This is a genomic window from Achromobacter sp. Marseille-Q0513, assembly GCF_018195695.1.
Taxonomy (GTDB): domain Bacteria; phylum Pseudomonadota; class Gammaproteobacteria; order Burkholderiales; family Burkholderiaceae_B; genus Achromobacter.
This window is the reverse complement of record NZ_JAGTJY010000001.1, coordinates 115,344-167,532: the sequence shown is the minus strand read 5'-3', so window position 1 is coordinate 167,532 and position 52,189 is coordinate 115,344. Positions and strand designations below refer to the sequence as shown.

Sequence of the window (52,189 nt, the reverse complement as noted above, 5' to 3'; positions counted from 1 at the left end):
GTGCGGGATTTTAGCGGGGAAGCCCCCGCAGCGTGGCCCCGCCGTCGCGGGGCGCCGACGGGTGGGCAGTCGGGGACGGGCCGCTTGCTAGAATCCCTTGCCGCCAACCCAGGGCCGGCCAGGGCGCGCAACCGTGCCCGCCGGACCGCCACGCCATGCAAAAAAGAGCCAAACGGGTCGTCATCACGATCGTGCTGATCGTCGTGATCCTGCCCATGTTCCTGCTGTTCTGGCTGATGTCGGGCGATGACGAGAACTTCGCCACCATCGACCACGGGCAGTCCTATGGCAACAGCATCTACAAGCGCTACCAGGATGCCGTCTATGCCGCCGTGCCCAGCAACGGCTACTACCGCATCGACGCGGCGGACCCGGCGAGCTTTCAGGCCTTCGACACCGGCGCCTTCGACGGCAGGCAGGCGGGCCGGGACCAGCGCCACGTGTACTGCGGCAACCTGATCCTGCCGGACCTGCGGCCGGCATCGGCGCGCTACCTGGGCAACAGCTACTTCAGCGACGGCGCGGCCACGTACTTCTGTTCGATGCACAGCACGCTCAACCGCGAGCTGGAGCCGCTGGACGAGTTCTGGCAGAAGATCCAGCACCGGGCCGGCGCGGGGCCCAAGCCGCAGACCTACCTGTATCCCTACGTGGCCCTGCCGGCCAGCGCCCAGCCCTATCGGCCGCTGCTGGACCGCGACCTGGCCACCGACGGCGCGCGCGCTTTCTACCGGGGCCTGGAGATGCCCCAGGCGAATCCCGCCACGCTCCGGCGCGTGCCGGCGGGCCGGGATGGCGACGTGCGGCCCAGCGATGATTTCTTCGCCGATGGAAGCCGCGTCTATTTCCACCAGCAGCCGCTGCCGCTGTCGGACGATCCCGCGCTGCACGCCTTCATGGTGGGCGACCTGTACCAGCAGCCCTATCTGCGCGACCCGCGCGACGGCATGGTGTACGTGGGCGCGCAGCCCTTCGACGCGGCGCATGCGCCGTACCGGCTGATCAACGAGAAAGGCCGGCACGTCTACCAGGCGCTGTTCGCCAGCAAGGACGGCCTGTATTTCTACAACACGCAGACGCGGCAATTGGAGCGGGCGGGCGACGATCCCTTCGCCTCGGGGGCGTATGCCGAGCTGTCGCCCTATGTCTATTCGGACGGCAAGCAGACGCTGTTCCTGCGGGCGGAGGAAGCCTGGGCCCGTTCCACCCGCGGCAGCGGCGGCGGGCTGGTGTCGCGCTCGACGCTGGTCAACCGGCTGCGTGACGCGCCGGATGGCGCGTGGATCAAGCGCGGCGTCGTGTATCACAACTTCGGCACGGTCTGGCAGAAGGGCGGCACGCTCTACTACTTCGACGAGATGGGTCCCTCGCAGCTCATCTCCAACCCGATCTACCAGATCATGGACCCTGTCGCGGCGGACTTCCTCTTGCGCTCGCAAGAGACGCGGCAGATCACGGCCGACGATATCCGCAAGCTGATCCGCGGCGGCAAGCTGGCGGTGCCGCAGTACGAGACCGTGCTGGAAGCCAAGACGCGCTACCGCAAGATCTTCTCGATTTTCTAGGCCGATTCAACGCCATGAACACGACCATCGCCCTGTTCCTGATCGTCCTGCTGGTGTTGTGTATCGGCGGCCCGCTGGCGGGCCTGGCCGCGGTCAAGCGCGCCCATGCCTTCCGGATCGAGGATGGCCACCTGGTGGCGGGCCGCGTCGTCAGCCGGCGCTATCCGCTGGGCGACATCGAGCGCGTGGTGTTCTCGGCGCAAGGGGCGGAACGAGCCGGCTACGTCGGCGCCTTCGTCGTCCAGACCCGGCACGCCGGCAGCAGCGGGGAATACATCTTCAGCGTCGACAACATCCGCTTTCGCCGCGCGCCCAGGGCGGAGCTGGAGGCCTGCATCGAGACGCTGCGGCGGCAACTGACGGATAGCGGCATCGCCAGCGAGTATCGCGGCTGACCCGGGCAGCGAGCGGGCGGGGCGACGGTCGCTGGCCCGCCGCGCAAACCGGCTGGAGCGGATCAGCCGCCCGCCCTTGAAAGTCCGCGATTGGCCCCCACATCAGTAGGGTTTCCCGGCCGCCGCGCAGCCTTGCGCGGTCTGATCCGAATATTCCGTCCCTAAATTTCCAACATACACGCCGATACCCATGAGCCAAACCGCCACGCCGTCCGCGTCCGAAACCCTGGGCTTCCAGGCCGAGGTGAAGCAGCTGCTGCACCTGATGATCCATTCGCTGTACAGCAACAAGGAAATCTTCCTGCGCGAGCTGGTGTCGAACGCCTCGGACGCCTGCGACAAGCTGCGCTTCGAAGCCATCGACCAGCCGGCGCTGCTGGAAGGCGACAGCGAGCTGGGCATCACGGTCCGCTACGACAAGGATGCCCGCATCATCACCATCTCGGACAACGGCATCGGCCTGTCGCGCGAGGAAGCCGTGGCCAACCTGGGCACCATCGCCCGCTCGGGCACACGCGAGTTCTTCTCGCAGCTGACCGGCGACAAGCAGAAGGACGCTCAGCTCATCGGGCAGTTCGGCGTGGGCTTCTATTCCTCGTTCATCGTGGCCGACAAGGTCAGCGTGGTCAGCCGCCGCGCCGGTTCGGCCGACGCGATCCAGTGGGAATCCGACGGCCAGGGCGAATTCACCATCGCCGCCGCTGAAAAATCCAGCCGTGGCACCGACGTCACGCTGCACCTGCGCGCCGACGAGGACGAGCTGCTCAACGGCTGGAAGCTGCGCGAGATCCTGCGCCGCTATTCCGACCACATCTCGCTGCCGATCCACATGCAGAAGGAAGAGTGGGACCAGGAGAAGGGCGAGCAGGTCAAGACCGACGAGCTGGAAACGGTGAACCAGGCCAACGCGCTGTGGGCCCGCAGCAAGTCCGACGTGACCGAGGAACAGTATCGCGAGTTCTACAAGACCGTCTCGCACGATTACGACGACCCGCTGGCCTGGACCCACAACCGCGTCGAAGGCCGCAGCGAATACACCCAGCTGCTGTACGTGCCCAAGCACGCGCCCATGGATCTGTGGGACCGCGACGGCCGCCGTGGCGTGAAGCTCTACGTCAAGCGCGTCTTCATCATGGACGACGCCGACCAGCTGCTGCCCTCGTACCTGCGCTTCGTGCGCGGGGTGATCGATTCGGCCGACCTGCCGCTGAACGTGTCGCGCGAGATCCTGCAGGAAAGCCGCGACGTGCGCGCCATCCGCGAAGGCTCGGCCAAGCGCATCCTGTCGCTGCTGGAAGACCTGGCCGAGAACCGCCAGGACGACTACGCCGCGTTCTGGTCCGAGTTCGGCCAGGTGCTGAAGGAAGGCGCCGGCGAGGACCAGGCCAACCAGGAACGCATCGCCAAGCTGATGCGCTTCGCCTCGACCCACAGCGGCGACCAGGCGCAGACCGTGTCCTTCGCCGACTACGTGGCGCGCATGAAGGAAGGCCAGGACAAGATCTACTACGTCACCGCCGACACCTTTGCCGCCGCCAGCAACAGCCCGCACCTGGAGATCTTCCGCAAGAAGGGCATCGAGGTGCTGCTGCTGTCCGACCGCGTCGACGAGTGGATGCTGTCGTACCTGCGCGAGTTCGACGGCAAGTCGCTGGTCTCGGTGGCCAAGGGCGGCCTGGACCTGGCCGAGCTGGCCGACGAGGAAGAAAAGAAGCACCAGGCCGAAGTGGCCGAGGACTTCAAGCCGCTGGTCGAGCGCCTGCAGAAGACGCTGGAAGACCAGGTCAAGGAAGTGCGCGTGACGCTGCGCCTGGTGGATTCGCCGGCCTGCGTGGTGGTGGGCCAGAACGAACTCAGCCCGCACCTGCTGCGCATGCTCAAGGCCGCCGGCCAGGAAGCGCCCAACGTCAAGCCGGTGCTGGAGATCAACCCCGAGCACCCGCTGCTGGCCCGCATCCGCGCGGCCCAGGACGGCGAGTTCGACCAGTGGGCCCGCCTGCTGCTGGACCAGGCGCTGCTGGCCGAAGGCGCCCAGATCGCCGATCCGGCGGCCTTCGTCAAGCGCTTGAACGCGTTGCTGCTGAAGTAAGCGGGGCGTGGGGTAGGGAAGGGGGCGTCCTGCGGGACGCCCTTTTTCTTTTCCGGGGACGGGACAGGCCCGGGCCGGATTCATGACCGGGAGTCAAAGGTGTTTGGCAGAAGCCGGGCTTTTTCCGCAATGATCCTCCCGTCATACTGCGCCCATCTCTCCTAAGGGTTTCCACGCATGCGCCGGCTTCCTGCCGCCCGGGCGCGCGTATCTCCCCCGGGACCCAACGACTCCAAGGAATTGCGCATGAGCACCCCTGAAACCCCCGCCAACAAGGGCGGCCTGCCCCTGCTGGCCCTGGCCGTCGGCGCCTTCGGCATCGGCGTGACCGAGTTCTCGCCCATGGGCCTGCTGCCCGTGATCGCCGAAGGCGTGAACGTTTCCATTCCCAGCGCCGGCATGCTGGTCAGCGCCTACGCCATCGGCGTGATGCTGGGCGCGCCGCTGATGACGCTGGCGTTGTCGCGCTGGTCGCGGCGCAAGGCGCTGATCGCGCTGATGGCGATCTTCACGCTGGGCAATCTGCTGTCGGCGATGGCGCCCAACTACACCACGCTGCTGCTGGCGCGGCTGGTCACCAGCCTGAACCATGGCGCCTTCTTCGGCCTGGGTTCGCTGGTGGCGGCCAGCGTGGTGCCGCGCCACAAGCAGGCCAGCGCGGTCGCGACCATGTTCCTGGGGCTGACCATCGCCAACGTGGGCGGCGTGCCGGCGGCGACGTGGCTGGGGCAGGTGATCGGCTGGCGCATGTCCTTCGCCGCCACCGCCGTGCTCGGCCTGGTGGCGATGCTGGCGCTGTGGACCGCGCTGCCGGCCGGCGAGGCGGGCCGCCGTCCGGACCTCAGGCGCGAGCTGGCCGTGCTCAAGAGCCCGGTGGTGCTGGTGGCGCTGTTGACCACGGTGCTGGGCGCCGGCGCGATGTTCACGCTGTACACCTATGTGGCGCCGACGCTGGCCGAACTGACCGGCGCGTCGCCCGGCTTCGTGACCGCCATGCTGGTGCTGATCGGCATCGGCTTCACCATCGGCAACACGGCGGGCGGGCGTTATGCCGACCGTTCGCTGGACGGCAGCCTGATCGCCTTCCTGGTGCTGGTGATCGTGGACATGCTGGCCTTTCCGTGGCTGGCGTCCACCCAGGTCGGCGCGGCCGTGGGCCTGCTGATCTTCGGCTTCGGCACCTTCGCCGTGGTGCCGCCGCTGCAGATGCGCGTGATGCGCGCCGCCACCGAGGCGCCGGGACTGGCCTCGTCGGTGAACGTGGGCGCCTTCAACCTGGGCAATGCGCTGGGCGCGGCGGCCGGCGGCGCGGTGATCTCGGCGGGCATGGGCTATGCCGCCGTGCCGGTGGCCGGCGCGCTGATCGCCGTGGCCGGGCTGGCGCTGGTGCTGCTGCAACGCGCCAGCAACCAGCGCCGCAAGCTGGCCGCGCAGGCCTGCTGAGGGACCGGATGGGCGGACGCCGCAGGGGCGTCCGCCACGCTGCATCCGTGCCGGCAAATTCTCATTGATCTGCTGGCTGGATGTGGCGCCTGCCTCAGAACTCGAAGCTGCTGGTCAGCTCATACGTGCGCCCCGGCGCCAGCAGCACCTGGCTTTCCGAGCGACCGGCGTAGTAGGCATACAGCCTGTCGGTCAGGTTGCGCACGCGGAAGGTCAGCAGCACGTTGCGCATCCGGTAGCTGACGGCCGCGTCCATCGTGGTGTGGCCGTTGATGCGGATCCGGTTGGCGCGGTCGGTGTAGATGGGGCCCGTGTGGTTCATGCCCAGGTAGAAATTGACCGGCATGTCGCGCAAGCGGTAGTCGGCGTACAGGTTGAAGACGCGCTCGGGTACGTTGGGCGGCGTGTTGCCCACGCGCGATGAGCCGTCTGCCTCGGTCAGCGTATCGAAGCGCGCGTTCAGCATGGCGGCGTTGCCCGACAGCGTCAGCTGCGGCGTCACGCGCCAGGCCGCCGACAGCTCCACGCCGCGCGACGACTGCTTGCCGTTGTTGACTGTCAGGCCGGGCGTGTTCGGATCGCGCGACAGCACGTTGTCCAGCGCGATGTGATAGACCGCCGCGGTCCATTCCACATTGTCCAGGCTCTGCTTGAAACCCGCTTCCCATTGCTCGCCCTTGGACAACGGGAACGCGGCGTTGCCGGACGACATCAGGAACAGCGAACCCACCGGCATGGTGGCGTTGGTGTACAGCGCATAGACGGACGAGGACGGCGTCAGGTCCAGCACCGTGCCCAGCCGCGCGGAGTTCGAGGAATAGCGCGTGCCGAAGTCGCTGCGCGTGCCCAGGTTCAGGTCCTTGATGCCCCGGTCCACGCGGATGCGGTCGTGGCGGTAGCCGGCCACCACGGTCCAGGTCGGCGTCAGCTTGATGGCGTCCTCCATGAAGACCGAGGCGGTGCGCACGTCGGTGGCGTAGTCCGTGCGGTTGCCGCCGCCGGCCATCAGCGCCGGGTCATTGTCGTAGTAGCCGGTGTCCGGGCCGAACAGCGGCACACGCAGGCGGTCGGCGGTCGCGGCCGAGCGGTTGGAGAAGCGCCGCTCGCTGTCGAAGCTCGTCTTGCTCAGCTCGCCGCCGATCACGAACTTGTTCGACAGGCCGGCGAGTTGACCCTCGTGGGTGGCGTCGAAACGGTTCACGATGTAGCGCTGGTGGTGGGTGATGAGGGTCTGGTCGCGGTCGATCCAGGCCGGGGCGCGGTACACGGCCGACTCCGAGTTGCGCCATAGCCGGTCCACCTTGTTGGCCGCGAAATCGTTGCGCAGCGTCCATTCCGGCGTCAGCCGGTGCGTGAGGCGCGCGCGCAGCCAGTGGGCTTCGGACGTGTTCCTGTCGTCGCGCACGTTGTAGTTGTTGCGGGCGATGCTGCGGTCCAGCACCATGTCGTTCGGCGCGCTGACCACGCCGGTCGGATCGCGCGCCACACTGCGCGGCACCAGCGGCGTGCCCCAATAGGCGTGGCCGCTGTCGCGCGAGTAGTCGTAGGACAGGTCCAGCCGCGTGGCGGGCGCCACGTCGAAGGACAGCCCCGCCGTCAGGTGGTCCAGCGTCTGGCTGTTGCGGTCGATGGCCTCGCGGCTGTCGTTGCGGCTGTAGTCCAGGCGATAGGCGCCGGTCTCGCCGAACTTGTCGCCCAGGCCAAAGGCCGCGCGCGTGGAACCGTAGCTGCCATAGGACAGCATGGCCTGGCGGCCGGGGTTGTCGCGGTCGGGCCGCCTGGTCTGGAAGTCGACGATGCCGCCGATGGCGCTGTCGCCCTGCAGCACCGACGCGGGGCCTTTCAGGACCTCGATGCGCTCGTAGTTCCAGGTGTCCTGGACGCGGTTGGTGACGCCGGCGCCCGACATGCGCATGCCGTCGTACAGGTACAGGATGTCGGTGAAGCCGCGCGTGGACAGCGTGGTGGGCGAGGACGGCGGACCGCCGCCGGCCATGCCGGCCGCGCCGCGCAGGGCCTCGCTCAAGGTGCGGGCGCCGCGCTCCTGCATGGTCTGCTGCGACAGGATCTCCACCGATGCCGGCGTCTCGCGCAGCGTCAGTCCCAGGCGTGAGGCCGTGCCGCTGCGCGATTCCAGCCGCAGGCCGGGCTGTTCGTCGCGGGCCTCGACGGTGATGGGGGCCAGCTGCTCGGGCGTTTCCTCGGCGTTCGCGGGCGCGCAGGCCGCGAAGGCCGCGGCGATGGACAGGACTTTCCTCATGGCTTCTCTTCTGGTGCGTGGTTCAAGCGTGTGGGGTGTGCCGGTCAGGGCTGGCGGACGGAGGCTAGGCCAGGCGATAGCGGCGCAGCCGCCAGGCCGCCAGGAGCAGCAGGGCGCAGGCCGGCAGCAGCAACTGCATCAGCGCCCGCAAGGCCTGTGCGTGGCCGATGCCGGCCTGTTCCTCATGCCAGTGGAAGCGCGGCATCGAGGCGAAATCGGCGGGCGCGATCGCCAGGCCGGCGTCGATGCGCGGCAGGAAGAAGTCCTTCCAGGCGCGGTGATGGCGGTCGACCTGGCGCATGAATGCGGCGTGGCGGCGCTCGCCGGTGCCGGCCAGCGCGGTGATGCCCTCGTAAGCCACCGCGGCCGGCGACACCAGGCTGTAGCGCGTGATCAGCGCCTGCCGGCGCGCCATCTGCGCGTCGTAGCGGTCCAGCTCGGGCTGCATTGCCTTGTCCACCTCGCGCTGCACGCGCGCGTGTCCCATGGCGCGGCCATGCATGTCGATGCGGCCGTCCTTGGGCAGCAGCACTTCGGGGCGGTCCATGTGGGCGTAGTCGGTGGACAGCTGGTCGGCGTTGCGCGTCATGGCCTGGGCCGTGGCGACGCGGGTGCGCGTGGCCAGTTCGGCGCGCGAGGGCGCGGGCTCGAGCCAGGTGGCGACCAGGTTCAGCAGCACGGGCGCCACCAGCACCAGCAGCACCCAGGCCGCCATCAACGTCACGGCGTTGGCGGCCGACGAGCGGCCATAGGCATTGACGGCCACCGCCGCCGCGAACCAGAACAGCGCGTAGGCGCCCACCAGCAGCGTCCACCAGATGGCGGCGGCGGGGGCGTGCAGCAGTTGCGGCCGGGCGAGCAGCAACGCGGCCAGGGGCAGGGCCACCGCCGCGCCCAGCAGCACGGCGGCGCGCAGCGCGATCTTGCCGGTCACCAGGGTGCCCAGCGTCAGCGGCTGCGACAGCAGCAGGCGCAGCGTGCCGTCCTCCCTTTCGCCGGACAGCAGGTTGTAGCTGAGCGCGAAGATCAGCAGCGGCAGCAGGTACACCACCACGAAGGCCAGATCGAAATGCCCGCTTTGCAGGTGCCAGGGATTCTCGATGTCGTTGTTGTGGATGAAGTTGACCTTGCTTTGATAGGTCACCTTGAACTGCGAGGGGAACAGGTCGGTCTGGCCCAGCGCCACCGGCGCCATCGGCAGGCTGGGCAGGATGGCGTACTGGCCGCCCAGGCCCCCGCCCACGTTGGCGGGACTGGCCGGATTGCCGAACGGCGTGGGCGTCTCCTGGCCGGCCAGGATGCGCTCAAGCTGGGCCTGCAACCGGTCGCGCGCCTGTGCGTCGGCCTGCGCCAGCGCGGCTTGCGCCGCGTCGCGCTGGGCGGTCTGCAGCAGGCCGTTGAACATGGCGTAGGCCACCAGCAGCAGGAACAGGCCGCCCGCCAGCCACAGCACGTGTTCGCGCAGCAGCAGGCGCAGCTCGTGGCGCAGGACCAGGAAGAAACGCGGGGTCTGGGAGGCGGACATCGTCGCGTTCCTACAGCACGGGTTGGCGGGCGACGGCGCGCAGCGCGCAGGCCAGGCTCAGGACCAGGCCGACACACAGCATCAGCAGGGCCAGCGCGCCATGGCGCAGCGCCCAGCCAGCGGCGGGCGGGTGGTAGTCGAAGGCCGGCACGCGGGCCCACAGCGAGGCGCCGGCCTTGTAGGAGAAATGCTGGTGCCCGAGCGGATCCGCATGCGCCACCAGATCGGCGCTGACCAGATCCTGGATCACGCGGCGCTGGCCTTCGGCGGCCACGGTGAAGTCGCGGTGATGCGCGAAATCGGTGCCGGCCATGGCGGCCGAATAGGCGCGCAGCGCCAGCAGCGGCATCAGCCAGCCGCCCGCTTCCTGCACCGTCTGCTGGCGTTCCCAGGTGTCCCAGAGCCGGCCGTAGTGGCGGTCATAGACCTTGTAGCTGGACTGGTCGTCCAGCTTGAGCGCCAGGCCCCACTGGTTCAGCGGCACGTCGCGGCTCCAGCGTTCGGTGGTGCCGAAGGCTTGCATCCAGACGCGATCCGAGGTGGCCTTGAGATCGTCGTTCAACGCCTGGTTGAATTCCAGCCGCGTGGGGCTGGGATAAAGCGCGCGCGAGGCCTGCGCCATGACGCGCGGGGCCACCACGGTATTGGCGATCCAGATCGCCAGCAGCACGGTGATGGCCACGCGCGATGAGCGCGCGGTCGCCGAGACGCCCAGCGTGATGAAGACGAAGATGGCCAGATACAGCGCATAGCCGCCGAGCAGGGCCGCATAGCGCAGCGCGGCGTCCGCGCCGCCGCCGGCCAGTGCCACGGCGACGGCGGCGACCATGCCCGCCGGCGCCAGCAGCAACAGCAGGCTCAGGCCCAGCGAGGCCGCCTTGCCCCACAGCAGCTGGCGCGGCGCCACGCCCAGGCTCAGCGCCTGGCGCAGCGTGCCTTGTTCGCGTTCGCCGGAAAAGGCATTGAAGCCCAGCACGATCACCAGCAGCGGGCCCAGCGCCTGCAGGATCCAGGCCGCCGACAGATCACCGAAGCGCTGCAGGCCGGTGGCGTCCTGCGCCGGACGGAATTTCACTTCGCTCTGCCGGTGCGCCTGCAGCCAGATGGCGTTGCCGATATAGGGATTGATGCCGGGGTCCAGCAGCGCCAGCGCGGGATCGGGCTTGAACACGTGCATGCCCTGGTGGGCCGCGTCGTGCGGATGGCGCGCGCCCTGCCGCAGCCAGTCCTGGTAGTCGGCGTCCTGGGCCGCGGCCTGTTCGGCGCGCGCATCGCGCTGGTGCGCGTAGCCCACCGCCAGCGCGGTGAGCAGCAGCAGCGCGACGATGCCGCCGGCCCAGTACAGCCGGCCGTCGCGCAGCCGCTCGCGCAGATCCTTCAGTGCGATCAGCGCGATCATGCGGCGGTCCTCATGTGTTCCAGGTACAGGGCCTGCAGGTCGACGTCGCTGATCTGGCTGCTGTCCAGGTTCTCCACCAGGCGGCCGCGCTTCATGATGCCGATGCGCGTGGCGGTCTGGCGGGCATGGAACAGGTCATGCGTGGTGGCCAGGATGGCCACGCCCTGGTCGCTGGCGCGTTGCAGCAGTTCGGTGAACTCGGCGGCGGCCGACGGATCCAGGCCGGATGTCGGTTCGTCCAGCAGCAGCGCGCGGGCGTTCTTGGCCAGCGCCACCGCGATCCAGACCTTCTGGCGCATGCCCTTGGAATAGGCGGCCACGCGCTTGTCGGCCGCCGCGGCGTCCAGGCCGGCTTGCGCCATCCACGTCAGCAGGCGCTCGCGCGGCGGCGTCTCGCCCAGGGCCAGGGCCGCGAAATAGCGCAGGTTCTCCAGGCCGCTCAGGGTGCCGTAGAGGTTGACCTGTTCCGGGATGTAGGCCACGTGGCGCTTGCTTTCCAGCGGTTCGCGCGCAACGTCCAGGCCGTTGATCAGCGCCTTGCCGCCGTCCGCCTGGATGAAGTTCAGGAACAGGTTGATGGTGGTGGTCTTGCCGGCGCCGTTCGCGCCCAGCAGGCAATAGATCTCGCCGGGCGCGATGCGCAGGTCCAGCGGATGGAGTGCGGTCTGGTCGCCGTAGCGCTTGGTCAGGCCGATGGCTTCGAGCACGGAGGGAGTTTCCTGAATGAGGGGGGCTGCGGGCGACCGTGGCGCCACGGCGCGCGGCGAACGGTGCTGGGGGGCACACCGATCACAGTGAGCAATTTTTGGATAATTTGAATTGTTATAACATAACAAAAATAGAGCGAACAAGCCATGTCGCCATGGCGCGCAGGCGGAAGGGCACAGGATTTAGCGCATGTGTGGATGCGGCCGGCGGTCTGCGCGGCCACGGCGCGAGGCCGTCGCGCAGAACAGGGCTATCCAGGAAAAAAGCCCTTGGCCTGAATAGGCCAAGGGCTTTGCGGCAAGCGCGCGGACGGGACTCAGGCTTCGATCCGCTCCACCTTGCCCACCAGCAGGATGTACGACAGCGCGCCCAGCAGGGCCAGCGAGGACACGTACACGATGGCGGGCGCGAAGCTGTCCTTGGACACCAGGAAGCCGATCACGATCGGGGTGCAGATGGACGACAGGTTGCCGACGAAGTTGAACACCCCGCCCGTCAGGCCCAGCAGCCGCACCGGCGCCAGCGCCGACACCAGCGACCAGGTGATCGAGGCCAGCCCGTTGCCGAAGAAGGCCACCGCCAGGAAGAAGATGACCCAGGGCGTGGAATCGGTGAAGTTGGCGCCGATCATGGACGTGGAGATCAGCAGGCCCAGGATGATGGGCAGCTTGCGCGCCAGGCCCACCGTGGCGCCGCGGCGGATCAGGAAGTCCGACAGCACGCCCGAGCACAGCACGCCGACGAAGGCGGCCAGGAAGGGCACCGAGGCCAGGAAGCCCGACTTGATGAAGTCCATGCCGCGATACTTCACCAGGTAGGTCGGGAACCAGGTCAGGAAGAACCACAGCGTCGAGGTCAGGCAGAACTGGCCCAGGTACACGCCCCACAGCTTGCGTTGGGACATGACCAGACCGAGATCGGTCCACGAGAACGGAGCTTTCTTCTCGGTCACGCGCTTCTCCAGGTCGACTACGCCGCCGCCCTGTTGGATCAGCTCGATCTCGGCCGCGTTGGCGCCCTTGAACTGGCGCGGCTCGCGATACACCATGAACCACACCACGCCCCAGACGATGCCCAACAGGCCCGTACTGACGAACACCATGTGCCAGCCGTAGTGGTGCTGCAGCCAGGCCAGCACCGGCGTCAGGAATGCCAGGCCGACGAACTGGCCGGACGTGTAGAAGCCGATGGCGGTGGCGCGTTCCTTTTCCGGGAACCAGGTGGTGACGACGCGATTGTTGATCGGATACGCGGGCGCTTCCAGCGCGCCCACCGCCAGGCGCAGCACGAACAGCACGATGAAGCTGCTGGCGAAGCCCATGAAGAACGTGGCGGCGGACCACAGGATCAGCGCGGCGGCGTACAGCACGCGCGGCGCCACGCGGTCCACCAGCCAGCCGCCGGGGATCTGCATGGCGGCATAGGTCCAGCCGAAGGCCGACAGGATCAGCCCTTCGTGCACGGTATCCAGCCCGAACTCATCCTTGAGCGCGGGCGCGGCGATGGACAGGTTGCTGCGGTCCAGGTAGTTGATCACGACAGTGATGAATAACATCACCATGATGAGATAGCGGCTGCGGGTCGGCCGCTGGGCGCCTTGCGCGCCCAGGTGGGTGGCGGTGGTCAAGGGGGTCTCCTCTCTCGCGTTCTTCTATCGGCCTACCATTCGGCGAAGCTGCCGTCGGCGTGGCGCCAGACGGGGTTGCGCCAGCGGTGGCCGACGGCGGCGCGTTCCTTGACGTATTCCTCGTTGACCTCGATGCCCAGGCCCGGCCCCTGCGGGATCATGACCATGCCGTCCTGGTAGGCGAACGCCTCGCGGTTGCTGACGTAATCCAGCAGGTCGTTGGCGGCGTTGTAGTGGATGCCCAGGCTCTGTTCCTGGATGAAGGCGTTGTAGCAGCCGGCGTCGATCTGCAGGCAGGTGGCCAGCGCGATCGGGCCCAGCGGGCAATGCAGCGCCAGCGCCACGTCATAGGCCTCGGCCATGGCGGCGATCTTGCGCGTTTCGGTGATGCCGCCAGCGTGCGAGGGATCCGGCTGGATGATGTCCACATAGCCTTCGGACAGCACCCGCTTGAAGTCCCAGCGCGAATACAGCCGCTCGCCCAGCGCGATAGGCGTGGACGTCAGCGGCGCCAGTTCCTTGAGCGCCTCGTAGTGCTCGCTGAGCACGGGCTCTTCGATGAACATCAGCTTGTACGGGTCCAGCTCCTTCATCAGCACCTTGGCCATGGGCTTGTGCACGCGGCCATGGAAGTCCACGCCGATGCCCACGTTCGGGCCGACCGCGTCGCGCACGGCGGCCACGTTCTCCAGGCACTTCTCGACCTTGTCGAACGAATCGATGTATTGCAGCTCTTCGGTGCCGTTCATCTTCACGGCGGTGAAGCCGCGCTCGACGGCGCTCTTGGCGGCCGCGGCGGTGTCGGCCGGGCGGTCGCCGCCGATCCACGAGTACACGCGGATGCGGTCGCGCACGTTGCCGCCCAGCAGCTGCGACACGGGCACGCCCAGGTGCTTGCCCTTGATGTCCCACAGCGCTTGGTCAATGCCGGCCAGCGCGCTCATGTGGATGGCGCCGCCGCGATAGAAGCCGCCGCGGTACAGCACGGTCCAGTGGTCCTCGATGTTGCGCGGGTCCTTGCCGACCAGGTAGTCCGACAGTTCCTCGACCGCGGCCGCGACCGAGTGCGCGCGGCCTTCCACCACGGGCTCGCCCCAGCCGACGATGCCGGCGTCGGTCTCGATCTTCAGGAAGCACCACCGGGGCGGCACGATGTAGGTGGTGAGCTTGGTGATCTTCATGCTTGGGTCTCCTGGGCGGGATAGGCGCGTTGCCAGGCGGCGACGAAGTCGCGCGCGCGCTGGCCGGTTTCGGCGGCCGTCTGGCCGGGCTTGTACAAGGCGGAGCCCAGGCCGAAGCCGCTGGCGCCCGCCTGGGCGTAGGTGGACAGGTTGTCGGGCGTGATGCCGCCCACCGGCACCAGCGCGACGGGCGGGCGCAGCACGGCGCGCCAGGCCTTGAGCACGACGGGGCCGAGCTGTTCGGCGGGGAACATCTTCAGCACGTCGGCGCCCGCGGCCAGCGCGGCATAGGCCTCGGTGGGCGTGGCCACGCCGGGGCTGGAGGCCAGACCGGCGGCCTTGGCGGCGCGGATCACTGCGGGGTCGCTGTGCGGCATGACGATGATCTCGCCGCCGGCGTCCTTCACGCGCGCCACGTCGGCGGGATCCAGCACGGTGCCGGCGCCGACCAGGCAGTCGGCCGGCAGCGCGTCGCGCATGGCGCGAATGCTGGCGTACGGCTCGGGCGAATTCAGCGGCACTTCGATCAGCCGGAAACCGGCGGCGTAGAGTTCGCGCGCGGTGGCAGCGGCATCGGCGGGGGGGATGCCGCGCAGGATGGCGATGAGGCCGCAATGGGCCATGGCGGTTTGCAGACCGGGATGCGTCATGGAGGGGCTCCTAGGCGGAAATCGAAGATGAGGGGACCAGCCCGGCGGCCAGCGCCAGGTGCCACAGGCCGCGCTCTGTGGCGTTCTGCGCCTGCTCGGGCGCGCCCAGGCCGTAGTGCGTCATGGCCAGCGTGTAGCGCTCGCACAGCGCGGGCTCGCCGCAAAGCACGATGCGGGGCGCCTGGCCCTGCGCGCGCAGCATGGCCGCCAGGGCGGCGATCTCGTGGCCGATCAACAGGCCCGACAGGTAGTCGGCCTGCGAGGCCGGCGCCAGTTCGCCGGTCAGGCCCAGCGCGCGCGTGCTGAAGATGGTGGACAGCACGCCGGCGCGGCCTTCCGGCGCGCCGGCGACCTTCACGCCGCGTTCGAAGGCGGCCATGTCGGGCGCGGCGGCATCGCTCATGGTGCGGCCCAGGATGGTGTGGCCGCGCAGCGCGGCGTAGACCTCGCCGGTCATGAAGGTATCGAAGTGCGTGACCTGGCCGTTGCGCGCGCCGACCCACTTGGAATGCGTGCCGGGCAGGCCGATCAGCAGGCCGGCGTCCGGAATGGCGTTGGCGTCGCGCAGCACGCCGAAGACCTGGGTTTCCTCGCCGCGCATCACGTTGGGCAGGCCGTGGCGCTGGATCAGGCCGGGCACGATGCGCACGGGCGTGGCGCCGGGTCGCTCGACCACGGTCAGCAGCGTGCCGATGCGGTCCAGGTCCACCGGCACGTCCAGGTAGGCGGCCTCCTGCCAGCCCTGGGCGCTGCCGACCATGCCGCAGGCGATCACGGGCAGCGCGGGCTCGGCCCGCAGCCAGTCGCCGCAAGCCTGCTCGAAGGCCAGTTCGAAGCCGGACAAGGCCGGCGTGGCGGCGCCGTCCTGCAGCGGTTGCGGCAGGCGCATGATGCCCCAGGGCAGGTGGCGCGCGTCCAGCGTGCGGCCGGCGCCGTCCAGGCGGTAGGCGCGCAGCGAGGACGTGCCCCAGTCCAGCGCGATCAGGGCGGCGCGGGCGGGCGTGGCGGATGTCATCTGAGTCTGTCTCGTGTCTGGCCGCGCCGGCTCGGGAAACCGCAAGGAGGGCGCGGACCTTGTTGTGTCCAGGCCCGGGACTCGCGCAAAAGGCGGCGGCCGGGCGTTGGGAAAAATTCTAGATCAGCGCTTGAAAAATCTCAAAATATAGAATTTAATCCCACATATAGGGAATAAAACGTGTGCCTGAAACGGGATCCATCACACGCAGTCCCTCGCATTTCCCCCGCCTTCCCGCTTCCTTTCCCGTGCTCGCCGCCGTGACGATTCCCATGACCGATGCTTCCTCCCTCACGCCCCTGGACCCCGACGCCGCAGCGCCCGCCGGCACGCAGACGCTGATGCGCGGGCTGGCCGTGGTGCAGGCCGTGGCCGACGGCGCGCGCGACCTGAAGGAGCTGTGCGCCCGCATCGGCGTGGCGCGCAGCACCACGCACCGGCTGGCCAGTTGCCTGGTGCAGGAACGCTATCTGCGGGTGCTGCCCGGCGTGGGCTATGTGCTGGGCCCCAAGCTGATCGAACTGGGTTTCCAGGCGCGCGAGGCCTTTCCGCTGGCCACGCTGGCGCGCCCGTACCTGGACGGCCTGGCCGAGCTGACCGGCGACACCATCCACTTGGCGGTGCGTGACAACGACGAAGTGCTGTATCTGGAAAAAATCCCCGGCAAGAAGGGCCTGGAGATGCGCTCGCGCGTCGGCCACCGCATGCCGCTGGCGGCCACGGGCGTGGGCAAGGCCTTGCTGCTGGACGCGGACGAGCCGCAATGGAAGGCGCTGCACCGCGTGGGCGGCCCGGTGTCGTCGCGCGCGCCGGGCGGGCAGCAGGGCTGGGAGGCGTTCCGCGAGCGCATGCGCGGCTACGCGGCGCAAGGCTATGCCTTCGACCTGGAAGACAACGAGCCTTCGATCCGCTGCGTGGCGGCGCCGGTGCGCGACGCGTCCAGCGGCATCGTGGCCGCCATCAGCGTGTCCAGCACCGTGCCCTATATGTCGCTGGAGCGGATGGACGAGATGGTGCCGGCGGTGCGCGACGCGGCCATGCGGATCTCGGCGGAACTGGGCTGGATCATTCCAGCGGCAGCGTCAGCACGCCCTGGGCGGCCGGCCGCATCATGATGCGGCGGTACCAGGCCGATAGCGCCGGCGTCTGCGGCCGCTCGGCCGGCAGGCCCAGCCAGCGGTGCGCCGAGGCCACCAGCGCGATGTCGCCCATGGTCAGCTGACGGCCGGCGATGAATTCGCGGCCCTGCAGCGCGCGTTCCAGGATCAGCGCGCGCGCATTGGCGCGCTGCATCGAGGCGTCGACGGCGGCGCGGTCGCGCTTGTCCTCGGGCGTGCGGATCAGGCCCAGGAAGGCCGGCACCATGGCGGGTTGCCACTCGGTCGCCTGCCAGTCCATCCAGCGGTCGGCATCGGCGCGCAGGCCCAGATCCTCGGTCCACAGCGAACCCGCGCCATAGCGGGCGGACAGGTAGCGCACAATGGCGTTCGATTCCCACAGCACGAAGCCGCCATCGTCGATCACCGGCACCTGGCGGTTGGGGTTGCGCTCGGCGTATTCAGGCGTGTCGACCACGCCATGCGCGCCGCCGGCCAGGATGAACTCGTGCGGCAGCGCCAGTTCGCGCACGGCCAGCATGACTTTCTGCACGTTGACGGACGTCAGTCGTCCCCAGATCTTCAGCATATCCGTTCCTTGAGTGATGAGATGGCGCATCAGGCGGGCGGCAGTTGCCGCCGCGCGAAGCCGTTTTCGCGCCCGAAGCGCGTCCAGTTGAAAGCCGGCCCGGGGTCGGTCTTGCGGCCCGGGGCGATGTGTTCGTGGCCCCAGGCGGCGGCCAGCGGGTAGCGCGAGCGCAGCGCGGGCGCCAGCTGGCGCAGGGCCTGGTACTGGGCGTCGGCGTAGGGCAGGGTGTCGGTGCCCTCCAGCTCGATGCCGATGGAAAAGTCGTTGCAGCGTTCCCGGCCCGCGTAGCGCGACACGCCGGCGTGCCAGGCGCGGTCCTCGGTGGACACGAACTGGATCACGGCGCCGTCGCGGCGGATGAAGAAGTGGGCCGACACGCGCAGGCCGCGCAGCCGTTCCAGCCAGGGATGCGAGCCGTAGTCGAGCCGGTTCAGGAACAGGCCGGCCACTTCCGGCCCGCCGAAGCGGCCCGGGGGCAGGCTGATGTTGTGCAGCACCAGCAGCGACACCTGCGCGCCGGCGGGGCGCGCGTCGCGGTTGGGCGAGGGCATGAGGGTGACGCCGGGGGCCGGTCTCAACCAGCCATGTCGATCCAGTTGCAGGGCCATGGCAATTCGATGCTCGGTGGGTGTGTGTCTCCAGCGGTCATTATGCCAAGCTTGGAGACCTGCCCAGGGACGGCGGGCTGGCTGCGGCGGACCGAAGGCGCGCAACCGGCAGGCGGCCGGTTGATCGTCGCTCATTTGCCGCCTGGCGGCGGCGTTCGGTGGCTATCTGCCGGCTATTTGCTGGTGGGGCCGCGCTGCGCGTGGTCGGCGCTGCACCAGGTGCGGCCGTTCTGCAGCAGCGCCTCGGAGCGGGGCAGGTGGATGCCGCAGTGCGCGCAGCGCACCATGGCCTCGGCGCCGCCGCCGGGCTGGGCGGGCGGCTTGGGCGGCGGGGAAGCCGGGCGCGCGTCGCGCGCCGCCGCCATGCGGGCGGCGATGCGGGCCACGAACAGCACCGCGATGATGATGACGATCCAGAACAGCAGCTTGCCCACGTTCAACCCCGATGCAGAATCATTTCCAGCACGAACCGGCTGCCGGTGTAGGCCAGGATCAGGAAGCCGAAGCCGGTCAGCGTCCAGCGCAGCGCCACCCGGCCGCGCCAGCCCCAGACGTGGCGGCCCAGCAGCAGCACGCCGAAGGTCGCCCAGGACAGCAGCGTGAAGACGGTCTTGTGGTCGAAGGGCAGGATCTTGCCGGTGAGCTTGAGCGAGGCGATCGAGCCGGACACGACCGCCAGCGACAACACGGCGAAGCCGATCCAGATGATGACGAACAGCAGGTGTTCCTGGACCAGCAGCGGCGGCTGGGAATCCAGCACGCGCCCGATCATGCTGCGCTCGGCCGGCGCGTCCAGCGGGCGGTGCAAGTGGCGGTCCAGCAGCGCCATCAGCATGGCGTGCAGGGCGGCGATGGTGATCAGGCCATAGGCGGCCAGCGCGATCAGCAGGTGGGCGCGCAGCCAGGCGTCGTTGGCATGGGGCACGAACTGCCCCTGGGGAAACAGCGCCGCCAGGGCGCTGGCGATGGTGGCGGCGGGCAGCAGCAGCAATTGCAGGCCGTCGATGCGCACCAGCAGGCTTTCCAGCCAGAACACCACCATGCCCAGCCAGATCGCCGCCGACAGGGCCAGCGCCCAGCCGATGAACAGGTGCTGCGCGCCCAGCATGGACTGCTGCAGGCCGATGCCCTGCAGCACCAGGGCGCCCAGCAGGCAGGCGCGGGCGATCTTGCCGGTCTGTTCGATGCCGCTGGCGCCGGCGCCAGCGCCGGCCAGCCGGAGCCACAAAGCCCCCCCGAGCAGCGCGTAGGCCAGGGCGGCCGCCGCGTGAAATACAATGCCTAGTGACATAGAAACCGTCGTCAGGATGGGGCCGGGGTCCAAATGACCCGGAAAGCGCGGAATTCGCGCGGGCGGCCACCGTTCGAGTCGACTAGTTTAAGCGGAAACGCCTCTCATGCTCGATAACCTAACTCAACGCCTGTCGCGCGTCGTCAAGACGCTGCGCGGCGAAGCCCGCCTGACCGAGGCCAACACCCAGGAGATGCTGCGCGAAGTGCGCATGGCCCTGCTGGAAGCCGACGTGGCGCTGCCCGTGGTGCGCGAGTTCGTCGCCCGGGTCAAGGACAAGGCGCTGGGCGAAGAAGTCGCCGGCAGCCTCAGCCCCGGCCAGGCCCTGGTCGGCGTGGTCCACAAGGAACTGACCGCGCTGATGGGCGGCGACCTGGGCGCCGACTCCGGCGAACTGTCGCTGGCCGTGCAGCCGCCCGCCGTGATCCTGATGGCCGGCCTGCAGGGCGCGGGCAAGACCACCACCACCGGCAAGCTGGCGCGCTGGCTGTCCGAGGGCCAGCACACCCAGCACGGCCGCAAGACCGGCAAGAAGAAGGTGCTGGTGGTGTCGGCCGACGTCTACCGTCCCGCCGCCATCGAGCAGTTGAAGACCGTGGCCGCGCAGGTCGGCGTGGACTTCCTGCCCTCCGACCCCAGCCAGAAGCCCGAGGACATCGCCCGCAACGCGGTCGACCACGCGCGCCGCCATCACTACGACGTGCTGATCCTGGACACGGCCGGCCGCCTGGGCATCGACGAGGCCATGATGCGCGAGATCCGCGCGCTGCATGACCTGGTCAAGCCGGTGGAAACGCTGTTCGTGGTGGACGCCATGCAGGGCCAGGACGCGGTCAACACCGCGCGCGCCTTCGCCGACGCGCTGCCGCTGACCGGCGTGGTGCTGACCAAGCTGGACGGCGACGCCCGCGGCGGCGCGGCCCTGTCGGTGCGCCACGTCACCGGCAAGCCGTTGAAGTTCGTCGGCGTCTCGGAAAAGCTCGACGGCCTGGAGCCGTTCTACCCCGAGCGCATGGCGCAGCGCGTGCTGGGCATGGGCGACATCGTGTCGCTGGTCGAGCAGGCGCAGAAGAACATCGACATCGCCGAGGCGCAGAAGCTCGCGTCCAAGATCAAGTCGGGCAACAAGTTCGACCTGAACGACTTCCGCGACCAGCTCGGCCAGGTCAAGAAGCTGGGCGACATGGGCTCGCTGCTGGAAAAGCTGCCGGCCCAGTTCCAGCAAGCCGCCGGCCAGCTGCAGGGCGGCCAGGCCGAGAAGCAGCTGCGCCGCACGGAAGGCATCCTCAATTCCATGACCCCGGCCGAGCGCGCCAAGCCTGAACTCATCAAGGCCTCGCGCAAGCGCCGCATCGCCGCCGGCTCCGGCGTGCCGGTGCAGGAAGTGAACCGCCTGCTGGCCCAGTTCGACCAGATGCAGGGCATGATGAAGCAGATGAAGAAGGGCGGCATGGCCAAGATGATGCGCGCCATGGGCGGCCTGAAGGGGCTGGGCCGCTTCGGGATGAAGTAAGGCTCGCGCGGCGGCGCAAAAAATGGCCAGACATTGCGTCTGGCCAAGTCATCGCGGCAATCTGGGGGATCAGTGCCGCGATCAGCCGGGCGGCGCGGGCGCGCCTTCCGGCTATTCGGATTCTTGCGTGGGCGTTCAGGCCGCCGGCGGGATGCGCAGCACCTGGCCGGGATAGATCTTGTCCGGGCTGGTCAGCATGGGCTTGTTGGCCTCGAAGATCAGCGTGTTCTTGCCGCCCTGGCCCTTGCCGTATTGCGCCTCGGCGATCTTCCAGAGGTTGTCGCCCTTCTGCACCGTGTACATCTTGGCCTCGGGGGCGGCCTGGGTGGCCTTGAGCTGGTTGTCCACCTGGGCCACGCCCACGGTGTTGCCCAGCGCCAGCGCGATCTTCTCGGCGGTTTCGGTATTGGCGGCGGTGCCGCTGACCGTGACCTTGTCGCCGTCGACCGCGATCTGCAGTCCGTCGGCGTTCAGGCCGTGCTTGTCCAGTTCCTTCTTCAGCTCGTCGACGGTGGCGGCCTTGGCTTCGCTGGCACCGAAGAGTTTTTCTCCAACGTCCTTGATGAAATTGAGCAGACCCATAGTGATTCCTTTATCTATGTTGCTGTTACGGTGGGAAAAGAGCGATGGATGGCAGGGCGCACGGCCCGTGGGCCGGTTGCGCGCGGCATCGGGAATTATTACCCGCGCGCTTGCCCGCAGACGAGGGGTAAACGTGTAACAGGTTGCTAGCCATGCGCCAGACTACGCAAGAATGCGCGCGAGTTGGCTGCAAATGGCGGAGGATGCCCGTAGCTGTCGCCACGTCGGGGCGGCCGCTACGGGGCAGGGCAGGCGCTAGAAGCGCAGGTTGAACGTCGCCTTGACGGCGTGGTCGCCCAGGCCGGCGCCCAGTTGGCCGTTGTAGGCCAGGCCGATGGTGGCCCGGGAGGCCGCCGCGTAGTCCAGTCCGGCCTCGACCACCGCGATATTGCGCGCCAGCGGCACGCCGCCGACCGTGTAGTCCGCGCCGCCGCTGGCATAGCGCATCGTGGCCTGCGGCGCCACGTCGCCGAAGGCGTGGCGCCAGCCGGCCATGCCGCGAACCGTCAGCGGCGCGCCCTTCAGCTCGAAGCCATGCGCGGCCCGCAGGCCCAGCGTGCCGAAAGTGATGTCGGTGCTGCCCGGCGCGGCCTTGAGCGCCGCCGCGCCGCCTTGCTCGGTGTGGCCATGGGTGCGCAGCTTCACATGGGCGAGGTTGGCGTAGGGCTCGAAGACGGCGTTGCCGGCGCGCAGCTGATAGCCCAGCTCGCCGAAGACCTGCGAGGCGCCGGCGCGGTAGCCGCTCTTGAGCCTGTCCGAGTATCCCGGGAAATCGACATCGCGCCGCGCCGACAGATCGTGCCAGGTGTGGCTGGCGCCCGCGCGCAGCGCGAGCCTGTCCCAGCGCGCGCCGGCGTACAGGCCCAGGTGGTAGTTGTCGCTCGATCCCGAGGAGCGGCGGTCCTTCACATCGAAGCTGGTACGGCTGTAGCCGGCCAGGGCGCCCAGGCGCCAGTGTTGCGATACCGGCGCGTCGGCGCCCGCGAAAAAACCGCCGGTCGAACGGCCCAGGCGCGCGGCGTTGCCGTTGCCTCGGGTCTGCGCCCAGGCGCCGAAAGCCTGGGCCCACAGCGCCGCGCGGTCGCCGCCGGCCGGGGCCGGGCGCGCCTGGCCATCTTCGTAGACCACGCCCGTGGCGCCGGCCTGTCCGCCGCCGTCCGAGGCGTCGCGCAGGCGGGCATTGATGGCATCGCGCAGGTAGCGTCCGTCCTCGATCAGCGTCGTCTTGACCGACGCATAGGCCTCGCCCGAGAGCTGGTCGAAGGCGGCCCGCGCCTGCGGCGCTGACAGGTTCAGCACCGCGCCGTAGAGGGTGTTGCCTAGCCCCAGGCTTTCCGAGGCGGCGCCGGCGGCGGTCTGGTTGCGCGTTTCGCCGACGTTCTGGAAGGCGACCTGGTTGCGGCGCATCGTCAGGTAGGCGTTGCTGGCGTCGTAGTCGAGCGTGGGGGAGAGAAAGGCCAGGTTCGTCGTGGCGCCGCCGAAGGCGCCTGCGAGGCCGCCCTTGGCGGTGAGGATGGTGTAGCGGGTGTTGCCGGCATAGTCGCCGGCTCCGGCCAGCACCTGCACCGCGCCGCCATTGAGGGTGGCCGCGCCGGTCGCGGCGATGCGGTCCGAGCGTCCCGTAGCGTCGATCTCGACTTCATAGGTCGAGCCGGGATTGAAGACGATATCGCCGGCGACATTGAGGGCGCCGATCGAGTTGCCGGGCGCGACGGTGCCGTCGATGACGGCATGACCAATGCCGCCGTTGCCCTGCAGGCGTCCCGCCGGGCCCACGGTCAGCGCGCCGCCCAGCCTGCCGTTCACTGCCAGCGTGCCGGCCTGCAGCGTCGTCGCGCCGGTGTAGGCGGAGGAGTCGCCGGTCAGCTCCAGCTTGCCGGCGCCGAGCTTGAGCAGCTTGCCGGCGCCCGACAGTTGGCCGCCATAGACCGCGTCGCTGGCCTGGTTCAAGGTCAGCGAGGTGCCGGCGGCGAGCGCGGCATTGCCGCCCAGGGCTTGCGCGCTCGTCACCAATGCGCCGCCGGCCAGCTTCAGGTTCATGGCCGATCTGCCAGCCAGGGTCAGGGTGCCGGCGCCCAGCTTGACGAGCTCGCCCGAGCCGGTGAGCGCGCCGGCATAGGCCGTGTCGATGGCCTGGTCGATGGTCAGGGTCGCCGTGCCTAGCGCCACGGCGCCGCCGCTGCCCGACAGCGCGGAGACGGTCAGGTCATGGTTGTTCAAATCCAGCGTGCCGCCGTTGATGGTGTAGGCGGTGCGGGCGGCGAAGGCATTCGCGCCGCCGGCGCGCAAGGCGCCGCTTTCGACCGGGGTGCCACCCGGGGAGGTGTTGTTGCCGGTCAGGGTCGTTGCGCCGCTGCCGAGCTGGCGCAGGGCGCCGTCGCCGGAGATGTCGCCGCCATGGGTGATGGCGTCGCCGCGCTTGAAGACCAGTGTGCCGTGGTTGGCGACGTTGCCGATGATCGAGCCGCTGTTGCCGCCATCGCCGAGCTGCAGGGTGCCGCTGGCGATGGTGGTGCCGCCGGTATAGGTATTGGCGCCGGTCAGGACCAGCGTGCCCGGGCCGGCCTTGGTCAGGGACTTGCCGTCCCAGCCCGTGATGGCGTTGGCGGCCTGGTCGGAGAGGGCGGCGCCGACGGTGAACCGATTGCCGGCATCGGCGAGGGTGAAGGCGCCTTGCGCCCGGTCGTTGCCGGCCGTCCAGCTCAGCACGTAGGTGGCGAGATATTGCCTGCCGTCGGCCGATTTGTAGGTCGAGGCGGAGAGATAGTCCACCGCGTTGGCGGATCCGCCGATGTTGACGGTCGTGAAATCGCCCTGGATGCCGCTGCGCGTGTCGATCAGGAGCCTGTCCTGGACTCGCGCGCCGTCGATGCCGCCGAGATTGAATGTCGTGTTGGCGCCGACCAGGACGCGGTCGGCGGTGAGCGACGGACCGTTCGCATTGGCGGTGATCGACAGGGTGGCGCCGGCGCCAATGCCGCCGATCAGATTGACGTCGTTGGCGACGTCGACCATGGTCGTGCCGCCGATGGCCAGGCTGCCGCCTTCGTGCACGAAGACATCGCCGCCCAGGCGGTTGGCGCTGCGGGCGGCGCCATCGCCGAATTGCAGCGTGCCGCCGTAAATCGAGGTATGGCCGCGTTCGCCGCGCGCATGACCGGCATAGGTGTTGGAGCCGGTCACGACCAGCGTGCCGGCGCCGCGCTTGGTCAGTGCCAGGAAGGCCTGCGGGGAATCGGCCAGCGCGCCGCTGAAGCTCGCGTCCCGCGCATCGTCGACCGTCAGCGTGCGGTTGACGCTGCCCAGGTTGGTCACGGTGCCGGCGCCCGACAGCCCCTGCACGGTGACGTCATGGCCGCCGATGTCGAAGGTGCCGCCGCTTTCGACCTTGAGGCCGCTGCTCGAACGGAAGGCATCGGCGGATCCGGCCGACAGAATGCCGCCGCGCACGGTGGTCGCGCCGGAATAGGTGTTCGCGCCTTGCAGCGTCAGCGTGCCGCTGCCGGCCTTGACCAGCGAGCCGCCGGTACGGCCAGAGTCGCCGCCGTCGGCGATGATGCCCGAGACCACGGTGGAGGCGTCGCCGGTGATCGTCAGCTCATTGCCGCCCAGGAAGAACGTGCCGTCGCCGGCCAGCGATCCGACCGTCAGCCTGCCGTCGCCCGCCGGGCCCGCGCTGTAGCCGAAATCGACGCGCGCGCCAGGGGTGTTGGTGAAGGCGGCGCTGCCGCCGGTGGCATTGCCCAGGAACTGGATCCACGATGAATTGTTGATCGTCGCCGCGCCGGCGCTGCTGTTCATGATGAAGTGCAGCTGGCCGAGATTGCGCAGGTCGGCGTTGCCGGCCGAGCTGCGCTCGTAGAAGCCCATCAGGTTGTTGTTGACCACCTGCGCGGCGCCGGCGTTGGCGTCGGCATAGAAATACGCCGTGCCGACGCCGGCCGTGGTCGTGACGCGGGTGAGGCCGCTGTTGTCGGTGTTGTAGATCTCCAGCCGTGTGTTGACGTCGATCGCGCCCGTCACCGAGCCGGCCTGGCCGCGGGCGCCCAGGGCCAGCGTGCCGTCCAGCACGGACGTGCCGCCGGTGTGGGTGTTGGCGCCGGTCAGGATCAGATCGCCGCGGCCGGTCTTGGCCAGGGTGCCGTCGCCGGAAATCGTGCCGTTGTAGATGCCGCTGACGCTTTCATCCATGACCAGCGTGGCGCCCGAGGCCGTGGCGAAACGGACGTTGCCGGCGATGCTCTGGCTGTTGCCCGTGATGATGCCCTGCTTCACGCGCCAGTCCTGATTGCCCACGCCCGTCAGCGTCCAGGTGCCGTTGCCCAGCTTTTCGTAGACATCAAAGCCCTGGTAGATCCGGTCGGCCCCGATCCGCGACACGTCGAAGGTGCCGAGTCCGCTCTCGCCGCCCAGCGCCAGGACGTTGTTGGCGCCGCCCGCGGCGACCACGACGTTGCCGATGATGTTCGATGACGCGCCCAGTTCCAGGCGATTGTCGCTGCCATACAGTTCGATGGCGTTGCCCCGCAAGGACTGGCCGGTCAGCCCGCCCCGGATGATGCCGCTGTTGACGATCGAGATGCGGCCCGACGCGGCGCCGACCACCCCGACCCCGCCTCGGCCGCGCAGCCCGGTGCCGGCCAGGTCCTGGCCGCTGACGCCTCCTTCGATCGTGCCGCTGTTGCTCAGGCTTGCCGGCAGCCCGGCCTGGAAGACGATGCCGGCGCCGCCGTCCCCCGTGGTGACGCCAGGGCGGCTCAGGCCGGTCGTGCCGCCCGGTCCGCCCAGGATCAGGGCGGACGCGTTGTTGCGGATGGCGCCTCCCCAGGTTCGCACGCCGGCGCTGCCGGCGCTGGCGGCGTTCAGGCTGGCATGGGCGGCAAAGCCGCCGTTGATGATGCCGTCGTTGATCACCTGCCCCTGGTTGCTCAGGACGCCGTCGCCGGCCATGCCGGCCGTCGGACCCGCGCCGCCGTCGCCGCCTTCCACCCTGCCGCGGTTCAAGTACATCGTGCCGCCGTCGTAGAGAAACACGCCGGCGCCGCCACTGCCGCCGCTGCCGCCCGCCAGCACGGAATTGGATTGCCCGCCATTGCCGCCCCGGATCGTGCTGTTGCCCGTGATGACCAGATAGCCGCCCTGGGCCATCACCAACGCCGCTCCGCCGCCGCCGCCGTTGCCGAGGTAAGTGTCGTTGAACAGCTCGGTGCCGCCGCCGTTGCCGCCCCGGATATGGTGGGCGTTGGTTTCGGCCTCGACGTTCGGGCCCAGCAGCACTATTCCGGCGCCGCCGCCACCGCCGCCCGCGCTGTTGCCGGGCGCCAGATAGGGCTCCTCGCCAGGCGTGCCGGCAAGGTCGGCCGTCATGTAGTAGAAGCGCTGCGAGTTGACGTTGCCCGAGCCGCCCCGGCCGCCGGTGCTGCCCAGGCCGGAAGGGCCGTCGCCGCCGCCGCCGCCGCCGCTCGTGATGTCGGAGAGTCCGCCCCGGCTACCGGCGGCGCCGCCGGCCGGACCGCTGCCGGCCTGAGGCGCCCCGTCCAGCGTCTGTGCCGCGTCGCCGCCCTTGTTGTTCCCGCCGCCGCTGCCTCCACCGCCGCCGCCGATGCCGCCCAGGCCGCTGATCGTGCCGTTCAGGCCGGCGCCGTTGCCGCCGCCCCGCAGGATCTTTTGTGCCTGCGCGCCGTCTGGAGCGGCGGCGAAGCAGACGGCGACCGCCAGGGACAGGGCCGACAGGCGCAGGGGAGGGCGGCAGGGGAGATGCATGGGAAGGCCCGCAAATGAAAGCGGACAATCTTCAAGGATCTCGCGCGCTTTTACTTCACCCCACGTCCCGCAAAACCATACCCGGCGTCCCAGCTTGCCGTGTCAGCGGGCCGCGACCGCAGCCGGCTGCCGGATGTCGCTGAGCCAGGCCTGGATCATGGCGGCATCCTCGCGCGACCGGATGTCGGCCGGTTCGCTGTCGCCATGTCCCCTGGCATGGGCCCGCACCTCGCTGGGAGACGTGCCAAACCGCAGGCGGAACGCCCGGCTGAACGCGCTTTCGCTCGAGAAGCCGTAGCGGTAGGCAAGCTCCGCGATGCCGATGTGGCCGCCGGCGGCCAGCAGCAGTTCATCGAAGCACCTGTCCAGGCGCCTGCCCTGGATATAGGCGTTCACGCCGCCGTCGCGCAGGAACAGCCGGTACAGGCTGGAGCGCGAGATGCCCATCGCCGCGGCGATCGTCTCCGGCGACAGCTGCTCGGCATCGAGATGGCGCTCGATATGGCGCCGTACCAGCCGGCGCATGCCATTGCGCACCACCTGCCGCGCCGGGCCGTCATCCTCGCCGTCGCGCAACGTCGACAGGCTGCCGCTGAGCAGGATCAGTCCGGCGTTCACCGAGGCGGACATCTCTTCGCGCGTCAGGCTGGTGGCGTGCTGCATCAGCTGCGACAGGTGCGAGGCCAGCAGGCGCGTGGCGCCCTGCCCGGGATCCAGCAGCGCGCCGTGCAGCTTGCGGCTGCGCAGCGCCGTCGGCAGGCGGTCGCGCGGCACGGTCAGTGTGATGGTGGAAAAGGACGTGGTGCGGCTGTCCAGCGTCTGTCCAAGATCCAGCAGGCCGATCGAGCCGGCGCGGATATCGACCGGGTGCTTGCCATAGTCGCCCTGGGTGCCGCCCGCGACGAACAGCTGGATCAGCAGGTGGTCGACCTGGCTGCGGCGCACGTCCAGCGCGGTGCGGCGGTGCCGCATGTTGGCCGAGCAGGCGCTGCGGCTGATCAGGCTGTCGCCCAGGTGGGTACCGCTCATCTGGCCCGTAAAGGGCTGCATGCCGGCTTCGATCTGGACGTCGACAAAGGGGCGCACCAGGGTGCGCCAGATGTCCGGCGCGTCGGGCGTGACGCGGCTGTCGAATTGCGCGCTGAACTGCGGCGGGGCGTCAGGAGGGGGGAATGGATTGCGGCTCACGCTTCGAGGTTCCCGGATCGGTCTTGTTGTGGCGTTGCCCGACCAGCCGCGACACCAGGCGGGAAACTTCCATGGAGGGCTGCCCGGCTCGCGGCCGACCTGCCTTGACACATGTTCGCTGCGGATTATGACGCCCGGCCGCGTTGCGGGAAAGCCCGGTCTGGCTCATGGATTGACGGCGCTTGCGGCAGATCATCAAGCCCAGGCCGCGCCGTCGAGGCCTTGTAAAGCAAAAGGGCTGCGTTGCCGCAGCCCTTCAGGGGATGTGCCGGGGCCGCCCGGCGGCTGGGCATTCAGCCCCCGCCCACCGCCACCACGATCTCGATCTGGTCGCCATCGGCCAGCGTGGTTTGCGCGTGCTGGCTCTTGGGTACGATCTCGCCGTTGCGTTCCACCGCCACGCGCTTGCCGGCATAGCCCAGCGTGTCCAGCAGCTCGACGACCGTGGTGTCGAGCGGGAATTCGCGGGCGTCGCCGTTCAGGGTGATGTGCATGCGCGTCTCCTTAGCGTTTGGCGTAGGCGTCGGTGGCGGCGATCAGGCGCGCCAGCGTGCCGGGTTCATCGAAAGCGTGGCCGGAGTCGGGCACCAGGTGGAACTCGGCCTCGGGCCAGGCGCGATGCAGGTCCCAGGCGGTGCGCGCCGGCGTGCAGACGTCGTAGCGGCCCTGGATGATGGTGCCGGGAATGCCGCGCAGCTTGTAGGCGTCGCGGATCAGCTGGCCTTCTTCCATGAAGCCGGCGTTCACGAAATAGTGGTTCTCGATGCGGGCGAAGGCCAGCGCCGCGCGATCGGCGGCGTGGCTCTGCTGGTGGCGCGGGCTGGGCAGCAGCGTGATGGTGCTGTCTTCCCATTTGCTCCAGGCCTTGGCCGCGCGCAGCTGCTCGACGGGGTCGTCGCCGGTCAGGCGCTTGTGATAGGCCTGCACCAGGTCGCCGTGCTCTGCTTGCGGGATCGGCGCCAGGTATTCCTCCCAGCGGTCCGGGAACAGGAAGGACGCGCCTTCCTGGTAGAACCAGCGGATCTCGGCGCTGCGCACCGTGAAGATGCCGCGCAGCACCAGCTCGCTGACGTGGGCGGGATGCGTCTCGGCATAGGCCAGCGACAGCGTCGAACCCCAGGATCCGCCGAACACCAGCCACTTGTCCGCGCCCATGATCTCGGTGCGCAGGCGCTCGATGTCCGCGACCAGGTGCCAGGTGGTGTTGTTCTCCAGGCTGGCGTGCGGCGTCGAGCGGCCGCAGCCGCGCTGGTCGAACAGCAGCACGTTGTACAGGCTGGGATCGAACAGCTGGCGCTGCACCGGCGAGCAGCCGCTGCCGGGGCCGCCGTGCAGGAAGACCGCCGGCTTGCCCTGGGGGTTGCCGCAGAGTTCCCAGTAGATCTGGTGGCCGTCGCCCGTGTCCAGGAAACCGTGGCGGTAGGGTTCGATCTGCGGATACAGCATCAGGCGACTCGCTTGAAGATCAGGTCCCAGACGCCGTGGCCCAGCCGCAGGCCGCGCGTCTCGAACTTGGTTTGGGGGCGGTAGTCGGGGCGCGGCGCGTAGCCGTCCACGGTGTTCTTCAGCAGCGGCTCGTTGCCCAGGACCTCGAGCATCTGCACGGCATAGTCCTGCCAGTCGGTGGCGCAATGGATGTAGCCGCCCGGCGCGATGCGGCTGGCCAGCAGCGAGATGAACGGCGGCTGGATCAGGCGGCGCTTGTGGTGGCGCTTCTTGGGCCACGGGTCGGGAAAATAGATGTGCACGCCGGCCAGCGAATCGGGGGCGATCATGTCGCGCACCACTTCCACCGCGTCGTGCTGGATGATGCGCAGGTTCTGGATGCTGGAATCCTCGATCCGGCGCAGCAGCGAACCCACGCCCGCGTTGAACACCTCCACGCCCAGGAAGTTGTCGCCCGGACGCGCCAGCGCGATCTTCTCGGTGGTCTCGCCCATGCCGAAACCGATCTCCAGCACCGTCGGCGCCTCGCGGCCGAACGCGGCGGCCGGGTCCAGCCGGCGCGCGGCGTAGGGGAGCGACCACTTGCCCAGCAGCTGCTCCAGCGCGGCCAGCTGGCCTTGCGTGATGTGGCCGCGGCGATGCACGAAGCTGCGGATGTGGGCGGCGCCGGGGCTGTTGGGCGCGTGCGCGGCGCTGGCCAGCGCGGCTTCGGTCTGCGGGGAAACCGGAGCGGGCGAGTCGGGGTTGCCGGGTGTTGCGGGGGTGTTCACGGGAAGATTCGCAAAGCTGTTTGTTGTCATAGGCGGGATTGTAGTGGCAGGGGGGGGGGGCGCGGGCCGCTGCGGGGCGTTTAAAGGGGGCACGATCAATTCCCGCCCTGCGCCCCCCGCGCTATAGGGCAGCCGCGGCGGTGGGGCGCCGCCGGGCCCCCCCTGAACATCGCCCGCATCGATCTCGTCACGCTCTCGCTATTCGTCTCGGTGGCCCGCCAGGGCAGCATCTCGGCCGGCGCGCGCCAGTCTCACCTGGCCGTGGGCGCGGCCAGCAAGCGCATCTCCGACCTGGAGGCCGCGCTGGACACCCAGCTGCTCTACCGCAACGCCGCCGGCGTCGAGCTGACCGAGGCCGGCCAGGCCTGTCTGGTGCACGCGCTGCGCGTGCTGCAGGAAGTGGAGCAGATGGCCGGCACCCTGTCCGACTTTGCCCAGGGCGTGCGCGGCCAGGTGCGCATCGCCGCCAACACCTCGTCGCTGACCCAGTTCCTGCCCGAGGACCTGGCCGCCTTCATGGAAGCGCATCCGGCCGTGCGCATCGACCTGGAAGAGCAGAACAGCAACGACATCGTCACCGCCGTGCAGGAGAACCGCGCCGACATCGGCATCTTCGCCGACCGCACGCCCGCGCCCGGCCTCGTCACCACGCCGTACCGGGGCGACGAGCTGGTGCTGATCGTGCCGCAACGCCATCCGCTGGCCGGCGAGGCCCGCGTCGCCTTCGCCGACACGCTTGCCTACGACTACGTGGGCCTGCCGCCCGCGACCTCGCTGGCGACGCGGCTGGCCGACGAAAGCGGCAGGCTGGGCCGCTCGATGCAACTGCGCATCCAGGTCCGCAGCTTCGACGCGATCTGCCGCATGGTGGCCGCCACCGGCGGCGTCGGCATCCTGCCGAGGCTGGCCGCCGAGCCGCACGCGCGCTCCATGCCCATTCGCCTGATCGCGCTGGCCGACGACTGGGCCAGCCGCCGCCTGCTGCTGGGCGTGCGCGACGCCGACGCGTTGCCCGTGCCCGCGCGGCTGCTGCTGGCGCACTTGCGCGGGCAGGAGTAGGGGCGGGCACGGATCCTCGGCGCGGCAAGACGCGGACGCGCCGGCTGTCGAGCGGGACGCGAGCGTGTCGGCTGTCGAGCAAGACGCGAACGTGTCGGCAGCCGCGCGCGAGGCAAGCGTGCGGACACGCCGGTTGCCGGGCCTTCTCGTTCCGGGAATGCCCCCTTCCCGAATCGTCCATTCCATCGGCGCGCCAGCATGGCGCACACTGCCTTCCATCATCAAGTCGATGCGCCGGGAGGGCGACATGGCAGGGCAGATACTCGCCGGCATACGCGTGCTGGAACTCGGACAACTCATCGCGGGCCCCTTCGCCGCCAAGACGCTGGCGGACTTCGGCGCGCAGGTCGTCAAGATCGAGCCGCCCGGCCAGGGCGATCCCTTGCGCAAGTGGCGCCTGCTGCACGAGGGCACGTCCGTGTGGTGGGAAGCCCAGTCGCGCAACAAGCAATCGGTATGCGTGGACCTGCGCCAGCCCGAGGGCCAGGACATCGTGCGCCTGCTGGCGCGCGAGGCCGACGTGCTGATCGAGAACTTCCGCCCCGGCACGCTGGAGAAATGGGGCCTGTCGTGGGACGCGCTGCACGCGCTGAATCCACGCCTCATCATGCTGCGCGTGTCCGGCTACGGCCAGACCGGCCCCAAGGCGCGCGAGCCGGGCTTCGCCGCCATCGGCGAGGCGATGGCCGGCCTGCGCTACCTGAACGGCGAGCCGGGCCGCGCGCCGGTGCGCGCCGGCCTGTCGCTGGGCGACACCATCGCCGGCCTGCACGGCGCGCTGGGCGTGCTGCTGGCGCTGTACCAGCGCGACGCGCGCGGCGGCCAGGGGCAGGTCATCGATGCCGCGCTGTACGAGAGCCTGTTCAACCTCAGCGAAAGCCTGCTGCCGGAATACTCGGTCTTCGGCGCGGTGCGCGAACCGGCCGGCGCCGCGCTGCCCGGCATTGCCCCGTCCAACGCCTATCCCTGCCGGGACGGCTACGTGCTCATCGCCGGTAACGGCGACGCCATCTACGTCCGCCTGATGGCGCGCATCGGCCGCGACGACCTGGGCCGGGATCCCGATCTGGCGCACAACGACGGCCGCGCCCGCCGCGTCGCCGAGATCGACGGCGCCATCGGCGACTGGACCCGCGCGCGTTCCATCGACGAAGTGCTGGCCGCCATGCGCGAGGCCGACGTGCCATCGGGCCGCATCTATTCCGTGGCCGACATCGCCAGCGACCCGCACTACCGCGCCCGCGAGGCCATCACCACCGTGCAGGCCGCCAGCGGCATCGCCGTGGACATGCCGGCCGTCTTTCCCCATCTGTCCGACAACCCGGGCGCCGTGCGGGAACGCGCGCCCACGTTGGGCGAGCACACCGACGCCGTGCTGGCCTCGGCCGGTCTGAGCCAGGAACAGCGCGATGCGCTGCGCGCGCGGGGGGTGATCGCATGAGCGCCGGCAAGCCCGTCGGCATGAACGCCAGCCAGCCCATCAAGGACGAAGCCATGCACGCAGGATCCCCCGTTATTGAAATCAACGAAGTCGGCCCGCGCGATGGCCTGCAGATCGAAGCGCGGATGGTGCCCACCGACGACAAGATCGCCTTCGTCGACGCGCTGTCCGACTGCGGCTTCGCCCGCATCGAGGTCACCAGCTTCACCTCGCCCAAGGCCATTCCCGCGCTGGCCGACGCCGTCGCCGTCATGCAAGGCATCCGCCGCCGGCCCGGCGTCGTCTACACCGCGCTGGTGCCCAACGTCCGCGGCCTGGAGCGCGCGCTGGAGGCCGGCGTCGACGAGATGAACCTGGTCATGTCCTGCAGCGAGACCCACAACCGCGCCAATCTGCGCATGACCCGCGAGCGCTCCTTCGACGAGCTGAGCCAGGTGCTGGCCGCCGCCGCGCGCGCCGGCGCGCCCTGCAACGTGTCGCTGTCCACCGCCTTCGGCTGTCCCTTCGACGGCGACGTGCCGGCCGAGCAGGTGCTGGAACTGGCCGCGCGTCTGGTCGATGCCGGCGCTTGCGGCATCACGCTGTGCGACACCACCGGCATGGCCTATCCCAGCCAGGTCGCCGAGCTGTGCGCGCAGGCCGCGCGACGCCTGCCTGGCATCGCGCTTACCGCCCACCTGCACAACACCCGTGGCATGGCGCTGGCCAATGCCGTCGCCGCCTGGCAGGCCGGCATCGTCCGCTTCGACGCCGCCGCCGGCGGCCTGGGCGGCTGTCCCTACGCGCCAGGCGCCAGTGGCAACGTCAACACCGAAGAGCTGGTCCATATGTTCGACTGCATGGGCGTGCGGACCGGCGTCGTGCTGGAACCGCTGCTCGCCATCGTGCGCGGCCTGCCCGCGCTGGTCGCGCGCGAGCTGCCCAACGCGCTGTTGCGCGCCGGCCCGCGCCTGGCTACGCACCAGCCGCCGGAGTGGCTGGACGAACGGTTCCCGCGATAGGCCATGCCGTCACGCGGCGCCATCGCGCGCCGCCCTCATCCCGCAGCACCCAGCAGTAGTTCCCCGCAGCACCACCCCGCGATATCCGAAGGCAGCCAGTCACTTCCACAAAGGCCGCCCCGCAAAACAGCAAGGAGACAATCCCCATGGCATCGTTCCGCCTATCCCTCGCCCTGCGCGCCAGCGCCGCGGTCCTTGGCGTCGCCGCAGCCGGCGCCGCCGTCGCGCAGGCCGATTTCCCCAACCGCCCCGTCACGCTGATCGTGTCCGCCGCGCCCGGCGGCACCACCGACATCGCGGCCCGCCTGATCGCCCAACCGCTGGGCGCTGCCCTGGGCCAGAGCGTGGTAGTCGAGAACAAGCCCGGCGCATCCGGTGGCATCGCCGCGCAGGCCGTCGCCCGCGCCAAGCCGGACGGCTACACGCTGCTGCTGCAGTACTCGGGCTTCCAGGTCATCACGCCCCATGTCACGCCCGCCGCCGGCTGGGACCCGGTCCAGGACTTCGCGCCCGTCGCCAATGTGCTGTCCGCGCCGCAGGTCGTGGTGGTGCGTCCGGACTTGCCCATCAAGACCCTGAAGGACCTGGTCGACTACGCCAAGGCCAACCCCGGCAAGCTGAACTACGCTTCGTCCGGCAACGGCTCGCTGCAGCAGGTCGCCACCGAGCTGCTCAATCAGATGGCCGGCACCCGCATCACGCACATCCCGTACAAGGGCACCGGCCCCGCGCTGAACGATCTGCTCGGCGGCGCCGTCGACATGACCATCACCACGCCGCCGCCGCTGCTCGGCCAGATCGCCGCCGGAAAACTGCGGGCGCTGGCCGTGACCGGCAACGCGCGCCTGGCCTCGTTGCCCGATGTGCCCACGGCCGCCGAGGCCGGCTATCCCGGCCTGATCGTCTCGTCCTGGTTCGCCATGTATGCGCCCAGGAACACGCCCGCGCCGGTGGTGGACAAGATCGCGGGAGAGATCCAGAAGATCATGCAGACCGAGGCCTTTCGCCAGAAGGCCGCGGAGCAGGGCGCCGAGGCGGAATTCATGGGGCCGCGGGCGCTGGGCGCGTATACCCAGGCGGAACTGGAGCGCTGGGGCAAGGTGGTCAAGGCGGCGGGCATCACCGCCAACTGAGCGCGGCTGGCGGGCGCGCCGGGGCATCGTCCTGGCCGCCCGAATCCCGCGCTATAATCGCCGCCTCTGCCCTGGTTTCACGCCGGGGCACGACACCCAGGGCGGGTGTAGTTCAATGGTAGAACGGCGGCTTCCCAAGCCTCAAGCGTGGGTTCGATTCCCATCACCCGCTCCACTTCGACTTTCCAGGGACTTCCACCGAACGCCAGGGAATGCCGTAAGTCATTGTCAGAATTGAGGATTTTCACCCAGCCTCGATCCACTGACATCCAGCGAAATCCACTCTCAGCCGGTTCTAACTGGTACGTTGAGTGGTACATTGGCAATGCGGAGGTTCCCAAAACCGTATTGTTGCTGGAGGAGCCGGGGTTCCGTCGGGAACATGGCATCCAACTCGTTTCGCAGGAGTTGGGCTCATGCTTTCAGACCTCCAGGTTCGACAGGCCAAGGTGACCGGCAAGGCGTATTCGCTTGTCGATTTCGACGGTCTCTACTTCCACATCTCAGCCACCGGCTTCAAGGCCTGGCACTTCCGCTTCACTTGGGGCGGCAAGCGCGAGCGCATGTCCTTCGGCGGCTATCCCGCGCTTTCCCTGAAAGACGCCCGTCATCTGCGCGACGAGGCCCGGGCCATGCTGGCCAAGGGCATCAACCCGCATTCGGAGCGCAAGCGCAAACGCCACGCGATCGTCCTGGCGGGCGAGCACACCTTCCAGGCCATCTACGACAAATGGCTGGCCCACCGCAGCCTCTCTCTGGAAAATGAGGGTCGCCAGAGCACGCCCAAACAGATCGGACGCGTCTTCGCCAAGGATGTGTTTCCCGTATTGCGCCACCTGACCGTCTACGACGTCACCCGCGCCCACCTGCTGGACATCATCGGCAGAGTGGAAAAGCGTGGCTCGCTGTCGGTCGCCGAGAAGCTGCGCACCTGGTTCAGCCAGCTATTCACCTACGCCTCGGTGGTGGTGCCCAACATGGGCGACAACCCGGCCAAGGATTTGGATGTGGTGGCGATGCCGCTGCCGCCGGTGGAGAACAACCCCTTTTTGCGCATGCCCGAACTGCCGACAATGCTGCAGACGTTGCGCAAGTACAGCGGCCGCCTGAATACGCAACTGGGTCTACGTCTACTGCTGCTCACGGGCGTGCGCACCGGTGAATTGCGCTACGCCACGCCCGATCAGTTCGATCTGGAGCGCGGTCTGTGGATCATCCCGGTTGTCAGGCTCAAGCAACGCAAGCAGCTCACCAAGAAGAAGCGCCAGCGTTTCGCCGACATCCCGCCGTACATCGTGCCACTGTCATTGCAGGCACAAGAAGTCGTTCGTCATCTGCTGGGAAATCTGAAGCCAGCGCAGGTCTATCTCATTCCCGGTGATTGGTGCCTGAAAAAACCTCTCAGCGAGAACACGCTCAATGGCGCGCTCAAGCGCATGGGCTATGAAGACCAGCTCACTGGGCACGGCGTTCGCGCCACCATCTCGACCGCGCTCAATGAATTGGGCTATCCGCCCAAGTGGGTAGACGCCCAACTTTCGCATGCCGATCCGGATCGGATCAGCGCGACCTACAACCACGCCGAGTACGTCGAGCAGCGCCGCGTCATGATGCAAGACTGGGCCGACCGCCTGGACTTGTTCGAGCAGAATCAGGTCGAAGTTGCCAGCACGCACCTGACCATCACGCTGCAGGGTCTGCCCACGATTGCCGGACAGGCGGCAGCGCAGCCGCCCGCCATGAATCCAAACGCCCCTCAGTTGATCGTTGCGCCTGCACCGGATGCGCCAGCGGTTCCAGCTTCCGTCTATCGACTTTCGGCGGTGCATCTGCCCGAGTACGCGCGACCCACGCTGTCAGAGGTGCAGCGCGAGCGCTTGCAATTGCTGGAGATGTTCGAGGCATCCCACAACCTGTCGGTGGCCGACTACGCCAAGCTGGTTGGCAAGTCCCGCCGCTGGATCACTTACGAGATTCAGGCTGGCAATCTCCTGTCGATCCATCTGGGTCACCGTGGACAGCGCGTCCCGGACTGGCAACTCGACCCCATCAAACGCAAGCTGATTCAGGCTGTCCTGAAGCTGGTGCCGCGCGGCATCGACACCTGGCACATCTATCACGCACTGCTGCGGCCATACGATGCCCTGGGCAAGTGTCCAGTCATCGAGGCAGTCGATCCGACCAACCTGCATCTTGCAGCTCGACTGGTCGCCGCACATGCCATAGAAGCCGATGAGCTTGCAGAGCAATCGGAGGTGTCTCCGGTGCTGGCCAGGCAGACTGTAGAGCGCCTGGTAAAAACGGCAATGTTGGTTGATACGCCCGAAGACCTAGTCGCCCGTTGAGCTGAGGCCGGACGGCAGCCCGTCCGGTCAAGGTCCAAGCAGGGAACCAATAGGTCGATCGTTGCATGACCACCCGCCAACTCGCGATTTCCAAGTGTTGGCAGGCAATGTTTAGCGTCGAATCTGCGCTTGGCAGTCACCATAGGCGACTTCTCTGTGATGCTATTTCGCTATATCAGCATCCCGATCGGATATGACGCCAGCGGATTTCTGCGGCCAATCCCAAGCCCGGATCAATAGATTCCGACCGCTCGCAGCTTTTTCAAACCGCTGCCGTATCAGACCATACCGATACGGTTTTGCGTGAGCCGCCACTTCTCACGATCCTGATAGCGCAAGCGTCACTGTCGAGCCGCGACGGACGCTCGATTTTCTTGTGCTCAATGGATTTTTGCACATCGAGCACACAACGCCTACTCGTTGCGCGAACTGATCAGAAGTAATCAAAAGCGGGCGTCATCACTCGCGTCTTGCGCGGACAACAGGCCGACCATGAGGACGGCTGCAAAAGCAGTCGGCCCTGTAGTTCTTCTCCTGGAAGGAGACGGAGCATGCACGAGAACAAAAATGATGCACCAACATCAAAGGTGTTCTACCGCCCGCTCGAAGCGTCCATCCGCTGGGCCGGACTGCTGCGATACGAGCAGGTGATTCTGGCTTCGGTCTCGTCGCCGATGAATCTGCCGCAGTCGCTGGACTGCCCACGTTTGGGCGAACTGCGGCTGTACACCGACCGCATCTATGACGGCATCCTCAACGGGGAACTGCCCTTCGGGCAGCACGGCATCACGACGCGCGACACCGCGTTGATCGAATCGCCTGATCTGACGGTACGCCATGTCGATCTGAAGTGCTGGATGCGCCAGCACTACCCCGAGCAGCGGCCCGGCTTTCTCTTCTCCCGCAGCGAGCGCATCACCCATCCCTTCATTTCTCTGGAAACAGGGCAAGCCATGCTGGTCGAACGCCAGGCTTTGAAATCCGTCCTAGAACAGACCAAACGTCAGCTTCGCGAGTTGCAGGACAAGCATGACGCGCTGCTCAAGCAGCCCACGGTGATTCCGGTATGCGCGCAGTGTCCGATCAGTGATCGAGCCGAGGCCACCTACCTGAACATCGTTGGCGGCCTGTTGGAGCTGATGCTCGGCCAATCGCCATCGGGCACGCCGTACTCCAGCTTCAAGACGCAGGAAGCCGTAGTCAGCGCGCTGGTCGCCCATCACAGCGGCGCCATGGGCATCGCGGAGCGGACATTGAACGGTAAGTTCGCCACCGCCAGGCGCCGGCTGCGTAGCGCCTCCCGCTGAGATTTGCCAGCTTGTATGTGCAGTCGCGGAGATTGCATTTGCAATGTCTTTTCGCAGCCGTGTCTATTGAATAGAGGTCACGCCAACAAACGCCACTGAGCGTTCAGGAGTGACTGCCATGTCGCAAACATCTGTACTGCAGCCAAACGAGCGCCGCATCCTGCGCCTGGAAGAAGTCGAAGCGAAATCCGGTTTCAAGCGCGCCCACATCTACAACCTGATGAAGAAACGCCAGTTCCCGCAGGCGCTGCGTCTGGGCGTGCGCGCCGTGGGCTGGGACTCCATCGAAATCGATCAGTGGATCGACGAGCGCGTCAACAACCGGGCCTGACCCGTTCTCCCGCGGACTTTTCATCTTGACACGGAGAACGCCATGCAGGTCGTATCCATCATTTCAACCAAAGGTGGGGTCGGCAAGACCACCACGGCTGCGAACCTCGGCGGTCTCGCTGCGGACGCCGGACTGCGCGTGCTGCTGCTCGACCTCGATGTGCAGCCCACCTTGTCCTCATACTATGAGCTGGCTCACCGCGCGCCGGGCGGCATCTATGAATTGCTGGCCTTCAACGAGCGCGACCTCGACCAGCTTGTGTCCCGCACGATCATCGCGGGCCTGGACTTGGTGCTCTCCAACGACCACCGAGGCGAACTGAACACTTTGCTGCTGCACGCGCCGGACGGGCGCTTGCGGCTGCGGCATCTGCTTCCGGCGCTCAATCCCCTCTACGACCTGGTGCTGATCGACACCCAGGGCGCGCGCTCGGTGCTGCTGGAGATGGCGGTGCTGGCCTCCGACCTCGCACTGTCACCCGTGACCCCGGAAATTCTCGCCGCCCGCGAGCTGCGGCGCGGCACCATGCAGTTGCTGGAGGACATTGCACCGTACCGGCAGCTGGGCATCGAGCCACCGCCGCTGCACCTGCTCATCAACCGCGTCCATCCGGTGTCCGCCAACGCCCGCCTGATCCAGCAGGCGCTGCGCGATCTGTTCCAGGACCATGCTGACATCCGTGTGTTGGCTACCGACGTGCCGGCCATTGAGGCTTATCCGCGTGCCGCGACGCGCGGCCTGCCGGTGCATCGGGTCGAGTACCGCCAGCCAGTGGGCAGAGTCGCTCCCGCCGCGCTCGCCACCATGCGCGATCTTGCCGACGAATTGCTCCCGCAGTGGCAGGATCGATTTGCCGCAGTGTCCGGCCGTCCGCCACAGCCTCTTGATACCAGGAGGCCTCATGGCCAACGCACATGAACTGGCCCGAGGTCACAGCCGGCTGCGCGCCCTGATCGAGTTCGCCGTGGGCGAAGGCTGGCACGTCAAGCGCACGGCGGGCGGTCACCTCAAGTTCACCAAGGCAGGCTGCGCCGCGATCTATACCAGTTCGACGGCCAGCGATCACCGGGCAGCCCTCAACGCCCGTGCGCAGATCCATCGCGCCGAGCGCGAGACCCGATCCCAAGCGCAGGGGGGCGGCCATGACTGAGATCACCTCCCAGCAGATGGCCGGCAAACTGCTTGCGTCCGGGTTCGAGCGCAGCGGCCCGTCAGCAACGACCTTGAGCGACCCGATCGCCGACACGCCCATGCTCGTGACGCTCGACCAATTGCGCCCCTACGACCACGACCCGCGCAAGAAGCGCAATCCGGTGTACGAGGAAATCAAGGCATCCATCCGCGAACGTGGCCTGGACGCGGCTCCGGCCATCACCCGGCGGCCCGGCGACGATCACTACATCATACGCAATGGCGGCAACACGCGACTGGCAATCCTGCGCGAACTTTGGTCGGAGACCAGGGACGAACGTTTTTTTCGGGTCTCATGCCTGTTCCGCCCATGGCCCGAGCGTGGCGAGATCGTCGCGCTCACCGGGCATCTTGCGGAAAACGAACTGCGCGGTGGCCTCACCTTCATCGAGCGCGCTTTGGGCGTCGAGAAAGCGCGCGAGTTCTACGAACTGGAAAGCGGCTCCACCCTGAGCCAGTCCGAGCTGGCCCGCCGCCTGGCCGCCGACGGATACCCCGTGCAGCAGTCGCACATCAGCCGGATGGCCGACGCGGTACGCTACCTGCTGCCCGCAATCCCGACCGTGCTCTACGCCGGCCTGGGGCGTCACCAGGTCGAGCGGTTGTCGGTCATGCGAAAGGCCTGCGAGCGCACCTGGGAGCACTACGCCAAAGGCCGCTCACTGGTTCAGGACTTCGACGAGTTCTTTCAGGAAGTGCTGTCGCAATTCGATGTCCAGGCCGACGAGTTCTCTGCGCAGCGCGTACAGGACGAGCTGATCGGCCAGATGACCGAATTGCTGAACGTCGATTACGACGTGCTCGCTCTGGACATGACCGAATCCGAGAGCCGCCAGCGTGCCTTGGTCAGCGAGCCGACGCCGCCCTCGACACCGCCTGCCTTGCCAGAGCCAGAGGCCATCGCGCGCCCACCTGCCAATACCGCGCCACCTGCCACGAGGCCGACGGCAACGCCCTCGACGGGCGAGAGCGACGCGGATGACAGTCATTCGGGCGCGGTCAGTCCGGCGGCAGATGGCGACCTGCTTCAGAAGCACATTGTCTCCCCGGCGCCGACAACCGAACGGCTTGAGTTCATCCAGCGCATGGTCGCCAACCAGTTGGGCGATGCACTGCCGCACGACTTCTCGGCGAATGTCTTGCAGTCCATCCCGGTGCAGGCTGGCGGGCTCTATCCGATCTCGGATGTCTGGTACATCGCCCCCGGCCTGGACACACCCGAACACCTGCGCATCCACGTCGCGCAGTTTGCCCGCGAGATTGCGGTCGAGGTAGACCTGGGCGAGTGCATCGATGACCGCCCAGACGGCATCGGCTTCGCCTGCCGTGTTCGCACCACCAACCCAGCGCCGCTGGGCCGTGCCGTCCATGCGTTGTTGGCTTGCCTGGCCGGTCAGCAGCCCGCCGACGTCGGTCTGGACAACGGGCAACTCGTCATCGACCTGCCAGCGCTGCTGCACGGCCAGGGTGACGTAACCCGACGATTGAGCGACGCCGCGCTGGTCAAGCTGTTCCGCCTGCTGCGACTGGCCCGCCGCCTGCTCGATCTCGAAGCCGGCGCTGCGGACTCTGGAACCTGAGCGAGGGAGGCCAGCATGTCCACAGCACACCCACTCAACCAGGCTGTCATTGCCCAGGCCCTCTATGACCTGCGCAATGGGCAACTGCGCCGCTGCAAACTAATGGGGTTTGGCGAGGCAGAGCTGGACGCCCTCAAGCATCCCGCGCTAATCAGCGTGCTGGCCAACGCCAACGTCTCGTGGTGCTCAGTGACGGTCAACCGCGAAGTGCTGCGGCGGCTGCTCCAGCAGGCACAAGACGTGGAGAAGGAAATCGCCACAGTCGATCGCATGCTCAGACTGGGCGCGAGCACCGAGATGGTCAGCAAGTTCTATGGCTTGACGCATCAGGAAGTAGCGCTTCGCCGTGAAATCCTCGGTCTGCCCAAGCGCAAGGGGCGGCACCCCGTGCTGGACGAGGAGCAGGACACGGAGCTGTGGCGGCGATGGAAGGCCGTGACAAACAGCAGAACCGTCGATCTCGAAGACGAAACCTCCATCCTCGATGCCGCCATGGACTTGGCCGAAGGCATGTCGCTGCCTCTGTCGGTGGTCTGGGCCTCGATCAAGGGCTGGGTCGATCAGGGATTGGCTTGAGTCATGGCCGTGGACGAACCCGCACCACGAGTCCGACGCCAAGGCCCCATCGCACTGGCAGCACTGTTCGATGCCGCGCTGAAAGACCTTGCCCCCAAGCCCGCCCCCAGCGCACCTGCGTCTACACCTGCACAGTCGCCCACGCCCACCTCCGGCGATGGTTTCCTGTTCAGTGGCAACCGGCACGAGACGGTGCCACGCAAGTTGTTCCTTGACCGCCGCTTGACACCGCTGGAACGAAACGCCTGGCAAGTGTTCCGGCTGATGCTCAACGACGATGGCGTGACCGCATTTCCCACCTACGAGCAGTTGCGACCCTGGCTGGCGTCCATGCCCTGCGCAGGCCAAGCCTCGCATGAAACCGTAGCACGGGCGCTGACACTGATGCGCCTGACCCGCTGGCTGAGCCTGGTTCAGCGACGGCGTGACCCCAAGACCGGCCGCATCCTCGGCAATCTGTACGTGCTGCACGACGAACCCCTGACACCGTTCGAGGCCATGCAGCTCGACCCCGACTACCTGCAACTCGTCAGCCAGGCGCTCGGCCATTCTGCCAAGGCCGTGCAGATCGTGGGCCTGCACACGCTCAAGGAAATCGGTGAAGACCCATTACTGGCCGGACGCACCCTCCCGTCGCGGTTGCAGGTGATGGCCGAACGTCTCGCCAACCAGGACTTCACGGCCAGCGATAGTTATCCACAGGAAGACGCCATTCACGATTCCGAAGAAGGGGTTCCGAGCCTTCTTCGGAATGGCGAACGCCCCTCTACGGATTCCGAAGCAGAGCCGAAACCCGCGCCAGACGTCTCTCTTCGGAATCCGAAGCAGGCCCGTACAGTACGTAGTAGTTGTATTAATGAAATACGTACTACTGCGCAGGCGCGCGCGCTGGACGATCTGCAATGGCCCAAGCGCTTTGCGCAACTGAAGGCGGAACAGCAGGCGGGTGCCAAGGTGGCATTGCAGCAGGTTGATGCCTCGCTGAGGCAGGACGTGCTGGACGAATGGGCCGCGCGTTGTAGCAACCACGGCATCCGCAATCCCGCTGGGTATCTATTCGGCATCATCCAGCGAGCCATCCACGGCGAATTCAATGCCTGGGCCAAGAAAGACCCGCCACCGGCACCCGCTCCGCCAAACGAACGGCCACCGCCCACACCGTCGTCCCAAACGCAGGGTAAGCCGGTGCCACCAGAAGTCGCCAGGCAGCACATCGAGCGGCTGCGAGATCTGCTCGCCAGCAAGTGAGCCGGCCGACAAGGCCGTGAAGTGGACGCCCATGGATGCCAATAGAGCTATCCCCTGGGGATAGTTCCACCGTTGGGGCGGATGCCGTGCAGTCGCAAGCCTGGCCTCGAACATCTGCAGCAGCATCGGCGTTGTCCGCCCTGATCCCGACGTGCAGCGTTCGTTGGCGCTCCATGGAGCTATCCCCAGGGGATAGCTCGCGCCGCAGGCGGCCACCGCGCGCTGAACCGGGGTCTGGCAGGTTTCGGTTTGTTGACTGACGGCCTTCCGCTTCCTGCCGAAGCTGACCGCTCCTTTCCACACAACGAGCGGACACCATGGCAACCAATGAACCTCTGCAACTGAATCTCGGCTCCCTGCGCAGCGCGATGTCGCTGACGCTTCACACGCACCACGCTTCGCGCATCTGGCATGGCCGTGCCGCCGCCGACGGGCGACCGGGCATCGTTGGCCTGAACGGCTACATCGCCCAAATGAACAAGATGCGGCGCGGTTCGGAACAGGACGACCCGTACTCGGATTGGTGGATGCTGCGCATCGAGGTCAAGCTCGACCAGACCAAGACCACGCTGCAATCGCTGCGCGAGCAGGTGGATCAGGCACTGGCGAGCGTGCCGCCGGCACTCAGCCTGGGCGAAAACCTCAACGTTCAGCCCGTCAAGTTGCCGCTGTTCGTCAATGCGCAGCTCGGCTTTGCCGCCGTCTATCTGCTGGCCGAATACGACGACATCGCCCGCAAACTGATCCTCGCCCACCACACGGCACTCATCGACCGCAGCACCTTGGAGCGTTGGCTCAACGAGGGCGCCCATGCACTGCGCAGCCTGTTCACGCTGGCCCAGCAATACCGCTATTCGGGCTGTACGCGCGACGATTTCGTATCAAAGAACGCCGCAGCTCGGGCGGCGCTGGAGAAATTCGGCGAACTGCCGCAGGACGTGCTGGAAGGCACGCGCCGCTCGAAGTTCGCGCCGCCCATCGTGCGCCGTGGCCTGCAACAGCGTGCCGAGAGTCCTGCTGCAGCGCCCGCCCCCAACGACGAGGCCGCCACCGACGAGCTGGCCACTGACACAGCACCCGAAGTCAGCGCCGGCGAGATCGAGGGCGAGCAGGCATGAGCGATCCGAACCGCGAACCCCGCTACTTCCTGGGCCTGCAACAGGCAGCCTTCATGAAGCTGGAACACGCTGCCTCTCTAAAAGGCCTTTTGAAGCCTTTTAAGGGTAAGGGGGATCTTGAGGCCTGGGCCAGTCAGTGCTTCGCCATGCGCGACGAGTTGATTGGCTTGACGCAGCGGCAGGTGCTGCAACAGGCAGTCGGGCATCCCTTCCACCTGCTGCCCGTGGAGTTGGCCCAGCAGACCACTGGCGCAGGCACGGCGTTTTTGCGCTGGCGCAAACACGACCGCTCAGCCATGGGTGTGGCGCTGTGGCAGGAATTGATGGCGAGCACTGGCACGCCGGTCAACCTGCTGGCCGAGCTGCACGCGATCGAGCTTCAGCGCATCACGTTGAACATGCAGATCAGTCTGCTGCACACCCTGGGCAGGCAGGCACAGGAATGCGCCAGCAAGGCGGCCGAGGCGGAAGACACCTACCTGCGCCGGCTCAAGTCCATGCCCCCCGCAATGCGCGACCGGTGATCACGCCGGGCACCCCAAGCACGCGCCAGACGCCGATGAGGCGCGGGTATTTCAACCACCACGGAGATTGCAACATGAGCACGCATTTTTCTGGCGAGGGCAACATCGGTTCGCCCCCCGAGTACCGGGAGTTCCCCAACGGCAACGACGAGCCGCGGCGCTTGCTGCGGCTGAACGTGTATTTCGACAACCCCGTTCCCACCAAAGGCGGCGACTTCGAGGATCGCGGCGGCTTCTGGGCACCGGTGGAAATCTGGCACCGTGACGTCGCGCACTGGAAGGATCTGTACCAGAAAGGCATGCGCGTGCTGGTCGTCGGCCGCATGGAGCGCGAGCCCTGGACGGACAACGATGATCAGCCGCGCGAGACCTGGCAGATCAACGCGCGCAGCGTTGGCATCCTGCCGTTCCGCGTCGAGTCCGTGACCCTCAGCCCCAAAACCGCTCAGGACGCGCAGCCGAAGTCCCAAGCAGCCCAGGAACCGGCTGCGCCGAAGGAGGTCAAGCGCAGGAAGTGATCCGGCATGGGGGCAGTTGCGGTGCTTCGCTGCTATCCCTGCACCTGCGAGCTATCCCCAGGGGATAGCTCCATCAACGTCCACCGGCTTCCACGCGCTCCTGAAAATCGCGGCTCCCGGCCCGCATACCCCGGCTGCGCGTTATCTCCGCCCGAGCCATTCCATCCCGTAAAAGTGGTCGCCACCGCTTGCGACTTGTTTACTGCGGCCCCTGGCGGTGCCCGGCATCCTCGATTCCAGCAACTCAATGAACCACGGAAATCGGATGGACGGATATGCGGCTGTTCTTGTGCGAGAAGCCCTCCCAGGGCAAGGATATTGGCCGGATTCTCGGCGCGACGCAGCGTGGTGAAGGTTGTCTCAACGGCACTGGCGTCACCGTCACCTGGTGCATCGGCCATCTCGTAGAAGCGGCAGCACCCGAGGTCTATGACGCGGCGCTCAAGCATTGGTCACTGGAGCAGTTGCCCATCATTCCCCAGCAGTGGCGGGTCGAGGTCAAACCGAAGACCGCCACGCAATTGAAGATCGTCAGGGCGCTTCTGGCGAAGGCGACGCATCTCGTCATCGCTACCGATGCCGACCGCGAGGGCGAGCTAATTGCCCGCGAGATCATCGACCTGTGCGGCTACCGTGGTCCCATCGAGCGTTTGTGGCTATCGGCACTCAACGATGCGTCGATCCGCACCGCGCTCGGCAAGCTGCGGCCGTCGTCCGATACGCTGCCGATGTATTACTCGGCGCTGGCACGTTCGCGGGCAGACTGGCTCGTCGGCATGAACCTCAGCCGTCTTTTCACTGTACTTGGGCGGCAGGCGGGCTACGACGGCATGCTGTCGGTCGGACGTGTCCAGACCCCGACCCTGAAGCTGGTCGTGGATCGCGACCGCGAAATCGCGGCTTTCAAGTCGGTGCCGTTCTGGGGCATCGACGTGTCTCTGTCCACAGAGGGTCAGGCTTTCGCCGCGCAGTGGGTTGCACCCGACGGCTGCACCGACGAGGCCGGTCGTTGCCTGCAACAGCCGGTCGCCCAGCTGGCGGCGCAGCAGATTCACGCTGCGGGCAGCGTCCAGGTGGTGTCGGTCGAGACCGAGCGCGTTCGCGAAGGCCCGCCGCTGCTGTTCGACCTGGGGACACTTCAGGAGGTCTGTTCCAGGCAGCTCGGGCTGGACGTGCAGGAAACATTGCAGATCGTCCAGGCCCTGTACGAGACGCACAAGGCCACGACCTACCCACGCTCGGACTCCGGCTACCTGCCCGAAAGCATGTTCGCCGAAGTGCCAGCCGTCCTGGACAGCCTGCTCAAGGCCGACTCGTCGCTGCGCCCGATCATGGGTCAGCTCGACCGCTCCCAGCGTTCGCGCGCCTGGAACGACGGCAAAGTCACGGCGCACCATGGCATCATTCCGACGCTCGAACCGGCGAACCTCTCTGCTCTGAGCGAGAAGGAACTGGCGGTGTACCGGCTGATCCGGGCGCATTACCTGGCGCAGTTCCTTCCGCACCACGCGTTCGACCGTACCGTGGCTGAGTTTTCCTGCGGCCAGCAGATGCTGGTGGCCACCGGTAAACAGGTGGTCGTCAAGGGCTGGCGTCTGGTGCTGGCCGAGCCGCAAGCGGATGAGGACGGCGACGCCGCAGCGCGCAGCCAGGTGCTGCCCCCGCTGCGTGAGGGCCTGGCGTGCCAGGTGGCTGAGGTCGAGATCAAGGCGCTCAAGACGATGCCGCCCAAGCCCTATACCCAGGGCGAACTGGTCAAATCGATGAAGGGCGTTGCGCGTTTCGTAACCGACCCGCGTCTGAAACAGAAGCTCAAAGACACAACGGGCATCGGCACCGAGGCGACGCGGGCCAACATCATCAGCATGCTGATCGCCCGTGGCTACATCGTGAAGAAGGGCCGCTCCATTCGCGCATCGGATGCGGCGTTCACGCTGATCGACGCCGTGCCCGCAGCGATTGCAGACCCCGGCACCACAGCGGTGTGGGAGCAGGCGCTCGACATGATCGAGGCCGGACAGCTCACCCTGGACGTATTCCTCAGCAAGCAGGCCACCTGGATTTCGCAGTTGATCGCGCAGTACGGCAGCATGTCCCTGTCCATCAAGCTTCCCCATGGGCCAGCATGCCCGCAGTGCGGCGCACCGACGCGCCAACGCACCGGCAAGAGCGGTCCATTCTGGTCGTGCAGTCGCTACCCCGACTGCAAAGGCACGCTGCCGGTCGAATCCGGTCCGCCCAAGCGTGGCGCTTCGCGCTCACGTAGCAGCAGCCGCAAAGGCGCCTGACCGACTCCGTTTCCCGTGGGCCGCACCCTGTTTCACAGGCGTGGCCCGTGTCCCGCACGCCCCTGCGGGTCGCCCAGCGCGCAACGCCTTCTTGTTCGTGTGCGCGTCCCGTCCAGCCGTCCCCGGCTGCGGGACCTGAAGGTAGCTTTTCCGCGAACCGTCTCCCGCGTGTTCTGCTGGTCTGTGTTTCTCCCGCCTACTGCGAAGGGTCCCCCGATGGCTTGCCAGGCTGCGCGAGCCACCCGGAGACCCTTTGTGGTCAGCGGTATTCAGTGCCGGTGCCCACCGGCGCAAAAACGGGCTCCCTTTGTGCGCGGATGTGCGCCAGACGATGCCGGCCCCAGCCACGACATGAGCCGGGTGTGATTGCTGATGAGCAGACGGTTCGAGCGACGACCGGGCCTGCAACAGCCCACGGGTGGTTATTTCCTCCCGAGCCGAAGGTCAGCGAGCCTTCGGCACCTTTATCTCGCCGATCAACGTTCCGACCCAATGGCCGGCCACAGCAACAGGAAACCGACGCATGCAACAACCGGAGAAAGTACGAGCCGCGTTCGAGCGCGACCTTGGCAACAAGGTGCTGTTCATCAAGGGCGGCAAACTGCTGTTCATCGATGGCATCAATCTCAAGGCCATCGCCGACCGTAATGCGTATTTCGCTTCGCTGCGTGCGCGGCAGGCGCAACCCATTGTGGTCCTGGCCGAACTGGGACAGGACGAGGCATTCGCCCTGTGGAAGCAGTATGTCCTGGGCGACACGCCCGAATGAGCCAACGCATCCACGCCCCCTGACAGCCCGCACTCGATGCGGGTTTTCTGTCTCTACGCCCATCAATCCGGGCTGGGCCGAATGCCGTTTTCCAACTGACGCAGCACGGCCCCCCGGACGAAGCTGCCCGCATGTTCGCTGATTCGTCAGCACATGCCAGCAGCCATGGGTTCCAGGCTGTCGCGGGTTCTTCCCGCGTAACCCGCCAGTCCGTATCGCATCAAGTTTGCGGACGCGCGTCCCCGTGACGCCGATGCTTTTTATCCACCGTGTGCGGGAGCTGCCATCCCGTGAGGGACAAGGCCTCGCTTTTTCAAGGAGCCTACCCATGTCCCACAAAGCCTCTTTCGGCCAGTTGGCCTTGACCTATTGCGGCAAGTTCCTGCCGCTCGAAGTCCTGCAAAGCGCCGCCGGCCACTACATCGGCACGCGCGATACCGAAGGTCCCGTTTCGCGGGAATCGCACGAATACTTCCGCAGCCATGCGGCGGCTCAACGTGCCCTCGAAAGAGGCGGCTGGTCCCAGCTCGCCATTCCCTGATCCAACTGGAGGAATCACGCCATGAATCAACTGCTGCCGCAGGACGTCGTCGATCAGATCATGCGGGAAGAGCAGCATTTCGCTGCCGCGCCCCAAGCCTTTTTCGAGGCATGGAAGCGCGGTGTCGAGATTGCTGGTCCCGAGTGGTTCGGCCCCGGCACCCGTGAAGGTCTGAACCAGGCCAAGAGCAAGTGGGATCTGCGTCCCAACATGCTGCTGCTCAATGATGCCCTCGGCGTCCTGAGCAGCGGCGAACGCATGTTCCTGTCCGCCATGGTCAGCTTCTACAACGCGCGCGAGGGCGGTGCCATGCTCAAGCGCTGCCACTTCGACGGGCTGTCGGACTTCGACGGCCTCGATCTGCAACGCCGCAAGGTCATCGCCGACTTGATGGTGAACTACAGCGGCTGGTGAGCCCGTTTCGGGCACACCCCCGTCTTTTCGTTCCCCACGAGGGACATGCGCCCACACGGCCATGTCCCTCGATTTCCTTTCCGTAGCCCAGCGTAAAGCGGCTGAATCAAAGCCAACGATCAGCGCCGACTGACGAATTTTCCCTTTTCAACCCACCGGGTCCAATTCCCGGTGGCGGGAATTGGCTCCATTATTCAATCTGGAGCGTTCCCATGTCTCAGAATCCCAATCCCTTTGTTCGCGGCTACTGGAACTTGAAAATCGTCCGCACGCTGTCCATCAGCTACGAGGACGGAAGCCCGCATGTCTGGCGAAATATCCACCCGAGCCAGCAACATCTTTCCGACCAGGAACTGATTTCATCTTCCTGCATCGTCACCAGCGATTTCGCGGTGGTCACGAACGGCTCTGAACCTATAAGCGCCGAGGTGCTGGCCGAATGCGATGCCGATGAGGGCGTTAACGGCGAAGGCGTGATCGGTGCCGTGGTCTATGCCATTCATGGCGAGGACTTCGACGGTCGCCTGATCCACGTCGGTGACAGCTATTCGGTCGAGGCCGCGCGGGAAATCGTGCAGCGCCTGAGTTTCGAGACCGGCTACTACAGCCGCTGCTGGGAAATCAGCAGCGCGCACATCAGCCAGGAAACCGGCCAGTACCTCGCCAATCTGGCGGACCTCGCCACGCCGGAGGCCTTTTTGTTCATCGCCTTTCGGGTTCCGTACAGCCCGGCGATCGGCGTCAAGCTGATCTCAACGCCCTGGACGGACCAGAACCTGGAGCACGCCGATGGCATCACCGCCGAGCAGCTTCGGCAGGAGCACCGCAGCAAGGGCATGCCAGACGACCTCGCGAACATCCTGGAACTGGCTGGCCAGGCCGATGTGCGCATCCTCATCCTCGACGCCGACGCGCCCGTGTTGCCGGGCTTGCCGCTGGCCGAGTCCTAGCAAACACACCACGAGCCCACCTTCCTCTTTGCCCTCCATGCCAGCCCGTCTCCTTTCTAGGAGCTGGGTTGGTCCAATTTCATAGGAGCACTTTATGTTCCCCGACCTCATCTCGCCCGCACGCGACTTCGAGCATCAGCTTGGAGCCTGCGTCAACGCCATGGGCCAGGACGACGCCATCGGCCAGATCTTGGTATTCGAGCGCTTGAGTGGCACGCTGCACATGCGCCATATCGCCAGCGCCGATCTGGCCGACACCGACATTGACGACTACGAAATGGTCGTTTTCGACGGTGGCAACACCGGCGGCGACACGTGGAAGCACGTGTTCTTTCCACGTCAGCGCGAACACTACTTCGTGTACCAAGCCTGACCACCCAGCCCCTTTCGAGGGGCCTTTTCTTGTCCCGGCGCAGGAAAGCGGGTGCGGCGCGGTGCGGTTTGCTGAACGCAGGCCGCTCACTCAAGGGCCATCATTACCCCATGTTCGTCGGCGTTGCCGACACATGCCCAGGCAGCCAAGACCTTCAAGGCTGCAAGCGCGGGAAACCGTGCTGGTTGTTTCTTCCTACGGACGCATCGCGCCCATTCACCCACAAGGGATCTATCCCTTGCGGGCGGGAATCCCTTGTTCTTCCTCAAGGAGATTCACATGGATCGCTCTCTCATCAAGACCCTGATGCCTTCGCTGGTCGCAGGCCATGTGCCGCGCAACGTGCGGTCGTTCAAGTATCGCGTGTTCGATGATCAACCACAGTCCTCGACACTGGGCTTCGTCATTGATCCCCAGCCTTTCGACGGCAAGGTGGTAGCAGCCAGCGAAGACGCCATCGTCGTCAAGCTCAAGCCCAGCGAGTTCGCGGTACTCGATCCCAACCTGGTGACCACCGTTCCCAGCGAGGGCACCAAGGTGCATGTCCAACCCTATGCCCGTCGCCGTTTCGACGGCCTGCGTGCGGACACGCCAGAAGAGCGCACCGAGATGATGTCCGACGGCACTCCCTACACCGTCAAGACACACATCCTCGGCTCCGCGCCGGCCAAGCTGCCCATTCCCGAGCCGCAGTGCTTGGAACTGGGTCAGCTCATCGAGCAGTTGGAGGAAATGCCGGCGCCCGACGGGTTCCGGCGCATCACCCACATGCTGGTCG

The 52,189-nt window shown here is 67.4% G+C and carries 45 protein-coding genes, 1 tRNA gene and 1 pseudogene (1 of these 47 running past the window's edge); 29 read left to right on the top strand and 18 right to left on the bottom strand.

Annotation, left to right across the window (positions count from 1 at the left end):
- Positions 1 to 155 precede the first annotated feature (155 nt).
- From KDH83_RS00735 to KDH83_RS00720, 4 genes are all read left to right on the top strand, one after another.
- Positions 156 to 1,565, top strand: coding sequence for a DKNYY domain-containing protein (locus KDH83_RS00735; protein WP_212312143.1), 1,410 nt, complete (start codon positions 156 to 158; stop codon positions 1,563 to 1,565).
- Positions 1,566 to 1,579: 14 nt separating this feature from the next.
- A complete protein-coding gene (locus KDH83_RS00730; protein WP_212312142.1) occupies positions 1,580 to 1,960 on the top strand; it encodes a hypothetical protein in 381 nt (126 codons plus the stop codon).
- A 190-nt stretch (positions 1,961 to 2,150) separates the two neighbouring features.
- Complete coding sequence (htpG, locus tag KDH83_RS00725) at positions 2,151 to 4,049, top strand: molecular chaperone HtpG (protein WP_212312140.1); 1,899 nt, start codon at positions 2,151 to 2,153, stop codon at positions 4,047 to 4,049.
- Positions 4,050 to 4,295: 246 nt separating this feature from the next.
- Positions 4,296 to 5,492, top strand: a complete 1,197-nt coding sequence (locus KDH83_RS00720; RefSeq protein ID WP_212312139.1) for an MFS transporter — start codon at positions 4,296 to 4,298, stop codon at positions 5,490 to 5,492.
- 94 nt (positions 5,493 to 5,586) lie between these two features.
- On the opposite strand, the gene KDH83_RS00715 is transcribed toward KDH83_RS00720, so the two are convergent.
- The 8 genes from KDH83_RS00715 to KDH83_RS00680 all read right to left on the bottom strand — a co-directional run bounded on the left by KDH83_RS00715 (position 5,587) and on the right by KDH83_RS00680 (position 15,857).
- Positions 5,587 to 7,752 (bottom strand): TonB-dependent siderophore receptor, encoded by a 2,166-nt coding sequence (locus tag KDH83_RS00715; protein ID WP_212312138.1) that lies wholly within the window; start codon positions 7,750 to 7,752, stop codon positions 5,587 to 5,589.
- 64 nt (positions 7,753 to 7,816) lie between these two features.
- Positions 7,817 to 9,277, bottom strand: a complete 1,461-nt coding sequence (locus KDH83_RS00710; protein ID WP_212312137.1) for an ABC transporter permease subunit — start codon at positions 9,275 to 9,277, stop codon at positions 7,817 to 7,819.
- A gap of 10 nt (positions 9,278 to 9,287) precedes the next feature.
- Positions 9,288 to 10,676 (bottom strand): ABC transporter permease subunit, encoded by a 1,389-nt coding sequence (locus KDH83_RS00705; RefSeq protein WP_212312136.1) that lies wholly within the window; start codon positions 10,674 to 10,676, stop codon positions 9,288 to 9,290.
- Positions 10,673 to 11,383 carry an ATP-binding cassette domain-containing protein gene (locus KDH83_RS00700; protein ID WP_212312135.1) on the bottom strand — a complete coding sequence of 237 codons (711 nt, stop codon included), beginning with the start codon at positions 11,381 to 11,383 and terminating at the stop codon, positions 10,673 to 10,675. Before KDH83_RS00700 ends, KDH83_RS00705 begins: the two co-directional genes overlap by 4 nt.
- A gap of 317 nt (positions 11,384 to 11,700) precedes the next feature.
- A complete protein-coding gene (locus KDH83_RS00695; RefSeq protein ID WP_212312133.1) occupies positions 11,701 to 13,011 on the bottom strand; it encodes an MFS transporter in 1,311 nt (436 codons plus the stop codon).
- A 32-nt stretch (positions 13,012 to 13,043) separates the two neighbouring features.
- Positions 13,044 to 14,192, bottom strand: a complete 1,149-nt coding sequence (dgoD, locus tag KDH83_RS00690; RefSeq protein WP_212312131.1) for a galactonate dehydratase — start codon at positions 14,190 to 14,192, stop codon at positions 13,044 to 13,046.
- Positions 14,189 to 14,842 (bottom strand): 2-dehydro-3-deoxy-6-phosphogalactonate aldolase, encoded by a 654-nt coding sequence (locus tag KDH83_RS00685; RefSeq protein ID WP_212312129.1) that lies wholly within the window; start codon positions 14,840 to 14,842, stop codon positions 14,189 to 14,191. Before KDH83_RS00685 ends, dgoD begins: the two co-directional genes overlap by 4 nt.
- Before the next feature lie 10 nt (positions 14,843 to 14,852).
- Positions 14,853 to 15,857: a 2-dehydro-3-deoxygalactonokinase gene (locus KDH83_RS00680; protein WP_212312127.1), complete on the bottom strand. Its 1,005-nt coding sequence runs from the start codon at positions 15,855 to 15,857 to the stop codon at positions 14,853 to 14,855.
- A gap of 272 nt (positions 15,858 to 16,129) precedes the next feature.
- On the opposite strand from KDH83_RS00680, the gene KDH83_RS00675 reads away from it, so the two are divergent.
- Positions 16,130 to 16,972 carry an IclR family transcriptional regulator gene (locus KDH83_RS00675; protein ID WP_212312126.1) on the top strand — a complete coding sequence of 281 codons (843 nt, stop codon included), beginning with the start codon at positions 16,130 to 16,132 and terminating at the stop codon, positions 16,970 to 16,972.
- On the opposite strand, the gene KDH83_RS00670 is transcribed toward KDH83_RS00675, so the two are convergent.
- The 4 genes from KDH83_RS00670 to ccsA all read right to left on the bottom strand — a co-directional run bounded on the left by KDH83_RS00670 (position 16,923) and on the right by ccsA (position 19,442).
- Positions 16,923 to 17,543, bottom strand: a complete 621-nt coding sequence (locus KDH83_RS00670; protein WP_212312125.1) for a glutathione S-transferase — start codon at positions 17,541 to 17,543, stop codon at positions 16,923 to 16,925. The two genes, KDH83_RS00675 and KDH83_RS00670, sit on opposite strands and share 50 nt — an antisense overlap.
- A gap of 29 nt (positions 17,544 to 17,572) precedes the next feature.
- A complete protein-coding gene (ampD, locus tag KDH83_RS00665) occupies positions 17,573 to 18,151 on the bottom strand; it encodes a 1,6-anhydro-N-acetylmuramyl-L-alanine amidase AmpD (protein WP_212312124.1) in 579 nt (192 codons plus the stop codon).
- 173 nt (positions 18,152 to 18,324) lie between these two features.
- Positions 18,325 to 18,585, bottom strand: a complete 261-nt coding sequence (locus KDH83_RS00660; protein WP_212312123.1) for a PP0621 family protein — start codon at positions 18,583 to 18,585, stop codon at positions 18,325 to 18,327.
- A 2-nt stretch (positions 18,586 to 18,587) separates the two neighbouring features.
- Complete coding sequence (gene ccsA / locus KDH83_RS00655; protein ID WP_212312122.1) at positions 18,588 to 19,442, bottom strand: cytochrome c biogenesis protein CcsA; 855 nt, start codon at positions 19,440 to 19,442, stop codon at positions 18,588 to 18,590.
- A gap of 106 nt (positions 19,443 to 19,548) precedes the next feature.
- Between ccsA and ffh the strand changes: the two genes are divergently transcribed.
- A complete protein-coding gene (gene ffh / locus KDH83_RS00650) occupies positions 19,549 to 20,955 on the top strand; it encodes a signal recognition particle protein (protein ID WP_212312121.1) in 1,407 nt (468 codons plus the stop codon).
- Between the two features lie 135 nt (positions 20,956 to 21,090).
- Here the strand turns inward: ffh and lysM are convergent, their stop codons facing one another.
- From lysM to trmB, 6 genes are all read right to left on the bottom strand, one after another.
- A complete protein-coding gene (lysM, locus tag KDH83_RS00645) occupies positions 21,091 to 21,537 on the bottom strand; it encodes a peptidoglycan-binding protein LysM (RefSeq protein ID WP_212312120.1) in 447 nt (148 codons plus the stop codon).
- Positions 21,538 to 21,792: 255 nt separating this feature from the next.
- On the bottom strand, positions 21,793 to 27,300 hold the full coding sequence (locus tag KDH83_RS00640) for an autotransporter domain-containing protein (protein WP_212312117.1): 5,508 nt from the start codon (positions 27,298 to 27,300) through the stop codon (positions 21,793 to 21,795).
- A gap of 102 nt (positions 27,301 to 27,402) precedes the next feature.
- Complete coding sequence (locus KDH83_RS00635) at positions 27,403 to 28,488, bottom strand: helix-turn-helix domain-containing protein (protein ID WP_212312115.1); 1,086 nt, start codon at positions 28,486 to 28,488, stop codon at positions 27,403 to 27,405.
- A gap of 293 nt (positions 28,489 to 28,781) precedes the next feature.
- Positions 28,782 to 28,982 (bottom strand): sulfur carrier protein ThiS, encoded by a 201-nt coding sequence (gene thiS, locus KDH83_RS00630; RefSeq protein ID WP_103271208.1) that lies wholly within the window; start codon positions 28,980 to 28,982, stop codon positions 28,782 to 28,784.
- 10 nt (positions 28,983 to 28,992) lie between these two features.
- Positions 28,993 to 29,934 (bottom strand): prolyl aminopeptidase, encoded by a 942-nt coding sequence (pip, locus tag KDH83_RS00625; protein WP_212312114.1) that lies wholly within the window; start codon positions 29,932 to 29,934, stop codon positions 28,993 to 28,995.
- Positions 29,934 to 30,704 carry a tRNA (guanosine(46)-N7)-methyltransferase TrmB gene (gene trmB / locus KDH83_RS00620; RefSeq protein WP_212312113.1) on the bottom strand — a complete coding sequence of 257 codons (771 nt, stop codon included), beginning with the start codon at positions 30,702 to 30,704 and terminating at the stop codon, positions 29,934 to 29,936. Before trmB ends, pip begins: the two co-directional genes overlap by 1 nt.
- Positions 30,705 to 30,866: 162 nt before the next feature.
- Between trmB and KDH83_RS00615 the strand changes: the two genes are divergently transcribed.
- The 23 genes and pseudogenes from KDH83_RS00615 to KDH83_RS00505 all read left to right on the top strand — a co-directional run.
- Entirely contained in the window at positions 30,867 to 31,763 is an 897-nt protein-coding gene (locus KDH83_RS00615; protein WP_212312152.1) for a LysR substrate-binding domain-containing protein, read from the top strand.
- Positions 31,764 to 32,010: 247 nt separating this feature from the next.
- Positions 32,011 to 33,204, top strand: a complete 1,194-nt coding sequence (locus KDH83_RS00610) for a CaiB/BaiF CoA-transferase family protein (RefSeq protein ID WP_212312112.1) — start codon at positions 32,011 to 32,013, stop codon at positions 33,202 to 33,204.
- A gap of 53 nt (positions 33,205 to 33,257) precedes the next feature.
- Entirely contained in the window at positions 33,258 to 34,205 is a 948-nt protein-coding gene (locus tag KDH83_RS00605; protein ID WP_212312151.1) for a hydroxymethylglutaryl-CoA lyase, read from the top strand.
- 146 nt (positions 34,206 to 34,351) lie between these two features.
- The gene (locus tag KDH83_RS00600; protein WP_212312111.1) at positions 34,352 to 35,338 is read left to right on the top strand and encodes a tripartite tricarboxylate transporter substrate binding protein; all 987 of its coding nucleotides are present in this window, start codon (positions 34,352 to 34,354) and stop codon (positions 35,336 to 35,338) included.
- Between the two features lie 101 nt (positions 35,339 to 35,439).
- Positions 35,440 to 35,513: transfer RNA gene (locus KDH83_RS00595), tRNA-Gly, on the top strand.
- Between the two features lie 241 nt (positions 35,514 to 35,754).
- Positions 35,755 to 37,683, top strand: a complete 1,929-nt coding sequence (locus KDH83_RS00590; protein ID WP_212312110.1) for an integrase arm-type DNA-binding domain-containing protein — start codon at positions 35,755 to 35,757, stop codon at positions 37,681 to 37,683.
- 551 nt (positions 37,684 to 38,234) lie between these two features.
- Entirely contained in the window at positions 38,235 to 38,990 is a 756-nt protein-coding gene (locus KDH83_RS00585) for a hypothetical protein (protein ID WP_212312109.1), read from the top strand.
- Between the two features lie 118 nt (positions 38,991 to 39,108).
- The gene (locus KDH83_RS00580; protein ID WP_003158604.1) at positions 39,109 to 39,321 is read left to right on the top strand and encodes an AlpA family transcriptional regulator; all 213 of its coding nucleotides are present in this window, start codon (positions 39,109 to 39,111) and stop codon (positions 39,319 to 39,321) included.
- Between the two features lie 42 nt (positions 39,322 to 39,363).
- Entirely contained in the window at positions 39,364 to 40,239 is an 876-nt protein-coding gene (locus KDH83_RS00575) for a ParA family protein (protein WP_212312107.1), read from the top strand.
- On the top strand, positions 40,223 to 40,471 hold the full coding sequence (locus KDH83_RS00570) for a type II toxin-antitoxin system HicA family toxin (protein ID WP_212312105.1): 249 nt from the start codon (positions 40,223 to 40,225) through the stop codon (positions 40,469 to 40,471). Before KDH83_RS00575 ends, KDH83_RS00570 begins: the two co-directional genes overlap by 17 nt.
- Entirely contained in the window at positions 40,464 to 42,092 is a 1,629-nt protein-coding gene (locus tag KDH83_RS00565; RefSeq protein WP_212312104.1) for a ParB family protein, read from the top strand. Before KDH83_RS00570 ends, KDH83_RS00565 begins: the two co-directional genes overlap by 8 nt.
- A gap of 15 nt (positions 42,093 to 42,107) precedes the next feature.
- Complete coding sequence (locus KDH83_RS00560; RefSeq protein ID WP_033982368.1) at positions 42,108 to 42,668, top strand: DUF2857 domain-containing protein; 561 nt, start codon at positions 42,108 to 42,110, stop codon at positions 42,666 to 42,668.
- A gap of 3 nt (positions 42,669 to 42,671) precedes the next feature.
- Positions 42,672 to 43,916, top strand: coding sequence for an STY4528 family pathogenicity island replication protein (locus KDH83_RS00555; protein WP_212312103.1), 1,245 nt, complete (start codon positions 42,672 to 42,674; stop codon positions 43,914 to 43,916).
- A gap of 317 nt (positions 43,917 to 44,233) precedes the next feature.
- A complete protein-coding gene (locus tag KDH83_RS00550; protein WP_212312102.1) occupies positions 44,234 to 45,034 on the top strand; it encodes a PFL_4669 family integrating conjugative element protein in 801 nt (266 codons plus the stop codon).
- The gene (locus tag KDH83_RS00545) at positions 45,031 to 45,558 is read left to right on the top strand and encodes a DUF3158 family protein (RefSeq protein ID WP_212312101.1); all 528 of its coding nucleotides are present in this window, start codon (positions 45,031 to 45,033) and stop codon (positions 45,556 to 45,558) included. The genes KDH83_RS00550 and KDH83_RS00545 overlap by 4 nt, the downstream gene beginning before the upstream one ends.
- Before the next feature lie 74 nt (positions 45,559 to 45,632).
- Positions 45,633 to 46,076 (top strand): single-stranded DNA-binding protein, encoded by a 444-nt coding sequence (locus KDH83_RS00540; protein WP_212312100.1) that lies wholly within the window; start codon positions 45,633 to 45,635, stop codon positions 46,074 to 46,076.
- A 275-nt stretch (positions 46,077 to 46,351) separates the two neighbouring features.
- Positions 46,352 to 48,364: a DNA topoisomerase III gene (locus tag KDH83_RS00535; RefSeq protein WP_212312098.1), complete on the top strand. Its 2,013-nt coding sequence runs from the start codon at positions 46,352 to 46,354 to the stop codon at positions 48,362 to 48,364.
- Positions 48,365 to 48,902: 538 nt separating this feature from the next.
- Positions 48,903 to 49,133 (top strand): annotated as a pseudogene (locus KDH83_RS00530) (hypothetical protein); the annotation flags it as partial.
- Positions 49,134 to 49,461: 328 nt separating this feature from the next.
- Entirely contained in the window at positions 49,462 to 49,674 is a 213-nt protein-coding gene (locus KDH83_RS00525) for a hypothetical protein (RefSeq protein WP_003158617.1), read from the top strand.
- A 21-nt stretch (positions 49,675 to 49,695) separates the two neighbouring features.
- Positions 49,696 to 50,088, top strand: coding sequence for a hypothetical protein (locus KDH83_RS00520; protein ID WP_212312094.1), 393 nt, complete (start codon positions 49,696 to 49,698; stop codon positions 50,086 to 50,088).
- 212 nt (positions 50,089 to 50,300) lie between these two features.
- A complete protein-coding gene (locus KDH83_RS00515; RefSeq protein WP_033981909.1) occupies positions 50,301 to 51,038 on the top strand; it encodes a hypothetical protein in 738 nt (245 codons plus the stop codon).
- Between the two features lie 94 nt (positions 51,039 to 51,132).
- A complete protein-coding gene (locus KDH83_RS00510) occupies positions 51,133 to 51,411 on the top strand; it encodes a hypothetical protein (protein ID WP_003158620.1) in 279 nt (92 codons plus the stop codon).
- Positions 51,412 to 51,690: 279 nt separating this feature from the next.
- A protein-coding gene (locus KDH83_RS00505; protein WP_041025082.1) for a hypothetical protein crosses the window boundary here: on the top strand, positions 51,691 to 52,189 show its 5' portion. 314 nt of this gene lie beyond the right edge of the window; only the first 499 of its 813 coding nucleotides appear in the window; its start codon is at positions 51,691 to 51,693; the stop codon falls past the right edge of the window.

Bases quoted from the DNA above. Each gene is read 5' to 3' on its own strand.
- KDH83_RS00735 (WP_212312143.1), top strand. From the start codon at position 156: ATGCAAAAAAGAGCCAAACGGGTCGTCATCACGATCGTGCTGATCGTC.
- KDH83_RS00730 (WP_212312142.1), top strand. From the start codon at position 1,580: ATGAACACGACCATCGCCCTGTTCCTGATCGTCCTGCTGGTGTTGTGT.
- htpG (WP_212312140.1), top strand. From the start codon at position 2,151: ATGAGCCAAACCGCCACGCCGTCCGCGTCCGAAACCCTGGGCTTCCAG.
- KDH83_RS00720 (WP_212312139.1), top strand. From the start codon at position 4,296: ATGAGCACCCCTGAAACCCCCGCCAACAAGGGCGGCCTGCCCCTGCTG.
- KDH83_RS00715 (WP_212312138.1), bottom strand. From the start codon at position 7,752: ATGAGGAAAGTCCTGTCCATCGCCGCGGCCTTCGCGGCCTGCGCGCCC.
- KDH83_RS00710 (WP_212312137.1), bottom strand. From the start codon at position 9,277: ATGTCCGCCTCCCAGACCCCGCGTTTCTTCCTGGTCCTGCGCCACGAG.
- KDH83_RS00705 (WP_212312136.1), bottom strand. From the start codon at position 10,676: ATGATCGCGCTGATCGCACTGAAGGATCTGCGCGAGCGGCTGCGCGAC.
- dgoD (WP_212312131.1), bottom strand. From the start codon at position 14,192: ATGAAGATCACCAAGCTCACCACCTACATCGTGCCGCCCCGGTGGTGC.
- KDH83_RS00685 (WP_212312129.1), bottom strand. From the start codon at position 14,842: ATGACGCATCCCGGTCTGCAAACCGCCATGGCCCATTGCGGCCTCATC.
- KDH83_RS00680 (WP_212312127.1), bottom strand. From the start codon at position 15,857: ATGACATCCGCCACGCCCGCCCGCGCCGCCCTGATCGCGCTGGACTGG.
- KDH83_RS00675 (WP_212312126.1), top strand. From the start codon at position 16,130: ATGACCGATGCTTCCTCCCTCACGCCCCTGGACCCCGACGCCGCAGCG.
- KDH83_RS00670 (WP_212312125.1), bottom strand. From the start codon at position 17,543: ATGCTGAAGATCTGGGGACGACTGACGTCCGTCAACGTGCAGAAAGTC.
- ampD (WP_212312124.1), bottom strand. From the start codon at position 18,151: ATGGCCCTGCAACTGGATCGACATGGCTGGTTGAGACCGGCCCCCGGC.
- ccsA (WP_212312122.1), bottom strand. From the start codon at position 19,442: ATGTCACTAGGCATTGTATTTCACGCGGCGGCCGCCCTGGCCTACGCG.
- ffh (WP_212312121.1), top strand. From the start codon at position 19,549: ATGCTCGATAACCTAACTCAACGCCTGTCGCGCGTCGTCAAGACGCTG.
- lysM (WP_212312120.1), bottom strand. From the start codon at position 21,537: ATGGGTCTGCTCAATTTCATCAAGGACGTTGGAGAAAAACTCTTCGGT.
- KDH83_RS00640 (WP_212312117.1), bottom strand. From the start codon at position 27,300: ATGCATCTCCCCTGCCGCCCTCCCCTGCGCCTGTCGGCCCTGTCCCTG.
- thiS (WP_103271208.1), bottom strand. From the start codon at position 28,982: ATGCACATCACCCTGAACGGCGACGCCCGCGAATTCCCGCTCGACACC.
- pip (WP_212312114.1), bottom strand. From the start codon at position 29,934: ATGCTGTATCCGCAGATCGAACCCTACCGCCACGGTTTCCTGGACACG.
- KDH83_RS00610 (WP_212312112.1), top strand. From the start codon at position 32,011: ATGGCAGGGCAGATACTCGCCGGCATACGCGTGCTGGAACTCGGACAA.
- KDH83_RS00605 (WP_212312151.1), top strand. From the start codon at position 33,258: ATGCACGCAGGATCCCCCGTTATTGAAATCAACGAAGTCGGCCCGCGC.
- KDH83_RS00600 (WP_212312111.1), top strand. From the start codon at position 34,352: ATGGCATCGTTCCGCCTATCCCTCGCCCTGCGCGCCAGCGCCGCGGTC.
- KDH83_RS00590 (WP_212312110.1), top strand. From the start codon at position 35,755: ATGCTTTCAGACCTCCAGGTTCGACAGGCCAAGGTGACCGGCAAGGCG.
- KDH83_RS00585 (WP_212312109.1), top strand. From the start codon at position 38,235: ATGCACGAGAACAAAAATGATGCACCAACATCAAAGGTGTTCTACCGC.
- KDH83_RS00580 (WP_003158604.1), top strand. From the start codon at position 39,109: ATGTCGCAAACATCTGTACTGCAGCCAAACGAGCGCCGCATCCTGCGC.
- KDH83_RS00575 (WP_212312107.1), top strand. From the start codon at position 39,364: ATGCAGGTCGTATCCATCATTTCAACCAAAGGTGGGGTCGGCAAGACC.
- KDH83_RS00570 (WP_212312105.1), top strand. From the start codon at position 40,223: ATGGCCAACGCACATGAACTGGCCCGAGGTCACAGCCGGCTGCGCGCC.
- KDH83_RS00565 (WP_212312104.1), top strand. From the start codon at position 40,464: ATGACTGAGATCACCTCCCAGCAGATGGCCGGCAAACTGCTTGCGTCC.
- KDH83_RS00560 (WP_033982368.1), top strand. From the start codon at position 42,108: ATGTCCACAGCACACCCACTCAACCAGGCTGTCATTGCCCAGGCCCTC.
- KDH83_RS00555 (WP_212312103.1), top strand. From the start codon at position 42,672: ATGGCCGTGGACGAACCCGCACCACGAGTCCGACGCCAAGGCCCCATC.
- KDH83_RS00550 (WP_212312102.1), top strand. From the start codon at position 44,234: ATGGCAACCAATGAACCTCTGCAACTGAATCTCGGCTCCCTGCGCAGC.
- KDH83_RS00545 (WP_212312101.1), top strand. From the start codon at position 45,031: ATGAGCGATCCGAACCGCGAACCCCGCTACTTCCTGGGCCTGCAACAG.
- KDH83_RS00540 (WP_212312100.1), top strand. From the start codon at position 45,633: ATGAGCACGCATTTTTCTGGCGAGGGCAACATCGGTTCGCCCCCCGAG.
- KDH83_RS00535 (WP_212312098.1), top strand. From the start codon at position 46,352: ATGCGGCTGTTCTTGTGCGAGAAGCCCTCCCAGGGCAAGGATATTGGC.
- KDH83_RS00525 (WP_003158617.1), top strand. From the start codon at position 49,462: ATGTCCCACAAAGCCTCTTTCGGCCAGTTGGCCTTGACCTATTGCGGC.
- KDH83_RS00520 (WP_212312094.1), top strand. From the start codon at position 49,696: ATGAATCAACTGCTGCCGCAGGACGTCGTCGATCAGATCATGCGGGAA.
- KDH83_RS00515 (WP_033981909.1), top strand. From the start codon at position 50,301: ATGTCTCAGAATCCCAATCCCTTTGTTCGCGGCTACTGGAACTTGAAA.
- KDH83_RS00510 (WP_003158620.1), top strand. From the start codon at position 51,133: ATGTTCCCCGACCTCATCTCGCCCGCACGCGACTTCGAGCATCAGCTT.